The sequence below is a fragment of the Phormidium sp. CCY1219 genome (genome assembly GCF_055795085.1).
Genome location: NZ_JAYFEQ010000396.1, coordinates 1 through 57,671, shown reverse-complemented (window position 1 = coordinate 57,671; position 57,671 = coordinate 1). Strand labels below are relative to the sequence as shown.

Below are 57,671 nucleotides of genomic sequence, written 5' to 3'. Positions count from 1 at the left end.
AAAACCTCAAATCTCAACTGCGCGCGATCGCCCCGGAACACCGCATCTCGGATCCCGCCGCCCACTTTCAACCCGCCGAAACCCTGGACGAACTCGTCGAACAAGGGCGCGACCTGGAATACCAATTTATCTCCAAATCCGCCCAAAACGTCGATATCTTCTCCCTCAAACTCACGGTTATCTACGGACTCAAAGGCATCGCCGCCTATGCCTACCACGCCCAAGAACTCGGCCAAGAAGACGAACGAGTCTATGCCTTTTGTCACGAAGCCCTGGCATCTCTCGGCGACGACACCCTCTCTCTGGACGACTGGGTTAACCTCGCCCTGAAAGTCGGCGAAATCAACCTGCGGACGATGGAACTGCTGGATCTGGCCAACACCGGATCCTACGGTCATCCGGTTCCCACCCAGGTTCCCCTAGGGGCCACCCCAGGTAAAGCGATTCTGGTGTCGGGTCACAACCTGAAAGACTTGGAAGAACTGCTCAAACAAACCGAAGGCAAGGGCATTTTTATCTACACCCACGGGGAAATGCTCCCGGCGCATGGCTATCCCGGTTTAAAACAACAATACCCCCATCTGTACGGTCACTACGGTACCGCTTGGCAAAATCAAACTAAAGAATTTGCCAAATTCCCCGGCCCAATCGTGATGACCACCAACTGTTTGATGCCTCCTCAAAAATCTTATCAGGATCGCGTCTTCACTTGCGGTCCGGTAGGTTGGCCCGGATTGACCCACATCGAAAACCGCGACTTCAGTGGGGCGATCGAAATGGCTTTGTCAATGCCTGGGTTTACCGAAGTTGGGGATCCGCGTCACGTCACCACCGGTTTTGCCCGCCATGCGGTACTCGAAGTTGCCGATCGCGTCATCGAAGCGGTTAAAGCCGGCGAGATTCGTCACTTCTTCTTAGTCGGCGGTTGCGATGGGGCGAAACCGACGCGCAACTACTACAGCGAATTAGTCGAAAAAGTCCCGGAAGACTGCGTGGTTCTGACCCTCGCCTGTGGCAAATTCCGCTTTTTCGATAAGGAACTCGGCGACATTGGTGGCATTCCTCGGTTGATGGATGTGGGTCAATGCAATGATGCTTACTCTGCAGTTCAAATTACCCTGGCTTTGGCCAATGCTTTTGATGTAGAGGTCAATGAGCTACCGCTTTCGATGATTTTGTCCTGGTACGAACAAAAAGCCGTGGCTATTTTGCTGAGCCTGTTCTATCTGGGCATTCAAAATATCCGCTTGGGACCGACTCTGCCGGCATTTATTTCGCCGAATGTGTTTCAGCTCTTATCCCAAAAGTACAATCTCAAATCTATTACCACTCCGGATGAAGATTTGGCGGCTTGTCTCGGCACAGCAATCAACGTTTAATTCTCTTGACATTGGACTGCACGGTTCTTCTCTTTTGATGGCTAAGTTCTCATCGCTTTTCTGCTATTGAGCGTTCGATACCCCCCGGTTTTTTGGCATAAACCGGGGTTTTTTTATGGTGAAAAAATGCAATCGTCTCGATGGAGTTCGAGTCCGAATCTGGGGGAATTGGTGGGAGAAAAAGATACAAACTCGGCTGATTGGAAGTCCGGACCTTTCGCGCGATCGCTTTTCCGAGGCGGGCTAATTTCTATGCAAACCTTTTGCCCGTCAAATGCAGTATAATACTCAACGATCGCACCGGAGAAAAGGAGGAGCGATTTGCCTGCTGCTTTCTGCCCGGGCTATATAAACAAGCGATCGATGCTGTGGGCGGGGGTATTTATTTTGTCTGCAACGAAGGAATGCCGCTAGTTGCAATCGGTTTGAATTTCGGTTTCGGGGGCATCAGGGCACTCGATTCATACTTGGCGGGTTTCGGGAGCGAAATTGGTTTGAATGGGAGGGTTTGAGTTGAACGCCACAGGTATCGCTTTTGTAGCGCACTTGTATGAGAATGCAGGGAAATCGGGATACAATCTCGGCGTTTATTTGAAAAAATTCAATCCCGATCGCTTGAGGGTACAGACACAGCCGGCGTCAAGGGGAACTTGATGCTAAAAAATGTAGCACTAGGTTGCCTTGCGATCGCCAACGAAGCCGCGAAGGAGTTACCTGCGCTTGGCGTTCATCGTGCGAACGATCCAGTAGCTAATGGAGAGGGCAAAAATTGCGACCGCTAATCCTAGTAAATCATTCCCCGAATATTTGGTCAAGTCAAAAATAATAATTTTTCGCGCTACAGCCACCAGAGAGGTGACTATCACTAATTCTACTTGAACCGTATGTTTTTTCAAATAAGCCGTGATATTTTCTAAAATCTCGATTGAAATCAAAACGTTTAAAAATAATCCAAAAATTTCAAATAAAGTGGTATTAAAAAAGCCAACAGGTGTTATCAATATTTTTTGAGCCAGTAAAACAATTAAATCAAAAATCGCTACGATGATGATAATCACCATCAGCACCGAGAGAATTTTGGCAATAAAAATTTGCAGGGTTTCGATGAGATGGAGAAAATTGGAATCCTCACTAGCATTCCTGAGTTTGTCAGACACTTTTTTTAACAATGACATGGCAGGTTGAGACAATAGAGGGGCAATGTCAATAGCAACGCCCACAATGCAAGTCTCTTGATTTTATCGCCGATGGTGCCGATCGTCTAGGGAAAGGTAAGAAAAATCTGCCACAAGGGTTATGGTGGCGGGGGATAAGAACCCCTCGAATCCCCCTTTTCCCACTGGCCCGTTTTTCGGGGATTCTCGGGAATGGGAAGGAGTGAAGGGGAGGGGGGGATAAAATTAAGATAGGCGTGGGATAATGGAAGGGCGATCGCACAGCAGAAAATCCGAAGGGTTAAGCTGAGCGATCGCCCAGCTTAACGGTTTTATTTTTGAGGAAAAAGCGTTACGATCGAGCGGCTAAAACTTCGGGTTGTAAGACTTGGTTGAGCTTCCCGCTGCGATAGCCTTCCAGGTCTAAGGTGACATAAACGAAGCCGAATTCTTGAAATGCGGATACCAAAGCGGGTAAATCTTGAGCGATCGCGAAGTCTTTAATTTGTTCTGGAGGCAATTCGATGCGGGCGGTGTCTTTTTCAGACCGAACGCGGAGATTTTGCAGCCCGAGTTGACGCAAGTAGCGTTCGGCGCGCCCGACTCGTTGGAGTTTGTAAACGGTGATTTCTTCGCCGTAGGGAAAGCGAGAACTGAGACAGGGTTGGGCGGGTTTATCCCACCAAGGTAAGGCGAGTTGTTTGGCGAGTTGGCGCACTTCAGTTTTGCTGACGCCGACTTCGGCGAGGGGCGATCGCGCCCCCCGTTCTTTTGCGGCTTGAATCCCGGGGCGATAGTCTTTTAAATCATCTGCATTGACGCCATCGACGACGTAGGGATATCCCCTAGACAGGGCCAAAGGTTTTAAGGTATCGTGCAGTTCGCTTTTGCAGAAATAGCAGCGATTGACGGGATTGGCGGTGTAGTTGGGATTGGCCATTTCTTGGGTTTCCACTTCTTCGTGGGGAATCCCGATCGCGGCGGCTTGAATTCGCGCATCTTCTAAGTCTTCGGGAAGTAAAGAAGGCGAAACGGCGGTGACGGCTAAAGCGCGATCGCCGAGGACGTCATAGGCGATTTTCGCCACTAAGGTGCTATCAATACCGCCAGAATAGGCAATTAATGCCCGATCCATTTGCTGAAATAAGGTTCGGAGTTGTTCGAGTTTCTGCATGATTGGCAGGTTGGGCGACAAATCAATGGTCAAAAGTTCCGGTGTAGCAGGGCAATTTCTGCGAGTTACGTGCTAGAGGTTGCCCTCTCTAGTGTAGCGTAGCCCGGGGTTTTGTGTAGTGGTGTTGGGAAAATCTGCTGCGTTTCCCGGGGCTTTAAAACTGTCGCCGCGCGAAGATAAAGTTAGCGATCGCCAGCATAACGATGGTGTAAAATATGCCGTAAATTGCATTGAAAAGCAGGGTGAGTCCGTCGGGCAATATACCATAAACCGCTTGATTTTTTAAATCCAGACTCGACAAGTTGGGTAAAATAAGATATAATCCGTGGGTGATGGTTTGGAGCGCGGGACTTTTGCTCAGTTCTCCGGCTTTGAGGATTTCGCCACTTAGATGACCCATCACGTAGAGTCCAAAGGTGAGCAAGGTGGCAAGTAAGGAACTGGTAAAGACGCCGAGGGCGATCGCTACGGCGGTGAGTAATGCCAGCTCTAAGAATAAAAATAACAGCGCCACTATCATACTGCCCAGGGGATAAGCCACTCCTTGCAAGCTCATCAATCCCAGATAAATTGCACTGGTCACGGCAATTAATACGGCAATTACCCCACACAATCCCAGATGTTTGCCGACGATAAATTCCGTTCGACTGATGGGTTTGGCAAGCAACAGGAGGACGGTGCGATTTTCGATTTCTTTGTTCACCAGTCCTGTGCCCACAAATGCCGTGACGATTAAGCCGAGAATCCCGATCGCGGCGATGCCTAAATCGAGCAATATTTTATCTTCGGTGAGTACGGCATATTCCGGTAGCAGTTGCATTGCGCCGACAAAAAATAAGGCAAACAATACGATAAAGTACAGTACCCGATCGCGAATGACTTCGGAAAATACGTTAGCAGCGATCGCTTTCGTTCTCGTCAGATTCACGCGGTCCCCTCCTTTATCCCTTGGCAGTTGGATTTTAATAGAATATCTCAGTTTGGCCTATTTTAGGAAAAAGCGAGTAGCGATCGCAACTCGGCGATCGCCATTTCGGTCTCTTCGCGCCCCTTTTTGATGGTTTAGAGGGGTTTATCTCCTCCGTTCCCGGCGCAGAGTCACGGATTTTCTGAGCGAATCCGGATGGCGGGTTGGCATTGGAGGGACCCGCGCCCTACGGCGATCGGGGGAAGTTCCGCGCTTCCGGGAGTGGGTTGAGCTAAATTCCGCTCGATCTGACAGTTTTTTTTCCACTTCAGTGGCGGGTTATCCGAGGGGGATCTTTCCCAAGTTGCAAATAACTGTATTAAATACCCCCCTTGGGTTTGCACGATGATTTCTGTCAGGTTCCACCATTGATTTTCCGGTAGGGGCGAAAGTCGGGTTTTCACTTGGTTTTCCAGCTCCTTGTTTTGGGTTTCCCACTTCGATACCAATAGCTCCACTTTCCCCCACTGTTCTCCCTCCACTTGACTGCGGATAAACGCTTCCATCGAGTTTAAAATACTTTCCCCGCGCGCCGGGATTTCCTCTAAGCGACCGACTCTAATTGCAAAGGAACTCTGGTTAAAATCCCCCGATTGCAATAACGTCGGATAATCGGCTATCCCGCTATTAATTAACAATAAAAATTGCAACCAGCAACTCACCAGTAAGTTGGTAAACAACAACCGCACCAATTGCGGGCGCACTTCCACCGGGGGCGCGGTGAGTTTCATTTTGGGTAGCACTTTTGGCAAAGCGGCGATCGCTGCCGCCAAAATCGGCCAACTCCAAATTCCTATCTGAATGAACCAGCGATCGGGTAAATATTCAAAAAATAAAATGGTCAGCAATAATCCAATCGCCCACGGCCCCAAATTAATCCCCAATATTTTCCAGGGTTTTTCCGCTTGCCACCAGGTGGTTCCGACTATAAAAAATACCCAAGCCGCATTGTTGGTTAATTCGTAGGCATAGAGGGCCGGCGGCACCTGCAGCAAGGAAAAGAAGGAGACGAGCCAGGAAAATATGCTTAACAATACACAGGTTTCCCAAGAAAAAGGCTGGGTCGGTTTTAGCTTTTCTATTAATTTAACTATCCACTTTATCATCGCACGGGCAAAAACTCTTTTAACAGCAAAATTGCTAATATGGTACTGTTACTGTAGGCATGACCCCATAACACGGTTAGGGCTTGTCGGCGTTCGGGAGATTTTTTGATTTTGCGTCGAGAGGAGCTAAGGGGGGACTCTGGGTCGTCTTCTTGCAGGGGATAATTCGGATCGCTCAGTCGATTTAAGTTGACTAAAACAATGACTTTCACAAAAAAAGTTAGCCAAAATATGACAAATGCAAATAAGATAATCCACCCGCCGACATTCGGTCGGAGTCGATTAAAAAAGATATATTCTAGGAGTTGTATTTTTATAGAAGGTGACAGCAATTTGTAGAGGTAAAAAAACAAAATCCACCCCAAAACTGCCGCCACCAAATTCATCGAAAGGGCGTATTCGACGCTCATTTTGCGGCTGAGGCGAATTTCTCGATGCAAACTATTGGATTCGATGGCGATGGAAATGAGTAAAAAAAATGCTTGAAAGATAATGGCCGTAATGGGTAAAATATAGAACATCAAATGGTCTCCCCATCGGGTTGGCGAAGTGGTGAAATTCCTACCCTTAGTTTAGCCGATCGCCGATCGCGTTTGATTGCGGGGGTGAGGCGTCACGGATCCGGAGGTGGCGGAAAAATTTTGGCCTTTGAACCAGATTCGCCGCACTCTCCTTTTCTCGCGTAGCAGGTTGGCGATCGGGCGAGGTTTGGAGGAGCCTCATCTCGTAGGGATACTGAAAAGGCGATCGTGCCGCCTGTGGGGAGGGATAAGCCCTTCTCATCAAGACATCACCACCGGGCGTCGCAGGTGGAGGAGCATTCATCAGTTGTTTTTTGGGCGACGAAACCTCGGATAATAGGAATGGAGTGGACTAGAAAATACTCGCATATGACAAGGACTGGTATTGGCATTCGCACGGCTCAAGCGTCTCACGAGCGCATGGTGGGTCAGATTCACGTGTATGATGGAGCGGGTAAGGGCAAGTCCCAGGCGGCCCTGGGGGTGGTGTTGCGCTCCATTGGTCTGGGGATTAATATGCCGCAGCAAAGCCGGGTTTTGCTGTTGCGGTTTCTCAAGGGACCGGCGAGAGATTATGAAGAAGATGCGGCGATCGAGGCGTTGCAAAGAGGATTTCCTCATTTAATCGATCAGGTTCGCACTGGTCGCGCGGAATTTTTCGGCCCGGATGAAATTACCCGCTTCGACCGACAGGAGGCGCAGCGCGGATGGGATGTGGCGAAAGGCGCGATCGCCTCGGGTCTCTATTCTGTGGTGGTGCTAGACGAACTCAATCCGGTTTTGGATTTGGGGCTGTTATCGGTGGATGATGTGGTTCGTACCCTGAAGCACAAACCCGAACATCTCGAAGCGATCGCTACCGGGCGATCGGCACCGAGCGAATTGTTGGCCATTGCAGATTTGCACTCGGAAATGAAGGCTCACTACCACCCTACGGCGGCGGAACGGGGAATTACGGGGATTGAAATTTACACCGGGTCGGGAAAAGGGAAGTCTACCAGTGCGTTGGGAAAAGCGCTGCAGGCGATCGGGAAAGGAATTAGCCAAGATAAATCCCACCGGGTGTTAATCATGCAATGGCTGAAAGGGGGTAGCGGATACACGGAAGATGCGGCGATCGCGGCGTTGCGTCAAAGTTATCCCAATCTGGTGGATCATCAGCGCTGTGGCGGGGATGCGATTGTCTGGCGGGGTCAACAAAAGGAAATCGACTATGTGGAAGCGGAACGCGGATGGGAAATTGCCCGATCGGCGATCGCCTCGGGTCTTTATAAAACCATTATCCTCGACGAACTCAACCCCACGGTGGACTTAGAACTCCTTTCCGTCCAACCGATCGTGGAGGCGTTACTGCGCAAACCCAAAGACACCGAAGTGATTATCACCGGGCGCTGTCAGGAAATCCCCGATTATTTCGATTTAGCCAGCATTCACTCCGATGTCTTCTGTCACAAACATTATGCCAATCAAGGGGTAGAACTGAAACGCGGGGTGGATTTCTAAGTTCTGGATTCTAGGGGTTAGAAACCAAGGGGATGAAAGTAGAGACGCGGTTAATCGCGTCTCTACGCCGGTGCAATCCTCCCACCGATTGGTGACGGGCACCCACCTGGGCGCGATCGCTGGGGGGTGAGGGTCGATTTGAATCAATTTGCACTCAACTTGCCACGTTTCCCGGCAAAAAAAACCGCGATCGCTCTCCAGAAAACGGCGGAAATTGGAGCATTTTACCCGTTTCCCGCGATTGGGAATTTAATCAATTTTATGGCAAATTCACCGCTAAACTTTTAGCCAGTGCTCTGGCGAGAGAAATTTGGATTTTTTGGGTTGTGTAAGAGATAACAAAAAACTTGTATCTGGGATAACAATACCTGAGAAAACTTTTCGTAACCTACCGCATTTTGTAACCTTTGTCAATGAAATCTGTCACCAGAAAGCTGAGCGTGCGATCGCGGTTTTCTGCGGCCAAATCGTTCATAATAAAACCATAAATGCTACAAGATTTTTGGCTATGTTCGAGAAAAACTGTGTGGGATTATGCTGCCGCTCTTGTCGCTATTACTTGCCAGAAGGGCGGCGAGGCGGTCATTGTCAGCAACTTGGCGTGCCGGTGCGTGGGAGCTGGAGAACCTGTTCTGTCGCCCGGGGAGTCTTTGGCAATGACTGTCAAAAATTGGAAAAATTCACGCACTGGAAACAACCAGAAGGCGTAGGGGTTTAAAGGATGAATTAAGCGGAATCAATCCTCTATTGTAACAAATGGAGAATGGAGAAGTTGTTTGTAGGGTGGGCAATGCCTACCCTATCACGTTTTGATTGTCAGCCGAAGATTTTGTTGGGTGGGCAGCGCCCTTAGATTAGGCGCTGGGATGATAAATTTGTTGGTAGGGGTACTGCCCACCCGACGATTCGATTGTGAATTTTTAAAAGCCGATCGCGCTGCGGACGAGAATCACGGTACAGTCACAATTGCGAGCGATCGCTTCTGGAATATTGCCCATCATCACTTGTTTTAACATGCCCTCGCGACTGGCACCGAGAACGATAGCATCGCAGTGATTGTTATCAACCAAATCGATTAATGCATCCACCACAGAAGCGGCACAAATCGACAGACAAGAGACATTTCCGTTCACTTTGCGATCGAGAAGTTTGCAAGCGCGGTCGAGGACATTCGCATCCGGAGGCGGATGATTGGGGCCAAACACCTGACAGAGGCAGACTTCCGGATGACCGGCGATCGCCACCAAATCCGGGAGCAATTCAACCATTGCCATTGCATTCGGACCGCCGCGCAGGGGAACCAACCAGCGTCGAAAAAGCAGATTAAAAATCAGCGGCGAGCCAGTTTGTTTTGAGCCGCCGCGACTTTTTGGAAGTGCAGAGGTGATTCCGGAGGCGTGCCGATGGGGTACGGGGGGAAACGCCGCATTAAACTCCCGACGTTTTAACTCCATTTCCCGAGAGGAGAGCAGTTGCAACTTTTGAGTCACGGTGCGGCCCCATTTGATTAAAACCACATCGCAAGCAGCTTGACGAATCACCGTATCGGCGATATCGCCAAAAATCCGATCCGGCGTCGAGCTATTACCCTTCCATCCCATCAACAGCAAATCGATGTGACGTTTTTTCACCGTTTCGAGCATAGCGTGAGCCGGATTGTGGGCGACGCGCACCTGAGTATGTACCGGAATATCGCAATTGCGACCGATGCGTTCTGCCCGACGCAGGAGACGACGAGCGGCGATCGTTTTGACGGGAGTTTCGCTGGGGGGGCGATGACGAGAAACGGAAATCGCGTGCAGACATTCCAGTTCCGAGTGACGTTGCTGGGCGATCGCGGCGGCGAAGCGCAGTAAAGCCGGCGCGGTTTGCGGATTTGACAGCGGAACCAGAATGCGTCCGCGCCCGATAGCGGGGGCGCGGGTTTGATAGACCACATAAGAAGGTTGCAGGGGAGAACCCAACTGATTTTCCCCAGTGAGGCGATCGCTTTGCGCCCGAATAATATCCGTGCGGGTAATAATTCCCACCAACTTGCGACCTTCGGTGACCGGCACCCGACTGAGGCGGTAACGGTTGAGCTGATAGAGGACCTCGCTGAGGGGGTCATCCGGGGAAACCCGCACTGGTTGGGGGGTCATAATTTCCGTGAGGGGGTGAAACCCGGGAAGATTGCGCTTGCCAATTTTCACCAAATCTGTTTGGGTGACAATCCCGACTAATTTGCCATCATCCACCACGGGAAAGCCACGATGATGCGATCGCGCGAATGCCTTCACCACTTCATCCAGGGCCAACTTGCTGCTCAGGGTCTCCACCCGACGCTGCATGACGTCCGCCGCCCTCACCTCACTTAAAGCATTATTACCCGCTCCTTCTCGCGGCAGTTCGATGCCCTTTAATTTTAACAATTTGTCATAAAGCGACCCCGGCCATGCGGTTTCCGAGACTAAATAAGATACCACCGCCCCAATCATCAACGGCAGCACTAAATTAAAATCGGTGGTAATCTCGAAAATCATTACCACCGCTGTAATAGGGGTTTTCGACACCGCACAGAAAAAGGCTCCCATACCCGCCAGGGCGTAGGTTGTCGGCAACCCCACCCCGATCAGATCCATTTGCCAAAGACCGATGAGATAACCCAGGGCCGACCCCAATATTAAGGAGGGGGCAAACAAACCTCCCGGCGCGCCCGAACCTGCTGCTACTATAGTGAGGATAAAGTGAGTTAAAAAGGCGATCGCCGATGCCTGTAAGTCTGCTTCTCCCCCGAGGAGAAACTCGCGCAACCCCGTATTGTTACGAAATAACGCCGGCAAAAAGGCGATCGTCACGCCGCAAATCCACCCCGCCAGGGCCACCCGCAACCACATGGGCAGTCGGCTGAGGGTGCGACGATTGAACTGTGCCGCCGCCACAATGCCTCGGGTAAATAACGTCCCGAACACCCCGGCCAAAATTCCCAATATCAAATAAAACGGAATCTCCGGCGCGGAAAAACGGGTGTCAAACGTGGATAACCCAATATTGAGGTCCAAACTTTGACCGCCGAGAATCCGGGAGACTACCGCCCCCACAAATGAGGCAATAATCGCCGGACCGAGGGTAAACCCGGAAATATCGTGGAGCAGTTCTTCCACGGCAAATAATACTCCGGCGATCGGGGCATTAAACCCCGCCGCTAAACCCGCCGCCGCGCCCGCTGCAATTAACTGGCGGCGATAGTCTGGGGAGGTGGGAAACCAGTGCCCGATTTGATTGGCTAAAGCGGCTCCAATCTGCACCGTTGGGCCTTGCCGCCCCAAGGTTAGCCCGGATCCCACGGTGACGATGGTGCCGAGGAGTTTGACGATCGCCACGCGCAAATCCAGGGCTAAGGAAAATCCCCCTAAGGCGGCTTTCACTTGCCCAATCCCACTCCCCCCGGTTTCCGGTGCAATGCGTTCCACGAGCAATCCCGCCAATGCGCCCCCCACCAGTCCCACCATCGGCAGCAATATCCAACTCGAGAGGGTGGTGGAGGCATACAGTCGCCAGGATCCGAGCCACCCCACTCCTTGTTTGAGAAGTACCGCCGCCAATCCCGACACTAACCCGATCAAACCGGCTTCAAAAATAGCAAGGCGTTTCGGTTGCAGAAAAACGGATCTCAGCCTTGCCGCGATTTTCGCGCTCTTTGAATCGTAAAAGAGCCACATAACGATTAAGAATTGATTTTTTTTGGCTGCTAGATAATTTTATCGAGGGCACAAAGGGGAGGCGCGATCGCAGCGATCTGATTCCCTGCGCCGCCATCCCCTACCCCCACCGACTCACGGCTTAAAATTTTTCGCCGCTGTTCTCATTTTTCCCCTTCGGTTTGACCTCAGAACAATTTTCCGCCCCAATGGCACTCGGGGCGGGTTCGCTTCCGGAGTCGGTGGGTTGACAATGTTTGCCCTGCGATCGCCCCGGGGCGATCGCAGTTTTCTTTGCCCACAGACTCCGCACTCGCGGGGTTACGAGGATTGATTTTTCCCCGTCACGTAGAGTCCGGACAGGATCAGGGACGGGGTATAGCAAGAGCCGTTCCATTCCGCATCGGCCCCGATTTCCACCAGTTCTTTGACGGCGGTGTACACGTTGCCGGCTACCATCGTGTCTTTCACTCGTCCGATGATTTCGCCATTTTTCACCCGAAAACCGAGATCTACATTAATGGAAAAATCTCCAGAAATGCCGGCCCCGCCACCGAGGATTTGATCCACGATTAATCCTTCTTCGAGTTGGGCGATGAGTTGGGAGAGGGAGTGGGAACCGGGTTCGATGTACCAGTTGAATAAACCGGGGGTGGGATAGCTGCCTAAACTGGGGCGAAATCCGTTACCGGTGGTGCCGATGCCGAGTAAGCGCCCGGTGGTGCGATCGCAGTAAAAGTTTTGTAACATCCCGTGGTGGATAAAGGTGATGGTTTGGGTGGGGGTGCCTTCATCGTCGAAGGGGCAACTATATGGTCCGGCGGTGGGTTGTTGAGAAATGGTTAATTTCTCGGAGGTGACGAGTTGCCCGATGCGATCGCTCCAGGGAGAAGACTGCTCTTTGACTCGTTTGCCGTTGACTGCGGCTTGTAGGGTTCCCCAGAGCATATCTGCGGCTTTGGCGGTGAATAATATCGGCAAGCCTCCGCTGACGGCGGGAACGTTTTCTTTACTCCAGGCTAGGCGTTGCAAAATTTGCTCGGCGATTTCTGTGGGTTGCAGGGTTCCGCGCTGGATTTGACCGTCGGAGACGCTGAGGAAGTCATCGCCGCGCACCCATTCGGCGGATAGGTAGCCGCTGAGGGTGGTATCTTTGTAGCTACAATGCAGTCCTTTGCTGTTGAGGACGCGGGTGGTTTCGCTTTCGCATTCCCACTCGCCGTTGCAGATAATTTCGGGATAGGCATCGCGCACCAAGGCGATCGCTTCTTTGCCCCACTCGACTAACTGTTCGCTGCTGATGTTTTCGCCGATGTCTTCATAGGAAATGGCTTTGTTTTCGGTCAGTTCGATGATTTCGGGTTGATTTAATTCGCTCAACGCCAAGGCGCGATCGACTAACATTTGCGGTTCTACTGGCCCATAGGCAACCGCTATCCCGGGACGCCCATTTTTCCACACTCGCAGGGCCGTTCCTTCCGACTGGGTACTTTCCAGTTGTTTGAGTCGGTTGGCTTCAAAATAAACCGGTCGCGAGTGGGCTTTGGACTGAAATATTTCTGCTTCTTCAGCACCGGATTTTTTGGCGATTTCTAGCAATTTTTCTGCTAGTTCTTCGGCTTGCAAATGTTCAGAACCCATAATACTTCCCAGTTGAATGTTGCAGGATAAATGGTGAATTTTTCTGGCAATATTTGACCACAAAACTTGTCCCGGTAGAAGGGTTCTGCGACTCGGTTGAAAATTTATCCCTTCTGTTTCACTCAGGTATTTTTCCTTTCGCTTGTCGGGTTGCCATTTACCCCAGGTTGAGTTCTGGTAGTAGCCAAAAGCCGGCAAATGATTCGGAATTCGGGTCGGACTGAATGGCGATAAAGTGAACGCCGCTGGCTTGTTCTTTGGCGGTTTGAAATCCTTCGGCTTCTTGCTTGGTTTGGGGGTCGGTGATGTTGGCGAGAATCCAGCGATCGCTAAATCCGGTTTCTAAAATTAATTGTGCCGGCGAGTCTAATTTTACTTGCACGGCTGCCAATTCCAAACCCGACATCCATCCCGCCAGGGCTTTGGCTCGGGCGGAGAAAATAATCAATCCCGGAATGCGGGTTTCGGGGGTCAGGTCGGGGACTAAACTTTGCTCGCCTAAAATGGGGAAGGCTTCGCAAAAGTCAATTTCCCATTCTTGCATTTCTGCAAAGGCATCGGCTTCTAAGGTGACGAAGGCCCATTTTTCGCCCCGCAAGGCGTCGGGGAGGGGTTGGGGATCGGCAACTTCAAACCGCACGGAGGCGGTGGGCTTGGCTCCTTGATACCCGGGTTCGTTGGGGTAAACGCTTTCCATGCGCTGTTCTAACCATCGCTGCAGGGTAATGGTGCGCCGGGAGGGTTTCGGGAGTAGCCCCAAGTCTTTGCAGGCTTTGGTTATCATGTTGTTCATCTGGCGACGGAAGAAGCGAATCTGCGTCGGCGGTTTTGGGGCGGAGGCGATCGCTTCTTGGATTGCATTTCCCAGCCAGATAGAGTTGACCTGCGTACTGGGACAATATTTGCTAAAGCGAAATAATTCTTCTGTAGAACGGGTATCGCTGGGACTCTCGCAGATGAGCACTTCCCAGCGTTTTTTCCCGTTCTCGTCGAGAATTGGTTTTGAGTAAAAATCGAGTTCCCAGGTTTTCCTCATCAGGTTTGCGCTATTTTGTCGGCCTACTATTTATTTGCGATCGTATCATTAAAGGGATTCGCGCTTGCTTTCTACCGGATAAAAAACATCTCTGCGAGAGTGGGCGGCGATCGCGCCAACCCACTTCGTTCCTCCCAGCTCTTTCCCATTCCCTATATCATAAAAACGCACAATATCACCCAAATTTCATCAATGATTTATATCGATGGTTCTTATGGCGAAGGCGGCGGTCAAGTGCTGCGAACTTCCCTCACCCTCGCCACCCTCACCGGCACGCCTCTGCGTCTCGATCGCATCCGCGCCAAACGCAAAAAACCGGGTCTGGCGGCGCAGCACCTCACCTGTGTGAGAGCGGCGGCAGCTCTGTGCAATGCGGAATGCAAGGGGGATGCCCTCGGGGAGATCGCCTTGGATTTTATCCCCCAAACTCCCCCCCAACCGGGAGAGTATCTGTTCGATGTCACCACCGCCGGCGCAGTCTCTCTCATCGTCCAAACGGTGCTGATGCCTTTGGCATTGACCCCCGGCGAGTCCCTGATCGCCCTGCGGGGGGGCACTTACGTGCCGTTTAGCCCGCCGGTTCCTTACCTGCAACAAGTCTTTTTGCCGCTACTGGAACGCATGGGGGTATCAGCAACGGTGGAATTAGTCAAGTGGGGCTGGTATCCGCGCGGTGGCGGCGAAATTCAATTGCGCGTCACCGGCGGGGGTGCCCCCAGGGGTCTGCAGTTGCGCGATCGCGGCGAGTTGACTCAGGTGCGAGGTCTGGCGGTGGTCACGGAGTTGCCTTCTCACATCCCGCAACGGATGGCGAATCGGGCGGAAAATGTCCTGCGCGATGCCGGTCTGTATGCGAAGGTAGAACCCCGTCGGGAAAAAGGGATAGCGCCGGGGGCGGCTCTGTTTCTCACCGCCGAGTACGAACGCAGTTTTGCCGGATGCGGGGCCTTGGGCCGCAAGGGATTGCCCTCGGATCGGGTGGCGGATATGGCTTGCGAGGCATTGTTACAGTTCCACCACAGTGATGCGGCGATCGACCGCTTTTTGGCGGATCAGTTACTCTTACCGGCGGCTTTGGCGTCTGAGGAAAGTCACTATCGGGTGGCTGACGTGACCTTGCATTTAACCACCAATGCTTGGGCGATCGAACAGTTTGGGTTAGCAAAAATTCATTGCAGTGAAACTGAAAAAATCATCTCGGTTTATCCCACCGGATAAGCAAGGCGTTCCCCCCTGGGGGGAACGCGAGCCGCTCTAAGTGCTATATTAAGTGCCTCTACCCCCTACAATGCCAAATCCGTTACCGCGCCGAGGCTGCTGGAAGAGACCAGCTTGGCAAATTTTGCCATCACGCCTTTTGTATAACGGGGGGCGGGGGGTTGCCAGTTGGCGCGACGCTGAACCAGTTCGCCATCGGGGACATCCAGGTGCAAGAGGCTTTGGTGGGCGTCGATGGTGATGGTATCGCCTTCTCGAACTAGGGCGATCGTACCGCCCACGGCGGCTTCTGGGGCCACGTGACCCACCACCATGCCGTATGTCCCGCCGGAGAAACGACCATCGGTAATCAATCCCACGGAGTCGCCCAATCCTGCGCCGATAATCGCGGAGGTGGGGGCGAGCATTTCGCGCATTCCCGGGCCTCCCTTGGGTCCTTCGTAGCGGACGACGACGATATCGCCGGGTCTAATCTGACCGTCGAGAATGGCTTTCAGGCAGTCTTCTTCGGAGTCAAATACCCGCGCCGGACCGCTAATTTTTGGGGTTTTCACGCCGCTGATTTTGGCTACTGCGCCTTCGGTGGCCAGATTGCCTTTGAGAATGGCTAAGTGCCCTTGGGCGTACATGGGCTTGTCCCAGGGCCGAATCACTTCTTGTCCGGCGGGGGGTTGGGAGGGAATGTCGGCTAACTGTTCGGCGACGGTTTGGCCGGTAATGGTCAGGGCATCGCCATGCAGCAATCCCCGTTCTAGTAGCATTTTCATCACTAAGGGGACGCCACCGGCTTGGTGGAATTGGGTGGTGACGAACCGACCGCTGGGTTTGAGGTCGCACAGGACCGGGACGCGGGTGCGAATGCTCTCGAAGTCGTCTAGGGTGAGGGGGACGCCGGCTGCATGGGCGATCGCCAGTAAATGCAGTACGGCATTGGTGGAACCGCCTAAGGCCATAATTACGGCAATTCCGTTTTCAAATGCCTTGCGCGTCAGGATCTGGCGCGGCAAAATTTGCTGGCGAATGGCGTTGAGGAGGACTTCGGCAGATTTTTCGGTACTTTCGGCTTTTTCGGCGTCTTCTGCGGCCATTGTGGAGGAGTACATCAAACTCATGCCCATCGCTTCTAATGCGGAGGACATGGTGTTGGCGGTGTACATGCCACCGCAAGACCCAGCGCCGGGACAGGCGTTTCGTTCTACGGCGAGGAGTTCTTTTTCGTCGATTTTTCCGGCGCTGTATTCTCCTACGGCTTCAAAGGCACTGACGATGGTCAGATCTCGCCCGTCTAGGTTCCCGGGTTTGATGGTGCCGCCGTAGACGAAGATGGCGGGAATGTTCATGCGGGCCATCGCGATCGCCGCCCCGGGCATGTTTTTATCGCACCCGCCAATGGCTAGCACTCCATCTAGACTCTGCCCGTTGCACACGGTTTCGATGGCGTCGGCAATGACTTCGCGCGAGACGAGGGAGTATTTCATGCCTTCGGTTCCCATCGAGATGCCGTCGCTGATGGTAATGGTGCCGAACAGTTGCGGCATTCCACCGGCATTCTCTACGCCGCTTTCGGCGCGTTTGGCTAGGATATCCAGTCCCATGTTGCAGGGGGTAATGGTGCTGAATCCGTTGGCAATACCGACGATGGGTTTGGTAAAGTCGTTGTCGGAAAATCCCACGGCACGCAACATGGCGCGGTTCGGCGATCGCGCGGGTCCTTGGGTGACGACTTGGCTTCTGACATTCTCGGACATTTTTCTTTCCGTTAACTGAGTGCAATTTTAGGGGTGGGGGTTAGAACGAAGGCGAGATTCTTGTTGTTTTTCGCCTCTAGCATAAATTCCCTCTTTTTATTGTCTCAGACTGTACGACGCTTGGCGAATTTTCCTCTACCGATCCGGGGGTCTGTCTACTCTTGAGCTTTCACCTTTCTCCCGCTGGCGATTTCTGGGCTTCTACCCTTCGATCTGTGCTATGGAACAGGATAAATTGGAAGCACGGACAACTAACGTAACTCAAGACACAACAGAGGCCGAGAAAATGGATGTCAATGAACTGCTTGAACAATATGAGGCGGGAGAACGGGATTTTCGCAACATTAATTTAATTGGGGCGAATCTGGCTGGGGTAGATTTAAGTGAAGCTAGCCTGCGAGAAGCAGACCTGCGTCAAGCTAATTTTCAGGGTGCAAAACTGAATGGGACTAACTTAAGAGAGGCCAATCTGATGGGGGTTAATTTTCATAAAGCTAACCTCAGAGAAGCCAATCTCATCGGCACGAATTTAACGAGAGCAGACTTAAGTGAAGCTAACTTAAGTTTGGCTAACTTAAGTCGGGCAGTGGTGGAACGGGCTAACCTGGAAAAGGCTAATTTAATTGAGGCGATCGCCAGCGAAATTCGCCTCAGTTGGTCGAATCTCAAGCAAGCAAACCTCAGTCAAGCCAATCTCAGTCGGGCTAATTTAAGTGAAACCAACTTAACCCAAGCCAGTTTGGAGGGCGCTAACCTCACCATCGCCATTCTCAGTCGCTCGATGATGGAACAGGTTAACCTCAGTAATGCTACCCTCAATGGGGCTAATCTCAGTAACGTGAATCTGCGCCAATCTGATTTGAGCCGCGCGACGATGAGCGGTTCTAATTTGGCGGCGGCTGATTTATCCAAAACTCAACTTCGGGGAACTAATATTAGTTGGACGACTATGCGCGGTACTAACTTACAGGGCGCAAGTCTCTACCGCGCTAACCTCGGATGGTCCAATATGACGGGAGCTAATCTCACCGATGCCATTTTGATGGATACGAATATGTATCGAACTAATTTGCGCGATGCGAAGTTAAGTGGGGCGATTATGCCCGATGGTACGCCTTACTAAACCACCACCTAGGCTCTCTCTTCCCCCTTGACTGGGGTGGCGCTACAGGTTAAAGTTGAAAGTTTAAAGGATAAAGAAAAACTCTTTACGCTTTCAACTTTCTCTTTTTTCTTTTCTCCTCGATGGGTTTCGACTGAATCATTTAAGGAAGGCTGCGAACTTTTTCAACCCTGCTTCGGTCATTTTTAACCACGGCTGCGTACAATTAAATATCTACCTGTGCGATCGCTCAATTTTCTCGGTTGTTTTCTGATTGTCTCTCGCGGCTGACATGGGTTTTGCTCGAGCGACGTGGTGGTAGAGCAAGCGTTTTCATCAGGGTGCATTCATTCGTTTTAGCCGCATCACAGGCTCAGCTCATCGAATAGCAAATGGATCAATGATCTCGATCGGTACTTTTGCGATCGTCAGTTTTGCATTCAGCGATGTTTCGCTTGCATTACTGCGTCCCCCCACCCTCTCTAACCCTTCGGTCAAACCAAGGCAAGAACTACCACAACTTCTGGCAGTTGTCAACCCTTATAACCCCTTTGCTCCCGAGGAGGTAGACCTAGAAAATATCCCCTGTCGCAACGAACCGGTGGGTTTGGGAATCCCCGGCTTTCAACCAGGAGTCCCCAAATCAGCAGTGATCAAAATGTTCGGCGCTCCCAAGTACAAACTTCCGGGCTATTGGCCCAATACCAATGCCTTTAGCTACGAACTGATTCCCGATGAGGTCAGTTTGGGCTTTTTATTCGATCGCGATTCCCAATTACTGCGCCAAACTGAGGCGTCTTTCGCTCAAAGCGTCAGTACCGAGATTATTTTGGGCACGCTCAATAGTATGTTGGGTTGTCAGCTCAACCCGGAAATTACCCAGGGTTTTCAACAAGTCTGGCTCGGTGAAACCCCTAGTTACTCTTTTTCTCTGGACCATCTCAATGGCATCATCCACTGGGAAGAGCGCGATGTTCTTTCTGGCGTACCACCCCCCCATCCGCGCGTCTATATCGGCATTTGGGAAAAAGGCTTGCATCGCTAAGGCGTCGCTCAGTGAGTCTTCTGGTTCGCAATTGCTCCATTCTCAATTTCTACCCTCAGGGGCGGGTTGATGCGCGCGATCGCCCCTCGGAGTTATTTTACCCGCCACCTGCCCCGACTCGACCCGGGGCGCGATCGCTAAAACCCTGGCTTAAAACTTCCCTACGCCAAGGGAAAGGATAAAAAATTCTCAATTCAAGATTCAAAATTGTTAATTCAATATTAAATCCGGGCAGGAAAAAGGAATATGAGGGGTCGATTTTCTATATGATGAACCTAGGAGCGAAGAGGTTCACGAACAAGAGGTTCGATACGAATGATGAAAGCCCAAGATATAATGACCCAGGATGTGGTGACTATTCGCGGCTCCGCGACAGTTGCTGAAGCAGTTAAGTTGATGAAGGAGAAAGGGTTGCGCGCCCTGGTGGTGAATCGGCGGCACGATGAAGATGCCTATGGGATTGTCACGGAAACGGATATCATTTACAAGGTGGCGGCTTATGGCAGCGACCCGAAAAAAATCCGCGTTTATGAAATTATGACCAAGCCGTGCATTGTGGTCAATCCTCATTTAGGGGTGGAATATGTGGCGCGGTTGTTTGCCAATACCGGTATCCGCCGCGCGCCAGTCATCGACGGATCCCTGCTCGGAATTATCTCCATCACGGATATCCTCCGCAACAGTGACTTCGTGGAACAGCCGAAGGCTGTGTATTTTGAAGACCAAATTCAAAAAGCGGTGGAGGAAGCGCGGGCCATTTGTGCCGAAAAAGGTCCGACCTCTCGCGAATGTGCGGCGGCGTGGGATGCGGTGGAGGAATTGCAAGCTGAAGCCTCGCACCAGCAGGCTCGCAAACCCGCGAAAACTGCGTTTGACGACTATTGCAAGGAACATCCAGAGGCGGCTGAGGCTCGGATGTACGATGTCTGAGGCGAGCAGTTGTTAAGCTGACGGCTTGCTTTGTGAGGCGACAGTTCTGGAACCCGCCAGGACCGTAGCCTCACATTGTGTGTCGGACTCTGGAGCTGCCTGTTTACCCAATTTCTCCCGCAACGAATTATTTGCCCTTCGCACCCGCCGGATTTTTGGGTTTTGGATAACGAATTGACAACAGACAATAATTTTACTCTCTACCCATCTAAAATTTGTATTGTATTTTACGAATTGTTGCGAGTTTTGTGGTAAAGAGCGCAAACCTGGCATTCTAGAGGTAGGCGATTTCTAGACCCAGGAAATGGGCAAGGAAAAAACAATGGATGCTTACGACTTACTCAATCGCTACACGGCGGGAGAGCGGGACTTTCGGGGATGGAACCTGAATTGGGCGAACTTAATTGGAGCCATCCTCCAACAGGTGAACTTAGTGGGAGCCAATTTAATCGAAGCGTCTCTGGCTCGCGCCAACTTGAGTCGTGCCTTAATGATGGACGCGAAATTATGCGGTGCATTTCTCTACAGTGCGGATTTAACCTTTGTCAAGCTCAAAGGCGGGAACCTGATCGAAGCCGATTTAACGAAAGCCAATCTGCAAGGCGCTCATTTGGCGAATGCGGATTTAGCGGGGGCAAAACTGAGCGGGGCGATTCTCAAGTGGGTGACATTTTATCGGGCAAATTTATCGTCGGTTAACTTTTGCGGTGCCAATCTCAATGGCATCAATTTCCGCTGTGCGAACCTCACCGGCGCGAATTTAAACTGGACCAATCTTGCGGGGGCGCGATTGAGCGGTGCTTCTCTCAAAGGTGCTTTGTTAAACGGGGTGAAACTCAATGGCGCATTTTTGAATGGCTTAAATTTAGAGGGGATTAATATGAGTTCCCTGAATTTAAGCGATGCAAAATTGAGCGGAGCCAAATTGCAAGGTGCGAATTTCACCGGGGCGGATTTGCAGGGTAGCCAACTGCGAAATACGGATTTTGAGTCCGGAAATCTCAAGCAAGCCAACCTGCATCAAAGTATGATGAGAAAGGCTCATTTTCAGCGCGCCAATCTGATGAAAACCGACTTGCGCGAAACGGATATGCGAAATGCGGACTTGTCTGGGGCGAATTTGAATTTGGCTAACCTCGCCGGTGCGGATCTCAGTGGCGCAAATCTGCAAGGAGCGTATTTGTGGGGGGCGGATCTCGATGGTGCTTGCTTGCGCGATGCGGATTTGCGGGATGCGAGTTTGCGGGATGCGGCGTTGCTGGGTGCGGATTTGCGCGATGCCAATCTCACCGGTGCGGTAATGCCAGATGGGAAGATTTACGCTTAGTTTGGTTTGGGGGGTTGACTGAGATTCGGTTCAGTTTGGGCAATTGCTCGAGGGACGGTTGTGGCGGGGGGGTTTATCCACTTTTTTCCCAACCCCAAGCCTGTTGCTGAACTCGTCCCGACAATCGCCCTGGTGCATCTCCCTCGCCGCCGTGCAGATGAATCCCCGATCGCCGGGGTGGGAGAATGGCGCGGGGGGCGATCGCCAGAGCTAGCCCGGGGAGGAATAGCTCGGCGGGTAGGATCCGATGGAAAGCAAACGGCTACAAGTTAGCGATCGCGTTCTGGATCCGGTTGAGCGAGAATCTTGCCGATCGGCCAGACTTCTTGCAGCCACCACTGCACTTTCGGGCGCTGCTTATCTTTGTCCACCATGCGGGGCATAAACGCCAGGTCGATAAAATCGATTTTACCGCCTTCTACCTGCATAAGCGCGCCGGTGGGGGTGGACTGTTGCGCTTCGGCGATTAAAAAGTCCAGGGCTTGAGCGGCGAGACGAGTGGCTTGGATGCGATCGAACGGACTGGGATCGCCGCCTTGCTGCAAATGGCCGAGAATCGCTTGGCGCACCTGAAACACGTCTTTCCCTTCTTCTGCAAGCAAATCGCAGATGAACTCGCTGTCATACACCGAATGAGCGTTTTCATTACAAATAATCAACCCGACGCGCTTGCCTTGCTTAAACCCCTCAATCAGGGTACACAAGTCAGTTTGCAAATCCCGCAGGGTGAGTCCTTCCTCATTAATATACACTCGTTCCGCCCCAGTGGCCAAACCGCTCATCACGGCCAAATATCCGCAGTAGCGGCCCATGACTTTTACCAAAAAGCAGCGATTCGACGCTACAGCGGATTGCTTGATTTTATCCACCGCTTCGATGATATTGTTCAATGCCGTATCGGCACCGATACTCAGTTCGCATCCCGGCAGATTATTATCGATGGAAGCGGGCAAACAGAGGATGGGAATATTAAACGCCGGGAAGGTATCGCGCTGGGAATAAAGCTGATAGGCGGCTTCGTAACCGGTCCACCCGCCGAGAATCAACAATCCCTGAATGTCGTGGGCTTCAATTTGACGGGCGATCGCGTAAAAATCCTTAGCTTTGGGAATCTTGCGGCTGGTACCCAATTCCGAGCCGCCAGTGGTGGCCCAACCGCGCACGCTCAACCAGGTGAGTTGTTTAATATTCCCCTCAATCAGCCCGCGAAAGCCATGTTCCACCCCCAACATCACGTGACCCTTATCGATCGCGAGGCGAACTGCCGCCCGCACTGCGGTATTCATGCCCGGTGCCGCCGCACTGCAGTTGAGAATTGCCAGCCGCAACGGTTTGGTGCGCGGCATGTCGGGCTTGCTGGGTTTGGCTTGCATCAGGGTATGCAGGGTATCATAGGCATGTTTAAAATTCTCACCGCGCAGGTCCATTGCCTTGTGATAATTTCCCTGAGCGATCGCCTGGGCCACGGCATGACTCTGTTGCACGCAGTGCATCAGTGGCGAATGGGTGATGCGGTTGCCGCGCATTCCCATCAGAATCGGCTCGCTGTCTGGGGGGATATCCAGCAATGTGCGAACGGCGGCGTGTCCTAATAAAGTGCTTAAATTGCGATCGAATGCCGTGGGTGCGCCGCCGCGCTGCACGTGACCCAAAATCGTCACCCGGGCATCTTCCCCGAGTCTTTCTTCTAGCACTTGTTTGATATAATTACAAGAAATCGGATTGCCTTTGCGGTCTTTCGCCCCTTCAGCCACCAGCACGATGGAGTCGCGGCGACCGGATTCGCGACCGGCTTGCAACACATCGCACATCTGCTCTTCCCAATGGTCTCCTTCTGGGGGACATTCCGGAATCATTACCCAGTCGGCACCGGTTGCCAATGCGCCCATCAGCGCCAGATAGCCGCAGTTGCGGCCCATCACTTCTACCACAAAGGTGCGCTGGTGGCTGGCTGCGGTGGAGGAAATGGCGTCTACGGCTTCGGTAATCCGGTGCAGTGCGGTATCGGTGCCGATGGTCATGTCGCTGCCGTACATATCGTTATCGATGGATGCCGGTAAGCCGACGATGGTTAAATGGGGATAGCGCTCGGCTAATTCGCGGTCGATTTCGCCGCGATCGCGCAGTTCGGCCAGCAATTCCGGCCATTCCCGGCGAAACACATCGGCTCCCGTGAGACTGCCATCGCCGCCGATTGCCACTAACGCATTAATGCCGTAAGCTAACAAAGTGCGAGCTGCCTGCCGGCGACCTTCGCGGGTGCGAAATTCTTGGCTGCGGGCAGTGCCGATAATCGTCCCGCCTTGATGCAAGATTCCCGCTACATCGTACCAGTGGAACTGGCGGATGCAAGCTTCTGCCGGGGGCGCTTGTTCCCGGGTGCTGGCGTCGGTGGAACAAGCGCCGCCTTGTACCATGCCTTGATAGCCTTCGTAAATGGCATAGACTTCCATGCCGCAGGCGATCGCCGATCGCACTACCCCACGCACGGCAGCATTCATTCCCGGGGAGTCGCCCCCACTGGTCAAGATTCCCAGACGTTTTTTCTTTTCCACAAGTCCCTCCAATTCACTTTAACTCGGTTCATTCTTTAACGAATTTAATACAATGCGCGCAATTTGCCAGCAGCGAGGAAAAAGGGTAAGAATGACGATCGCTGGGGTTGGCGTTTCCCACGGATTCCCAGGCAAAATGGCAGCCAAACTCCCGGCGATCGCCCGAAGCGTTGCCCGGGCCGTTAGCGAAGGGCATGGCAACGCTGACGACCCGGGCAAGAGCCTTTCGGGCATGGTAACGCTAATGGAAGTGGCGCTGTCGGATCCGATTACAATCGGACGGCTCGAACGGAGGTAATGAGATTAGTTTTGCGAGACCAATTCCGGTTCTGGAGTGGCGCTTTTGCCGTTTTCGGAATACTCGGTCTGGGGGGTGGATACCTGGGGGTCGCCGATGTAAATGCCCAGCGATCGCGCGGTTCCCACCATGAAGCCATAAGGATCCACCGGAGAGGGACAGCGGTGTTCTTCGTGGCACTGGCGGACTAACCCGATAATCGTCTCTAAGGGTTTGCTGTCCACTTTTCCGCTTTGCCAGACCACCAGGCGATCGTATTGTTGGGCCGCGATTAAGTCTACCGCTTTGATGCCGAAGCTAGTGGCGAGTAGGCGATCGAACGATGACGGGGTACCGCTGCGCTGCAAGTGACCGAGCACGGTGACGCGGGTATCCACATTCTCCATCTCGCAGAATTCCGGGCGGTCCAGGGAACACATGCGACTGCTGTAGGCTTTAATATGCTTAGCGACAAAATTGCCGATATTTTTCCCGGCTTCTGTAGACCCCTCTTTCACGCCTTCTGCAACTACCACTAAGGCGAATTTGCGCTTTTCTTCACGCAGACTGGCCAGTTTTTCGCACAGATGGGCGATGGTTTCTTCGTTGACCACCGGGGTGAGTTCGGGGATTAAAATTGCATCTGCACCGCCGGCAATGCCCGCGTGCAGGGCTAAGTGACCCGCATCGCGACCCATCACCTCGGCAATCATCACTCGTTCGTGACTGGCGGCGGTAAAGGTGAGATCGTACAGGGCGGCGGTGACGGTATCCACGGCGGTATCGAAGCCCACGGCGCGTTCGGTAAACGGCACGTCGTTATCGATGGTTTTCGGAATGCCGATTAAGTTCCAACCGCCTTTCTTGGCTAAACTGTAGATGATGTCTAAGCTGCCATCGCCGCCGATCGCGATTAAAGCATCGAGATTTAAGCGTTGGTATCCTTCCAGAATTTGGGCGGCGACTTCCGGCTTTTCCGTGTCTCCTTTGCTCAGGGAACCGAGGACGCTACCGCTGAGGAATTGCAGCACGTCGAGTCCTTGCAAAACCCCGGGAATATCGTAGCCATGCTCGTATAATCGCAGCTCTTGGGGTTGGCGATTCCCCTGGGCAATTTCGATAAAGCCGTCGGTTCCGTAGGGAATGCCGTAGACTTCCCAGCCCTTGCGCGAGGCGCATTTGACTACCGCACGGATGACCGCGTTGAGTCCGGGACAGTCGCCGCCGCTGGTGAGGATTCCGATTCGTTTTTGCCGATCCATAAGTTTAACGCCTTCACTTAAGTGCCTAACTTTTTCGTCTGCTTCTACCCTAAAAGATTTCGACGGCTTCGCGGTGACAAAGGATACAAAAATTAATTTTTTAGAAAATATTTAGAATTGGCTGGTGCGATGGATTTTAATGGAGTTGGCGGGGACTTGTCAATGGGTTTTAACATCTATTTACATTCGCGATCGCCTCACCCTAAATTCAGCCGGCAGGCGTTCCCAGGCAAAGGCCCGGGAACGAGGAAACCATCCCGCCGGGGGGCGGGGAAACCGATTATACTGTAGAGGGAGTCACTAACGCTTCGTCGTAGTCAAAGCTTTGGATCACCTTCATGTATTGAGCGCGTTCGTAGGTGGTTTCGTCGGCCACATTGATTTGGCTCATGGTGCCGATCGCTTCTTTCACCGAAGAATACTCGTGTTCTTCCATCCATTCCACCATTTCCCGCTCGATTTCGCGCAGGTGTTCGATGCCGTGACGCAGCAGAGGCGAACAAACTTGTGCCACTTTCGCGCCGACCATCAGCATTTTAACCGCATCGCGACCTTTCTGAATCCCGGTAGTTGCGGCCATATCGGCTTGAATGCGACCGTAAAGCAGGGCAATCCAGCGCATGGGCAAGAGAGATTCTTGATGGTTGCTCAATACCAGATGAGGCCACACTTCCAACTCTTCCGGGGAAATGTCTGCTTGCAGGAAGCGGTTAAACATCACTAAGCCATTCGCGCCCACTTCATCCAGACGCTTTGCCATATTGGCCATATTGGTAAAATAGGGGCTGACTTTGACCGCCAGGGGTATGGTGACATCAGCGCGAACCGCCCGGACAATTTCGAGATATTCTTCTTCGATTTGAGAGGAAGTCTTGTCGGGGTCGGTGGGGATACTGTAGATATTGAGTTCTAGAGCATCGGCACCGGCTTGTTGGATTTGGATGGAGTAGTCTACCCAGTCGCCCAAGGTTGAGCCATTTAAAGAGGCAATAATCGGAACGTTCACCTGTTGCTTGGCGTCGCGAATGTGTTCGAGATAGACTTCCGGTCCTACGTGATAGGTGTCGGGGTCGGGGAAATAGGTGAGCGCTTCGGCGAAACTTTCGGTGTGACTGATGGTGTGATGGTGGAGTTCGTGCTGTTCGATTTTGAGCTGTTCGGCAAAGATACTATGCAGGACGATCGCGCCTGCGCCGGCATCTTCTAGGCGCTTGATGTTGTCGAGGTCTTCGGTCAGGGGGGCGGCGGCGGAGGGGATTAGGGGCGATCGCAGTTGTAAACCCAGATATTCGGTACTCAGATCCATTATCTTTATTCTCCTTGGAAAACACAAGCAGAGGTAGGGTGAGAGGGGAGAGAGCGAGAAATTTTCCTCACTCCCTCGATTTCACCTTACCGGACTTTGGTAGTTATCGTGCGGACTCGGTGGGCGGTGCGCTTTCAGCAGTTTCGCTGCTTTGCTTGCTGTGCCCGTTTTGTTCCCCAAGCTGACGGGCGGCGAGATATTCGTACATCTGCCAGCGCGTATTGATATCTTCTTGGGCTTCTTTCAATAACCGCTTGGCGTCTGCCGGTTTGGTCTTGGTGAGCATCTTGAAGCGGTTCTCGTTGTACATCGAGGTTTCCACCTTTTTCTTGGGCGATCGCATATCCAACTGCAAGGGATTCTTGCCTTCCGCGACCAGATCCGGGTTATAGCGATAGAGCAACCAGCGTCCGGCTTCCACCATTTGTTTCTGGTGCGTCATCGCGGTGGTCATGTTAATCCCGTGGGCGATACAGTGCGAGTAAGCGATAATCAAGGACGGCCCTTCATAGGCTTCTGCTTCCAAGAACACCCGCAGGGTATGTTCGTCCCGCGCGCCCATCGCCACGCTGCCTACATAGATATTCCCGTAGGTCATGGCAATCAAGCCCAGGTCTTTCTTGGGTGCGGGTTTCCCGCCAGCGGCGAACTTGGCCACAGCACCGCGCGGGGTGGCTTTCGAGGCTTGACCGCCGGTGTTGGAGTACACTTCGGTATCGAGGACCAACACGTTGACGTTGCGACCGGAAGCGAGTACGTGATCTAACCCGCCGTAGCCGATGTCATACGCCCAACCGTCACCACCGACGATCCACACGTCTTTCTTCACCAGGTAATCGGCGAGGCTCAGCAGTTGCTTGGCTTCTGGGGAATTCATGCCTTGCAGTTTTTGCTTGAGCTGTGCTACGCGGTCCCGTTGTTCCCAGATATCGGCTTCGGATTTTTGACTGGCATCGAGAATCTGGCGCACCATGTTATCGCCGATGTCGCCGCCGAGTTTGGCGAGCAATTCTGCCGCATATTGGGCGTGTTTGTCGATGGAGACGCGGAAGCCAAAGCCGAATTCGGCGTTGTCTTCAAACAGGCTATTGGACCAGGCGGGGCCGCGTCCTTCGGCGTTTTGCGCCCAAGGGGTGGTGGGCAGGTTGCCGCCGTAGATGGAGGAACAACCGGTGGCGTTGGCGATGACGCTGCGATCGCCGAACAGTTGCGAGAGTAACTTCAGATAGGGCGTTTCGCCACAGCCGGCACAAGCGCCGGAGAATTCAAACAAGGGTTCTTGCAGTTGTTGCTGGCGAATGCGATCGAGGTGCAGGTTGCGGCGATCGGGATTCGGCAAATCTACGAAGAAGGCCCAGTTTTCGTTTTCCGGTTCGCGCAAGGGCATTTGCGCTTCCATGTTAATCGCTTTGCGCGCTGGCATGGCTTTGTTCTTGGCGGGACATACATCCACGCAGATGCCGCAGCCGGTGCAATCTTCGGGGGACACTTGGATGGTGAATTTGGTGCCGCCAAATTCTTTATCTTTGGTATCGATGGATTTGAAGGTTGCCGGGGCGTTTTCCAGTTGTCCGGGGTCGTACACTTTGCCGCGAATCACGGAGTGCGGACAGACCATGATGCATTTGCCGCACTGCACGCAGACGTCGGGATCCCAGACGGGAATTTCTTGGGCGACGTTGCGTTTTTCCCATTTGGCGGTGTCGGTGGGATAGCTGCCATCACAAGGTAAGACGCTCACCGGCAGGTCGTCGCCTTCTTTGATCAGCATTTTGCCTTCCACGTCGCGCACGAATTCTGGCGCGCTGTCGGGAATGGCTGGCAGTTTGTGGATGGTGCTGTTGGCTTCGCCAATGTTGACTTCAAACAGGTTGGCGAGGGTGTTGTCTACGGCTTGCAGGTTCATGCGAACGATTTCTTTGCCTTTCTTGCCGTAGGTTTTTTCGATCGCTTTTTTGATTTCGGCGATCGCTTCGTCCCGGGGCAATACGCCGGCAAGGGCGAAGAAGCATACTTGCATTACGGTGTTGATCCGTCCGCCCATGCCGCTTTGGCGCGCTACTTGGCTGGCGTTGATGACGTAGAATTTCAGGTTCTTGCGGACGATCTGCTCTTGGGTCTCGATGGGCAGGCGATTCCACACTTCATCCGGTCCGTAGGGACTGTTGAGCAGGAAGGTGGCCCCGTTGGCGGCGGATTTCAAGACGTTGAGTTTTTCTAGGAAAATCCACTGGTGACAGCCGACGAAGTTGGCTTGTTGGATGAGATAGGTGGAGCGAATGAGCTGCGGTCCAAACCGTAAGTGAGAAATCGTAATCGCGCCGGATTTTTTGGAGTCATATACAAAATACCCCTGCGCGTAGTTGTCGGTTTCTTCCCCGATAATCTTGATCGAGTTTTTGTTCGCCCCCACGGTTCCATCTGCGCCTAAGCCGTAGAACATCGACCGCACTACGGTTTCCGGTTCGCTGGAGAAGTCGGGGTCGTAGTCGAGTGAGGTGTCGGTGAGGTCGTCTCTGATGCCGACGGTGAAGTGATTCTTCGGTTTGGCTTGCGCTAAGTTGTCGAAGATTCCTTTAATCATCGCCGGGTTGAATTCTTTGGAAGATAACCCGTAGCGTCCGCCGACAACTTTCGGCATGCTCTCGCCGGCCCATTCTTCGTGGATGGCGGTGATGGTATCGAGATACAGGGGTTCGCCGCCCGCCCCGGGTTCTTTGGTGCGATCCAATACCGCGATCGCTTTGGTGGTCTTCGGTAGGGCTTCGACAAACCGCTTCATGTCAAACGGACGGTATAGCCGCACTTTCAGCACGCCTACTTTTTCTCCGCGTTCGGTGAGATAGTCTACGGTTTCGTGCGCCGCTTCGCACCCGGATCCCATGAGGATGATGACTCGCTCTGCATCCGGCGCGCCTTCGTATTCAAACAGTTTGTAGTGCCGCCCGGTGAGTTCCCCAAATTTGTCCATCGCTTTTTGGACGATTTCGGGACACTCGGTGTAGAAGGGATTCACGCTTTCTCTCGCTTGGAAGAAAACGTCCGGGTTTTGTGCGGTGCCTCGCAAGACCGGGCGATCCGGGGTCAGTCCGCGCTGGCGATGGGCTAATACCCACTCGTCGTCAATCAGCGATCGCAGGTCGCTCTCTTCGAGCAATTCTACTTTTTGGATTTCGTGGGAGGTGCGGAATCCATCGAAAAAGTGAATAAACGGTACCCGGGATTCTAAGGTGGCTGCATGGGCGATCGCTGCCAAATCGTGCGCTTCCTGTACTGAAGCGGATGCCAATAAGGCAAATCCCGTCGCCCGGGCCGCCATCACGTCGCTGTGATCCCCGAAAATCGACAGCGCTTGCGCCGCAACGGACCGCGCCGCTACGTGAATCACCGCCGATGTGAGTTCGCCAGCAATTTTGTACAGGTTCGGCACCATTAACAACAACCCTTGCGATGCCGTAAAGGTAGTGGTCAAAGACCCGGTTTGCAATGCACCATGTACCGCACCCGCTGCACCGCCTTCCGCTTGCATCTCGACCACGGAGGGTACGGTACCCCACAGGTTCGGACGCCCTTCTGACATCCACGCATCCGCCCACTCACCCATCGGTGAAGCGGGGGTGATGGGATAAATTGCAATTACTTCGTTGAATTTGTACGCGACGCGGGCAACGGCTTCGTTCCCGTCCAGTGTGGCACGTGTTCTGTTAGTCATTTTCGTCAACCCTTGTGGAGAAACTACCAAGTTTTGCTCGTTGTTGGGCAAAATCTCTTATTTTTTGGGGCAGGGAATATCTCGAACAATGCTTTTTATTCCCTACTCGGTACCTGTATGGAGTTACCCCCTTTTAATTTAATAATTTCATCTTTTTTTCTTCCTTTCAGTAGACCGTGGTCAAACAACAGTTTTGTTGTTTAATTCACCCACCGACTCCCGAATATTTCTCTGTTCGCGCTTGCTTGTTTTCTTAACGTTTGCTTAACCCTCCGTTGGGAAACTTCTCGCTTCACTTTCATATTCGATTATAACTCGAACTTCTCTGCTGGCTGTTAGAATTTTTTAATATTTACCCCCAGGTAGATCGGTGCATTTTGTCAAGAGGAAGCGGGAAATTGCTCCGATGCTACACCCGGGCTTGAGCGGCTAAAACCCTTGCACCACAAGCGGTTTATTGATTTAGGTTCACCCCATAAAATCCGGCAGTTCCCTAGGGGATAGAAGGCAATTCACCGCCGAAGATAACAAACATTGAACTTTTATTAACTTTTGAAACAGAACGATCGCCCTTACATTAACCGAGATTTCTCGGCTAAATGATTAAGTTTTTTGTCTTTATATTTTCTTAAGTATTGCCCCAAACCCAGAGTCCTGGCAGTTGCCACCCAATTTCCCGTTCAAGTGGTCTTCCGGAGGCCAATGAAGCAGCAGGTGCAGCAGAGAAAATCAATCCTCGGACTGAAGAAATGTAGTGTGGAATACAATTGGCGGAGACATTGACCACCCTACCTAAAATGGGTGGGTGGGCAATGCCGAACCTACGCCGCTTGACATGAAACGAAAAGAGGGAATGGACAATTACGAAACCATTGTCTCCGCTTCCGCTTCTTCCATTTGCGCTAAATAATTCAAGGTTTCTTCCGCTTCTGCTTCGTCTACCACACTCAGGGCAAATCCCACATGAACGATAACATAGTCGCCCACTTGCGCTTCCGGAACGTAAGCGAGACTCACTTGCTTCACCACGCCGCCAAAGCTGACGGAACCGCTACGCAACAGGGGATCTTCCCCAGTAATTCTGACAATTTTGCCGGGAACCGCTAAACACATGGATCGATACTCCTTTTCTGTAACTGCTTATATTCTGACTCAGAAGCGATCGCGCGGGATGCAGCGACAATCTGTCCCAAAGCAATCCCCCCATCATTGGGCGGAATGCGCTGATGCCAATAGGGACGCAACTGGGCTGCCCGCAATCGCCGAATTGCCCGATCGCTGAGATAGGCATTTTGAAAACACCCTCCCGTGAGGACGATGCGCTCTTCTCCCACCGCCTGGGCCACCGCCGCGATCGCTTCTACTAACGTATTGTGAAACTTCGCCGAAATCGCCCCCACCGGCAAGCGATCGCCCAGATCCCGAACAATCTGCACCACCATCGGTCCCCAGTCAAAAACCACGGGGGAACCGGCCTCATCCCGGTGCAATTCAACCGGATAACCCTCATCAAGATCCGCGCCTTCTAAGGCAAATTCCAACCCCATCGCCGCTTGTCCTTCAAAGCTAAGGGTTTGGCGTACCCCGGCGATCGCCGCCACCCCATCAAACAGTCGGCCCGCACTAGAAGTGAGCGGTACATTGAGCTGACGCTGAAACATCCGCTGCAACAGCTTCAACTCCGACGGCGTAAAGGCATCGCGCAGGTGAGGCAACTCATCCAGGATACTTCCCTCCCCAAATACCGCCTCGCCGAACAATTCATAAAGCAACCCCAACGCCACCCGCCTCGGTTCTTTCACCGCCTTATCCCCCCCGGGCAGGCGAAAGGTGCGAAAGTGTCCCACACGTTCCCAGGATGACGGGCATACCCGCAAGAACTCGCCCCCCCAAATCGTGCCATCCAGTCCGTATCCGGTGCCATCCCAGGCGACGCCGAGCACCGATTCGCCTAAAATTTGGTTTTCTGCCATACAGGCGAGCACGTGGGCGTAATGATGCTGAACCGAGATAACGGGCAAGTGTAAGGTGGCGGCAAATTGGGTAGAGCGATAGTCCGGATGGGCGTCGCGCGCCACCAGTTGGGGTTGAGCGTCGTATAAGTCTTGCAAGCTGGCGATCGCCCGTTCGAAGGAGGCGCAAGCTTGCGGGGTTTCCAAGTCGCCGATATGCTGACTCACAAACATTTGCTCCCCCACTCCAATGGCGATCGTATTTTTCAGATGCGCCCCCACCCCGAGGATTTTCAGCAGATTTTTTTCCGCTTTTCCCCTTGACATATCGGCAGGGGGTGAGGTATAATTAGGGGAATTAAAATTGGCGGATATCGGTAGGGGTGCGTAGCCTCTGGCGCGGCGCATCACCATTTCTCGTCCCGCTACCACTCGCACGACGGAATCGTCAATCGGACGAACGATCGGGCGATTGTGAACTAAGAATAAATCGGCGATGTTTCCCAAGCGGGCGATCGCTTCCCCTTCGTCGGTGCAGATCGGTTCGTCGGAGAGGTTGCCGCTGGTGGCAACCACCGCTTGCCCGAAGTCCGCCAGCAGCAGGTGATGGAGGGGTGTATAAGGCAGCATGATGCCCAGGTAAGGATTGCCCGGGGCAACGGCGGGGGCAATGGCAGGATCGGCGATCGCGTGACGGCGCAGCAAGACAATCGGACAGGCGGGCGATCGCAGCACTCTCTCTTCCGGGGGCGATACCTCACAAACCCGCCGCACCCAGTCCAACCCGGGGGACATCAGGGCAAAGGGTTTCTCTTCCCGACCCTTGCACTGGCGCAGGCGTTGCACCGCGCGATCGTCCCCGGCATTCACCATCAGATGAAAGCCCCCGAGACCTTTCACGGCCACAATTTTTCCTTGACAAAGTGCGGTAACTGTGCTATGCAAGGCGCGATCGCCCTCTGCCAGTGATTTCCCCGTATTGTCCCATAATTCCAGATGCGGACCGCACTGCGGGCAAGCATTGGGTTGCGCGTGAAACCGTCGGTTGAGGGGATTGTCATATTCTTGCTGGCACTCCGGGCACATGTGAAAGTGCTTCATCGTGGTTTGCCCGCGATCGTAAGGCAATCCGGCGATAATCGTATAGCGCGGGCCGCAATTGGTGCAATTGGTAAACGGATAGCGATAGCGGCGATTCTGGCGATCGAAAATTTCTTGCAAACAGTCCGGACAAGTGGCAATATCGGGCAAGACCACCGCCGTTTTTTCCCCAGAAACACTGGCGCGAATTTCAAACGCCGTATAGCCCACCGGGTCTTGCCAACTTACCTCTAAATTTTGAATGAACGATAACGCGGGTTTTTCCGCCTCCAATCGCTGGCAAAAGGTTTCTAATTGTTGCGGCGTCCCTTCCACTTCGACAAACACGCCGCGCGCCGAATTGTTTACCCATCCGGTTAATTTTAATTCCGTTGCCAGTCGATAGACAAAGGGGCGAAAACCCACCCCCTGCACGGCCCCGCGAATCGTCAAGCATACCCGGTAGAATTGCGGGGAAGGCGGTTGATTTTCTGCGCCTGTTTTGCATTCAATCATGGAAGTTTGGGGTAAATTTCAGCGAAGAAACTACAAACCGGGTTTCTGACAGTTGTTGTTGGTAAAAGTAGCGGTAGGGTGGGCAATGCCCACCTTACCCTATTCTTAGAATTTCCCCCGAGGAATTTTCTAAGGCATAACCTCTACGATTCCACCGCAGAAGCTATCGGCGATTTCTTCAAGTGACTTTCCAGACAGCGATACCAATTTTCCATCCCTTTTCCCTTGCGGGCGGAGACTTCAAAAATGGTGGCTTGGGGGGCAACTTGGCGAATGTTGCTCAATGCTTTTTCGCGGTCGAATTCCACCGCTTCGGCGATATCGATTTTACTGACAATTACCACCTGAGCGGACTTAAAAACGGTGGGATATTTGAGCGGTTTATCTTCTCCTTCGGTGACCGAAAGCATGACTACGCGCAGGTCTTCCCCCAAATCGTAGGAGGCGGGACAGACCAGGTTTCCCACGTTTTCAATGATGAGTAAATCCAGGGAATCTAGGTTGAGTTGTTCGGCGGCGCGCATCACCATATCTGCTTCTAAATGGCAGACGGTGCCGGTGGTAATTTGCACGGCGGGTGCGCCACTGCTTTGCAGGCGAATGGCATCGTTATCGGTTTCTAAGTCGCCGACAATCACGCCAGCACTGAGGCGATCGCGCAGGTCTTTGAGAGTGCGTTCCAGGAAGGCAGTTTTCCCGGAACCGGGGGAAGAAAGTAGGTTGAGAACGAGTAATTGTTTGGCGAGAAAATAGCCTCGGTTGCGTTCGGCGAGTCTGTCATTTTTGCTGAAAATAGATTGCGCGATCGCGAGAGTTTTGTGACCGTTTGTTGGCGGGTGATGGTGATGATTGCGATCGGGGGAATGGTCGTGGGAATGGTCGGGGGAATGGTCGTGGGAATAGTCGGGGGAATGGTCGTGGGAATGGTCGTGGGAATGGTCGTGGGAATGGTCGTGGGAATGGTCGTGGGTGTGGTTGTGAATGCCCACGTCGCCGACAATGCTGCAGCCGCAATCTTGACACATATTAAGAAACCTCCAATGTTGTTAACTCGATTTCTCGTCCGCTGCGAATGTCATGGCTGAGTTGATGACACTGCGGACATTCGTAAATTAAATCTTCGGGTTTAAATTCAGTTTGACAATTGGTGCAGTAGCAGACCACTGGCATTTGTTCGATTTCAAATTTTGCCCCTTCGGCAATGGTGTTGCGCGCCACCACATCAAAGGCAAATTCTAACGCTTCCGGAACCACGCCCGACATGGCACCCACGCGCATTTTCAGGCGATGAATTTTGTTCGCGCCTTGTTGAGAAGCGTGTTGCAACGCAATATCGAGGGTGTTTTCCATTAAACTAACTTCGTGCATAATCGGTATTGGGTGGAGATTAAGCCACGGTTTGGGAAGCAGGAGTGCGGATTAACCGATCGATTTGGGTTAATGCATCCCCCATTGCGCGTTGGGCGGTGGGTGAGAAGGACTCGCCAAACTCGAAATTGGTGGCGGGAATGGCCACAAACCACGCTTGCGGCGCATGTCCGTAAAGCGCTTCGGCGAGGGTGAGGAGCGATCGCGGGTCGCTGCTGTGGTCGAGAGTGCTAGCGCCGACCCCGGAGAGGGTATGTGGGCAATCGAGTTTTACCACTTGTACCTGTTGGGTCTCGGTGGCGGGGTAGGCATCGATAAAAATGGCTACATCCGCTTCTGAGAGAGGTTCTGCTAGTTCCGGCGTCAGTTGGTGAACCGCCAGCGATCGCACCTGGGGCAATTGCCAGGATGCCACCCGTTCTGCCACCCGCTGACCCAAGCCGTCATCGCTGCGAAGGTCATTGCCATAACCGATCGCGAGGACCGATAGCGGGCGAGTTAGGTCTGAATGTATGGGATTTGCCGTTAGCGATCGGCTCATCATTGCCCCCTATAGTTTCTTAACAATATTCTAACGCAACTTCTTTTTGTTTGTCGCGCAAAAGCTTCACTACTTCTTCCACTAAACTGCGGCGAATCGAGATATTTTTCGGCAGCAGTGGATTTTGATAAAATTCGTTAATTTTTTGCCCGACAACAAACAACAGCGAGTCCGCTTGCAGGATTTCTTTGGCCAGCAAAACCGCCCCATTGTTATCCCTGGGCAAGCGGGCAATGTCGCAGTTGCACTTTTTCAGCACTTCCAGACATTTCGACAGGGTTAAAATCCCTTCGGTGACTAAATCGATGCCGCTTAATTTGCCAATCGGGGGCAATTCTTTCCGCATGGTGGCAATATCCATTTCGATGGTTTCTCCGAGATAATTGGCCACAATATTGCCCGTGGTTCCCCCGCAGATGACTTTTCGACCCTCAAAGTTTAACAGTTTTTTCACGTAAACCGGATCTTGCTTTTCCTCTAATGGCGGACCGGTGAAAATCATTAACGGTTTGCGCTGTCGGACGTAGACCCCCACAAAGGTGGCATCATCGCCAATTTGGCCGCGATAAAGGGAGTGGGTTTCGGCAATTACTTTCTGCACGATATTGCGCGCTGTATGGGTTTGATGCAAAAAGATTCCTTCGATATGTTTGGCGATATTATCCCATCCCCACCCAAAGTTTAAGGCCACACCTAACCCGGCGTAAAGGACGCCATCGCTAATCGCCCCGAGAAAGTCATCTCGTTCTAGCACTCCTTCATAGAGGGTAATTTTGCGCTCTAATATTTTTTGGGTTTGGCCTTCTAACTTGACGAGTTTGCCTTTTTTAAAGTATAATGGAGGAGGATTGTCGAAGTTAATTACTTTAAATTGATTGCTGTGATGGTCGATTTGTAAAATGGTAAAGGTGGCATAGGCAATTTTTCTAACCTGACAAATGGGTAACGTGCCGATAACGGTGGGAATGACTTCCTCTAACGGTACGTCTGCATTAAGCATGGAAATGAGAATTTCGGTGGTGAGGGTGGCGAGAATGTTCGCTTTTACGCCACTGCCCAATCCATCGGAAAGCACGATGGTGGTTTTGTCTTCAGTTTTGCGAAAAATGACGCGATCGCCACAGAGTTCTTCTCCTTTCTTGGTTAAACTTAAGTCATAAATGTCTAAGAAGTTATCCATCTAAAACATTTCCCCTTCGACGAGTTTCAGAATTTTCAACAAACTGACTTTCGTTTCGGCGGTGGTTTCTCCCAGCAACCCGGCAATTTCTTGGGCGACTTTCATTTGATTGTCTACCACTTCATTGACTTTGGCCACGGTTTCTCGTTTGAATTCGAGCAGTTCTTTTTTGCGCTGCCACTCGTGGGTGATGTCTACCATGATGCAGGCGATCGCATTCTGGTCTTGAATGGAAAAAATCACCTGGCGCAGGTACAAATTATGACTGGGAAATTCTTTCTCTTTCCCGCGAATTACCTCGTTATTTTCCCAGACGCGCTGCAAATCGCTAACATCCCCGAAAAAATCGGCGGCGTTTTGACCCACCATTTCTTCTCGGTTGACCTGAAACATTTTACAAAAGGCGGGATTGACTACGGCGATCGTCATGTCGGAATTCACCACGATTAATCCGTTGGGGTCATATTCCCACAGAAGTTCCCATAACGTTTTTTCGCTTTGCTGAACCATAAAACTTACTTGACTACTTCTTGAATATTGGGTAAAATCTCGTCGGTGAACTTTTCTTCGATATTGTCCGCACTGATTTTGGTGAAGACATTATCTTGAAACTTCATCACAATGCCAACGCTACAGGTTTCCAGACAAAACGAACCCTTCAGTTCGATTTTATCTTCTAGGTCGTGTTCTTTAATTAAACTTTGCAATTTCGGTAAAACTTCATAAACCCCCAGTTGATGACATGCCGACCCCATACACAAATATAGATTTTCTTTGCTCATTCCATTTTCTCCTGAGTCTGCCTTTTCGTTCCCGGTGGAAACCGGGAACGACAGATGCGTTAGTGCCGATAAACTTGATTGAGAAGCGAACCATCTGCGCCGACTAATTCGATATGCAGAGGCATTTGACCCGCCGCATGGGTGGAACAACTCAAGCAAGGATCGAAGGCGCGAATCCCCGCTTCCACTCGGTTTAACATCCCTTCGGGAATTTCGTTTCCGTGAATGTAATGTTTGGCAATTTGGGTAACGGTTTTGTTCATTGCCAGGTTATTTTGTCCCGTGGCAATAATTAGGTTAACTTTTTTAATTAACCCATTTTTGTCTACCTGATAATGGTGGAATAAGGTGCCGCGCGGCGCTTCGCTGACGCCGATGCCTTCTAGGTTATTGATGCCGGCGATCGCCCGGGTTCTTTCCGATATCACATCCGGATCGTTCACCAGTTGTTCGATGCGTTCGAGGGCGGCGAGAATTTCGATTAATCGCGCATAGTGATAGTAGAACGAAGAAGTGGCAACACCCCCGGCGCGATCGCGAAATTCTTGCAGTTCTTTATCCGCCGCCGGGGTTCCCATTTTGCTGCAAATGTTCAAGCGCGCTAACGGTCCGACCCGATAAATCCCATCGGGATATCCCATCGGTTTGTAATAGGGGAATTTCAGATAAGACCAGGGTTCGACTGCTTCGCCGAGATATTCTTCGTAATCATCTTCGCTGAGATTGTCGGCGACAATATTGCCCTCGCTATCGGTAAAGCGCAAATGACCGCCGTAATGTTCCCAAACTCCATCTTTGCCCACTAATCCCATGAATAAGGAGGGGAATTCTCCGAAGGTATTTACTTCGGTTTCAAAGCGATCGAGTAGGTCTTTGAACAATCCCAAGGCGGTGTCGATGGTTTGCCGCGACTCGGGCAAGCGATCGCGAATCCAATTGCGTCCTTCTTCGGTTAGCGGCGTTCTCACCCCACCGGGAACCGCCCACGCCGGGTGAATTTTTTTCGCCCCTAACAATTCGATGACTTTTTGCCCAAATTGCCGCAAGCGAATTCCACTGCGCGCTAAATCCGGATCCGCCGCAATTAATCCAAACACATTTCGCTTCGCCGGATCGCTATCCCATCCTAACAGAAAATCGGGACTGCTCAGGTGAAAGAAACTCAAGGCATGGGACTGCGTAATCTGTCCCAAATTCATCATCCGGCGCAATTTTTCCCCTGCCGGCGGAATCTGTACCGCTTGTATTTTATCCCCCGTTTTCGCCGAAGCAAGTAAATGAGACACGGGGCAAATTCCACAAATTCTGGCCGTAATTCCCGCCATTTCCCACATGGGTCTCCCTTCGCAGAATTTCTCAAATCCGCGAAATTCCACTACGTGAAAGCGGGCGTCTTCCACTTCTCCGGCATCATCTAGATACACGGAAATTTTCGCGTGCCCTTCAATACGAGTGACTGGATCGATGACAACTGTTTTAGACATAGTTTTTCTCCCGAATAAGAGTAAAGGAAAATTTGATTATTGGTCATGTGGTAACAGGTCATTGGTCATTGGTCATGTGGTAACAGGTAACAGGTCATTGGTACTCCCACAAAGGACAAAGGACAAAGGACAAAGGACAAATGACCAATGACAAAGGACAAAGGACAAAGGACAACCCACAAATGACCAGCTCCAAACCAAGTTTTTCCTTTACCCGAACTTAATCATATCCCGCCCTTCCATGACGGGTTGTTCGCCTTTGAGCATGGGTTCTAAGGTGGATTTGATGCGATCGGCGTCTGGGGGACATCCCGGCATAAACAGGTCTACATCGACGACTTCATGGACGGGACGGACGCGATCGAGCAATTCCGGGACGATACCGGGGAAATGGGGTAACTGCGGTGAGTCGTCTCCTAATTCCAAATAAGAGCGTTTCAGAACGGGTTCGGCTTTTCCGAGCATATTTCGCATTCCCGGAACATTTGCGGTAACGGCGCAGTCTCCGAAGGAAACGAGGAATTTCGTGCGTTTTCTGGCAATGCGAATCAGTTCTAAATTTTCCTCGTTGGCGACGGCACCTTCGACTAAGCAAACATCCACATCGTCGGGATAATCTTTGAGGTCGCAACCCACGGGACTGTAAACCACATCCACATGTTCGGCTAATTCGAGCAACCACTCGTCTAAGTCGAGAAAGGACATGTGACAGCCAGAGCATCCGGCTAACCAAATTGTCGCCAATTTTATTTTACTCATTTTTGCGTCTCCTAATCAATGTCGGGGGAAAGAAGAATGGAGAATTGTCCTTTGTCATGGGTGATTGGTTTTTTGTGCAAAGGTCATTGCTTATTCTTCATTCTTCTGGCGTTTCCCTAGCGAGTCCATTCTCGGTTTTCGCGGGCGTTGACGAGAAATTCGAGTTTTTCGCGATCGCGGGTCATTTCGGCTACGGTAGACCCTTTGCGGAAAATAGCACCGGTGGGGCAAGCTTCCACGCATTTGCCGCAACTGGTGCAAGCTTCCACCGCACCCCAGGGTTGATTTAAGCCGGTGACGACTTTTGCCGCCGCCCCGCGATAGGCCACATCCCAGACGTGAGCGCCTTCGATTTCGTCGCAGACGCGCACGCAGCGGGTGCAGAGGACGCAGCGGTTGTGGTCGATGCCGTAGCGGTCGTGAGATACATCCATTTCCCGTTCGGGGAAGCGGTAGGGGAAGCGGCTGTGATCCATTCCCACTTCGATCGCCAGGTCTTGCAGTTCGCAATTGCCGTTTGCCACGCAGACCGCACAGACGTGATTGCCTTCGGCAAATAGCATTTCCACGACCATCTTGCGATATTCCTGGAGGCGATCGCTGTGGGTATTCACCACCATTCCTTCAGCCGCTTGGGTGACGCAAGAGGGCAGCAGTTTGTTGAGACCTTCGATTTCTACCAAACACAACCGACAAGCGCCCACATCGGTCACGCCTTCCAGATGGCAGAGGGTAGGAATTCTCACCCCCAATTCTTTTGCGGCTTGCAGGATCGTTGCGCCTTCTTCGATCGCCACATCAACCCCATCAATTTTTAACGTGATGACTGACATCTCTTTTCCTCTCACTCATGGACAGATCTGCAGCGGGGCAATTGTCGCATTGCCCCGAGCGGGGATTAGCCGATTTTTGCCGGTTGCTGACTCGCGGACACCTGGCGATCGGGACCTCCATCGATAAGCGCCATATACTCCTCGCGGAAATAGCGCAGGGTACTGACCACCGGGTTCGGTGCAGTCATGCCCAGGCCGCACAAACTGGTGTTTTTCACCATGTCGCACAGTTCTTCCAGTTTTTCCAAATCGCGCTGGGTGGCTTGTTTGTTGATAATCTTGGTCAGCAATTGATACATCTGCACGGTACCGGCGCGACAGGGAATGCATTTGCCGCAGGATTCGCCCCGGCAGAATTCCATATAAAAGCGCGCCACTTCTACCATGCTGGTGCCTTTATCCATCACCACCATGCCCCCGGATCCCATCATGGAACCCGCTTTGATGAGGGAATCGTAACCCACCGGGGTATCTAACATGGATGCCGGGATACATCCACCGGACGGCCCGCCGGTTTGAACCGCTTTCACTTCCCCATCGGGAACGCCACCGCCCATTTCTTCGACAATTTCGCGCAGGGTAATCCCCATCGGCACTTCGATCAGGCCGTTGTTGCGGATTTTGCCGGTGAGGGCGAATACTTTGGTGCCTTTGCTGTTTTCGGTGCCGATGCTGGCGTACCACTCGCCGCCCTCGCGAACGATCGCGGGAATGTTGGCGAAAGTTTCTACATTGTTGATTAACGTGGGACAGGTCCACAGTCCCGCTTGTGCGGGATAGGGCGGACGAGGACGGGGGTTGCCGCGTCCGCCTTCAATCGACTGCATCAAGGCGGTTTCTTCCCCGCAGACGAAGGCACCGGCCCCGATACGGATCTCGATTTTGAAGTCAAACGGGGAGTCGAAGATTTGACTGCCCAGGATGCCGTAGCGTTTGGCTTGTTTAATGGCGGTTTGCAGGCGTTGGATGGCCAGGGGATATTCGGCCCGGACGTAGATATATCCTTCCGATGCGCCTACGGCATATGCGGCGATCGCCATTCCTTCTAGCACCCGATGCGGGTCGCTTTCCAATACCGAGCGATCCATGAATGCCCCGGGATCTCCTTCGTCGGCGTTGCAGATGAGATATTTCTGCCGTCCGGGCATTTTGGCCACCGTGGCCCATTTTAACCCGGTGGGATATCCGCCACCCCCGCGTCCGCGCAATCCGCTCTTGGTGACTTCATCGAGTATCTCTTGCGGGGTTAAATCGTGGACCGCTTTGTATAGAGATTCGTATCCGCCCACGGCGATGTATTCGTCGATGCGATCGGGGTCGATTTTGCCGCTGGTTTCCCGCACGATCCGCACTTGTCGCGCGAAAAATGGATGCTCGCTATTGCCTTCGATCGCCGTACTCGTCCCGCCCTCTAAGGCGTCGATAATGCTGGGGGCATCTTCTGGGGTGACTTGTTCGTAAAGTTTGTTTTCCGGTTCCACTTGCACTAATGGCCCGCGACCGCAAAATCCCATGCATCCCACGCTCACTACTTGGATGCGATCGCTGTCCAATCCTTTCTCTTTACAGGCGGTTTGCAAGTTTTTTAGCACTCCCAAGGAGTTCGCTGCTTGGCAACCGGTGGAGGTACAGCAATGTACCCGGATCTTCCCTTGTTTGCTTTTTTCCCGTTCGCCAATCTCGCGCAGTTCCACTAATTCCATAGTTTTTTACCTCTTCTTAGAATTAAGAATCAAGAATGAAGCTTTCGCACTTCGCGCTATTCTCACTCCTAACTCTTTACTCCGCTTTTGTCTTCGTCCAGGCAGTGATGCGCTCCACTGCCTGCTCTGGCTCTTGTTTGCCCGCCACCGTTCCGTCATACACCACCGCCGGGGCAATCCCGCAAGCACCGATACATCGGGCGGTAATCAGGGACACCTGTCCGTCTTCCGTGGTCTCTCCTTGTTCGATTCCTAAGTTCTTTTCTAATGACGCCAGCACCTCCCCTCCGCCTTTCACGTAGCAGGCAGTTCCCAGACAAACGATGCAGGTATGCGCGCCACTGGGTTTGAGGGAAAATAAATGATAAAATGTCGCGACGCCAAATACGCGGCTGAGTGGCAACTTCAGCTTCCGCGCGATATACATCAAAACGTCTTCTTCTAAATATCCAAATGCTTCTTGGGCTTTGTGCAAAACCTCGATCAGTGCGTCTTGCCGAAACTGATTGCGCTTCATGGTGATGTCTAGCACTTTGAAGCGCTTGTCCCCGCTGGGATGTCCGGCTTTGTCTTTTTTTCCTTTCACGGCAGATGATTGCATGGCTTATGTCCTTCTGTGGAACGTTGTTACCCAAAGAGGTTGCCGCACCGGGACTCCTCCCGATCGCAAATCTCTGTTTTCTCTGTCTTTTCCCGTGGGTAGGCGGTGGGTGGTTTTTGCGTTTTCTCCTCTGTTACTTCATCTTGTGAAGCGCCCCTTCTTCCCGAGACCCTAACGTGTCACTACTCCTTTCTTTTCTTACAACATTTGACTTCGGGAAATTGTCTATCGTCTCGAAACGGCGATCGCCTTGGGTCACTTCTATCGGTTTGTCCGAGCTTTCACTCTGACAGGTTTTTTCTGACGCCCTCTCCTCTGCTTCACTCCTTCAGCATAACAATAAAACATTGAACCTGACCAAATTGTTTTTCGTAATCTTTTTTTAAGATTGAAACTGAAACCGCTCTATAAAAACCCGATTTTGCATGCTATCATAGAAAGACTAAGAAATCAAGCCCATTGAACCCGGCGCATCTTTCTGGGCGCTAGAGGTTTCCATCGCCTCGAAGTTCCACCAGCAAAGGGCTATCCTCCTTTATCGAGAGGCAAAAATTCTCTGCCTAAACTCTGAATATTGATGCCGTTTTTAAAGCTTTCCTAACTTAATTTCGATAGAATTCCCCCGGAATTTGCCCCAGCTTGCTCTGGCAAAATATGTAGAAAAATTAAGCTACAGTAACCCTGGGCTTTGACAACATACAAGTTGCAAAACTAAAGTCAATATTTGGCGCAACCTCGCCCATCAGTGTCATGGGTAACAGGTCATTTGTCCTTTGTCATTTGACCTGTTACCCCATGACCAAGGCCCAACGCCCAATGACCTGTTACCAAGGCCCAATGACCTGTTACCACATGACCAAGGACTAACAAATGCGCGGGAGTTGTTCGCCGCTTAACATATCAATGATGCGACTTGCGCCGATTTTGCTTTGCATCGTCACCAAGGGGCGACCTTTATCTGTCACCTGACCGATGAGACAGGCGTCAGCGCCGAGGGGATGCTGAGCCATAATTTGCAAAGCGCGATCGCGGTATTCCGAGGGGATGAATGCCACAAAGCGGCCCTCATTGGCTACATAAAGCGGATCGAAGCCCAAAATTTCGCAGGCCCCCTGCACGTCTTCGCGAATCGGAATGGCGGTTTCGTCGATTTCAATCGTCACCTTTGCGGCGGTGGCGATTTCGTTGAGGGTACTGGCTAACCCGCCGCGCGTCAAGTCGCGCAGACAGTGGATTTCGATGTCAGCGTCGAGTAGTTGCATCACCAGATCCGCGATCGCGGCGGAATCGCTTTCAATCGTCGTCTCGAATTCGAGACCCTCGCGCATGGCCATAATTGCAATTCCGTGACGACCCAAATCCCCATTAATCAGCAGCAGATCTCCGGGTTGGACGAATTGGGGGGCGATCGCCTGGGAGTGTTCCAGGATTCCCACCCCTGCCGTATTGATAAAAATGCCATCTCCCTTACCGCGATCGACCACCTTCGTATCCCCGGTAATAATTTGCACCCCGGCATTTTCCGCCGCCGCCTGCATCGATCGCACCACCCGCCAGAGGGTTTCGAGGGGCAATCCTTCCTCTAAAATAAACCCGGCACTCAGATAAAGCGGACGTGCCCCACTCATGGCCAAATCGTTGATCGTCCCGTGAACCGCCAAAGACCCGATATCGCCCCCGGGAAAAAATAACGGACGAATCACATAAGAATCGGTGGTCATCGCAATCCGATTTCCGGGCAAAGTCAGGGCCGCCGAATCGTGGGCGATCGCATTCGGGTCGCCAAACACGGGCAAAAACATCTTGTCAATTAATTGATGCATCAATTTGCCACCGCCACCATGCGCCAGCAATACATGCGGATATTCAGAAATCGGAATCGGACAGGTTAGGCTAAATTCTTCCATACTCAAATTAACAGGTCGCTAACGGATTGGTTATCGATAACTTAACAGAATTTGAACTCGTTCCCAGGGCAATCCCGAGAACGAGTTCGAGGGCGATATTGCAATTTTAAATAAGGTTTAAAATGCACTTAGGCAGTAGGAGCGTCTCCTCGCCATTTGAGTGACGTTTCCGTGCCTCCCCGTGCTGGATGTAGGGCGCAGTGCGCCTCAAGCACCTCTGCAAAAAACGAGCGCCGCTTTCACACAAAGAATAAGCTCCGACCGACAATTGAGCCGCACCGGCAGCCCACTTTCGAGCGGCTATCGGTGCGGTTTCCCCTTGGCAAGGGAGGCGATACCCTGAAATGGTTTAGTAGCTATCTTCGCCGGGAACCTCGTCATCGGGTGTGGATGTAGAAAATTCCAGGTTGAGGGAAGCATCGCGAATCGCTTGCCAGAGAGAAAGTAATTCGCTTTCGCTCATCTCGCTAGTTTTGTAGCGATTCACAGCCTTGTCCACATCTTTTAGGGTGGTCAGAGTCGGGGTGGTCGAGTTTTTAGAAGACATGATTTAACCTCTCTTATCGGGCGGACTGATTGCCGTCGATCTATATAGGCCATATTGTACTAAAATCCGGAAAAAATTGCATAATGCGTTACATTTTTCGGAATTTGGCAGAAAAATTTTGCGGGCAACCGGGGAATCGATGGAGAATTTTACCCAGGGCGGCAGAGGGTAGCCGCCAAGCTGGATCCACTCGAAGGGCAACCGAAGAAGGAACCTTGCACCGGATTGCCAGGCGATCGCCCCTTGGTAATGGAACGATCGCGTTTCGGCTGCCGAAATCCGCAGCTTTCCGGGAGTTTACCCCCGGCTGTCCTGGGAACGATTCACTTTATCGATGTCATCTATCGGCGCGGGAGACTCCCGAGCAAAACCCGCTTGCCATCGGGAAATCGGGCTGCGGCAACCGCGACAAAATTAGGGTGAATTGACCCGGAATTTAGGGAAGCACAGAGGGGGAAAATCAGCGAAAAAATTACGGATTAATTTAACATTTAAGCAGGGGGTTTGGCTGAGTTTTGTGCTAAGCGGGAAAACAGGCCGGGGTGGAGCGATAACTTTCGTAACAATCCCCCGCAGAGGATAAAATTTTTATTAAGATTTAGAAAGAGAACGGCAGGGAGGGACCGAGGAAGCGATCGCGCCTCAGAAACGGTGCTGAAGCGTCAGTAGGCCGAAAGGAAGGCGATCGGGAATATTTCAACGCCGGGGAGGAAAGTGTTAACGGATGTAAAACAAACAGCAGCAGGGGCGATCGCAAGTTGGCAAACATTGACAAAAATTTACACAATTAGGTTGAATCCTGCCGGAGAATTTCGTTAGACTAATTCCTACACTGTACCGGATGCACTGAGGGAGCCGACTTCCTTGGCTTGGGACCGGAAGCAGAGCGCCAAATCTGTTGTAGTCACTCATAGAATCAACGAGAGAATGCATCTATCCCATGAACAGAGCAGACAAACCGATGACACGATTGCGTTTTGTCATTCCTATCCGCGCCACAGGTTGGGTTGGGGTGGCGCAAAGGCGATCGCGCCGCAGGTTTAGCCAGCCCCAGAACCAAGCCCCCTCGAGATGCAGGCACAACCCAGGGCATTCCAGAGCCAAGCCGAGCGGGCAAGCGTGAGAAAGAAAAACCGCCTCACAACTTCCCCAGTGGCGTCGGTCACATAAGGAGAAACCCAGCAAAATATTATTTTTGCCAGTCTTGCCACCCCAAATTTCAGCCGTCAGCGTGCGGCTGCATATAGATGACGTTAGTTTTTTTAAGGGCACAATCGTGAATAACCACCAACAGCCACAAAAACAAGGACTTTACGACCCTCAATTCGAACATGACGCTTGCGGTGTCGGTTTCGTGGTCCACATGAAAGGGCAAAAATCCCACGACATCGTAGAACAAGCCCTTACCATCCTCTTCAACCTCGATCACCGGGGAGCTTGCGGGTGCGAACCCAACACCGGCGACGGCGCGGGCATGTTAATGCAAGTGCCGCACAAATTCCTGAAAAAAGTCGCCGCCGCCGAAAACATCGACCTCCCAGACCCCGGACATTATGGCGTTGGCTCCATCTACAGCTCCCGCGACCCCGAACTGCGCGAGAAAGGCAGAGAAATCTTCAGCAAAATTGCCGCCGAAGAAGGGCAACCGGTGCTGGGATGGCGGACCGTCCCCACCAATAACGGCCCGTTAGGAAGCATCGCCAAAGCCGGGGAACCCTTCGTGCAGCAAGTCTTCTTGCAACGCAGTCAAGACATCGAAGACGACGCCGCCTTCGAGCGCAAACTCTACATCATCCGCAAGCGCGCCGAAATCGAAATCCACAAAAGCCAACTGGATAGTGCCTGGTACGCCTGCAGCCTTTCCGGTCGCACCCTAGTGTACAAAGGGATGCTGATGCCCGTGCAACTGGGTCAATACTACCCCGACCTGCACGATCCGGACATGGAAAGCGCCTTAGCCCTGGTTCACTCCCGCTTCAGCACCAACACCTTCCCCAGTTGGGAGCGATCGCACCCCTATCACTACATCGCCCATAACGGCGAAATCAACACCCTGCGCGGGAACATCAACTGGATGCACGCCCGCGCCTCCCTCTTCCAGTCCGAACTGTTCGGCGAAGACCTCGAAAAAATCCAACCCATCATCGACCTAGAAGGAAGCGACTCCGCCATCTTCGACAACGCCCTAGAAATGCTAGTGCTTGCCGGTCGGTCCTTACCCCAGGCGGTAATGATGATGATTCCGGAACCCTGGACCAACCACGAGTCCATGAGCGAAGAGAAAAAAGCCTTCTACAAATATCACTCTTGCCTCATGGAACCCTGGGACGGACCGGCATCGATCGCCTTCACCGACGGAACCACCATCGGCGCAGTGCTAGACCGCAACGGATTGCGCCCCTCGCGCTACACCGTCACCAAAGACGACCTAGTGATTATGGCCTCCGAAGCCGGCGTGTTGCCCGTAGAACCCGATCGCGTCGCCCTCAAAGGTCGCCTGCAACCCGGTCGCATGTTCCTGGTTAACATGGACGAAGGGCGCATCATTGCCGACGAAGAACTCAAACAGCAAATCGTCTGCGAACATCCCTACAGCGAGTGGTTGGACAAACATCTCATCGGACTCGACCAGCTCAAAGAAGCCCCCACCTGGCAAGAATTCGACCCGATGCCCCTCACCCAACGTCAAACCGCCTTCGGGTACAGCTTCGAGGAACTGCGCCTGTTGCTCAGCCCGATGGCCCTCAACGGCGTAGAGGCGATCGGATCGATGGGGGCAGATACTCCCCTCGCGGTCCTGAGCGATCGCCCCAAACTGCTTTACGACTACTTCCAGCAACTCTTCGCCCAAGTCACCAACCCGCCCATCGACTCCATCCGCGAAGAAATCATCACCTCCCCGGAAACCACCCTGGGTTCGGAACGCAACTTGCTCAAACCAGAACCGGAAAGCTGTCATCTGATCGAACTGAAAACCCCGGTTTTGACCAACGAAGAACTGGCCAAACTCAAATCCGTTAACCAAGGGGATTTTAAATCCATCACCCTGGATATCGTCTTCGACCCGAAACAAGGAGTCAAGGGTCTCGAAAGCGTGATGGAAGAGATTTGCCAAACCGCCAGCAAGGCAATCTCGGAAGGGGTGAATATCATTATCCTGAGCGATCGCAACATCAACAAAGACAACGCCCCCATCCCCGCGTTGTTAGCCGTTGCTGGTCTGCACCACCACCTGATTCGCGCCCGTCAGCGCACCCAAGTCGGTCTCGTCCTCGAATCCGGCGAACCTCGGGAAGTCCATCACTTCGCCGTACTCATCGGATACGGATGCTGCGCCATCAACCCCTATCTCGCCTTCGAGACCATCGACGACATGATTCGCAGCGGGTCCCTAGAGGATATCGACTACAAAACCGCTTGCAAGAACTACATGAAAGCGGTGACCAAAGGCGTGATTAAAATTGCCTCCAAAATTGGCATTTCCACCATTCAAAGCTATCGCGGCGCGCAGATTTTCGAGGCGATCGGACTCGATGAGTCTCTCATCAATAAATACTTTACCTGGACTGCTTCTCGCATCCAAGGGGCAAACCTGGAAACCATCGCCACCGAAGCTATCTTGCGCCACGCCCACGCCTTCCCCGATCGCCCCGCCAACGGTCACACCCTAGATGTGGGCGGCGAATATCAGTGGCGCAAAGATGGAGAACGGCATTTATTCGCCCCGGAAACTATCCACGCCCTGCAAAAAGCAGTCCGCGAAGGCAGTTACGATTTATACAAAACCTACGCCCGTCAAATTAACGAGCAAAACGAGAAGTGGTTTACCCTGCGCGGATTGCTCAAATTTAAGCAACGGGATCCGGTTCCCTTGGAAGAAGTGGAACCCATCGAAAATATTACCAAGCGGTTCAAAACCGGGGCGATGAGTTATGGGTCGATTTCCAAAGAAGCCCACGAATCCCTGGCGATCGCCATGAACCGTATCGGCGGCAAGTCCAACACCGGAGAAGGCGGCGAAGACCCAGAACGCTATACCTGGACCAACGAACGCGGCGACTCTAAAAATAGTGCCATCAAACAGGTGGCGTCGGGCCGCTTTGGCGTTACCAGTCTGTATCTGTCCCAAGCGAAAGAAATTCAAATCAAAATGGCGCAAGGGGCAAAACCCGGTGAAGGCGGACAGTTACCCGGACGCAAGGTGTATCCCTGGATTGCTAAAGTGCGTCACTCCACCCCCGGCGTGGGCTTGATTTCTCCCCCGCCTCACCACGATATCTATTCCATCGAAGATTTGGCCGAATTGATTCACGACTTGAAGAATGCCAACCGCGAGGCCCGGATTAATGTGAAGTTGGTGTCCGAAGTCGGGGTCGGTACCATCGCCGCCGGGGTTGCCAAAGCGCACGCCGATGTGGTACTGATTTCTGGGTTCGATGGCGGTACCGGTGCCTCGCCGCAAACTTCTATCAAACATGCCGGTTTGCCCTGGGAGTTGGGATTGGCGGAGACTCATCAAACTCTGGTGTTGAACGACCTGCGGTCTCGAATCGTGGTGGAAACTGACGGGCAGATGAAGACGGGCCGCGATGTGGCGATCGCCGCCTTGTTAGGTGCGGAAGAATTCGGCTTTTCCACTGCGCCGTTGGTGACTTTGGGCTGCATTATGATGCGCGTCTGCCACAAGAATACCTGTCCGGCAGGTATTGCTACCCAAAATCCGGTCTTGCGTCAGAATTTCCTCGGCAATCCGGACCATACGGTGAATTTTATGCGCTTCATCGCTCAAGAAGTGCGCGAAATTATGGCCGAGTTAGGGTTCCGGACGTTGGATGAAATGGTGGGCCGCACTGATGTGTTGGAAGCGACACAGGCGATCGACCACTGGAAGGCAAAAGGTCTCGACCTCTCGAAGATTCTTTATCAACCGGAAGTCCCGCCAGAAGTGGGCCGCTATTGCCAAATCCCGCAAGACCACGGGTTGGATAAATCCCTGGATATGACCACTTTGCTGGATCTGTGCAAACCGGCGATCGAAAATGGCGAAAAGGTGAAAGCAAGTTTACCGATTCAGAATACTAACCGCGTGGTGGGTACGATTCTCGGTAACGAAATCACCAAGCGTCACTGGTATGGATTGCCCGAAGATACGGTCCACCTGCATTTCCGAGGAAGTGCCGGCCAGAGTTTTGGCGCATTCGTCCCCAAAGGCGTCACCCTGGAACTGGAAGGCGATGCCAACGATTATATCGGCAAAGGATTAAGCGGCGGGAAGATTATCGTCTATCCCCCGGCAAGTTCTACCTTCGTTCCCGAGGAAAATATTATCATCGGTAATGTGGCTTTCTATGGCGCAACCAGTGGCGAAGCATACATTTCCGGCGTCGCTGGGGAACGCTTCTGCGTCCGCAATTCCGGCATCAATGCCGTAGTGGAAGCCGTAGGCGATCACGCTTGCGAGTACATGACCGGCGGTAAAGTAGTGGTGATTGGTCCGACGGGTCGCAATTTCGCGGCGGGCATGAGTGGCGGTATCGCCTATGTCCTCGACGAAGCAGGCGATTTCGCCACCCGCTGCAATACCCAGATGTCGGATATCGAAGGGTTAGAAGACCCGGAAGAGATTGCCCTGATTCGTCAGATGATTCAAAATCACGCCGATTATACGAAGAGTCAGAAGGCGGCGAAGGTGCTAGACAACTGGGAAAACATGGTGCCGAAGTTCGTTAAGGTGATTCCCCGGGATTACAAGCGCGTGCTACAAGCATTGGAAAGTGCTTTGGCTTCCGGTTTGAGCGGCGATGAAGCCCTAGACGCGGCGTTCGAACAAAATGCCCGCGACGTTGCCCGCATCAGTGGCAGCTAGGGTATAATAGTAGGGTGGGCACCGCCCACCTTACTATTGTTTTTAGTCACGGGTAGGGTGGGCAACGAATTGCCCACCCTACAGCTATTGCTACTGTGAGATGAATAATAAAGATTTACCCCGGGAGAGCTTTATCGAAAAAAAGGTGACTTACACGGTAAAAGTCAATGGCAAGTTTTTGATGATTGAAAATGTCCCCGCAAGAGTTTGTGAAGAAACCGGGGAATCGTTCTTTTCTCCGGAGACAGTAGAACGAATTCAACACATCATTTGGCAACCCGAACCACCCAAGCGAGTTATCGAAACACCGATTTATGAATTTAGGGCAGAGTGATAAGTCGTAGTAGGGTGGGCACTGCCAACCCTACTCAGATGCTAGAATAACATAAAATTACAACCAATTCTGATGGAACCCAAACCCATTCCCATTCGCGTTAATTCCCAAGTTGCCCGAATATTTGAAACAGTTTCAGAAGAACAGCGGCGGAAATTAGAGGGATTGCTCAGTCTAAAACGGACTGAAGCCACTCGCCAAAAACGACCCCTGGAAGACGTGATGAGCTAGATTAGCCACAAAGCACAACAGGGAGGTTTGACCCCAGAAATATGGGACTCAATTTTGCATGAACAGTAAGACTCGCTATGTGTTTGACACTAACGCGATCGCCAGCGCTTTGCTGTTTGAAAGCCAATCGCGTTTTTTCAGTTAATCCAGCCACATCATATTGTGCTTTTTTGCTTCAATTTTGTACTGATATGAAAGCTGCCGTATAAGCCAAAGCAATTATATGTTTAGGGAACAATAACAGTTAAGAAAATATTTATATTAGTAGAAAGTGTATGCTTCTATTCCCGCAAGGAAGGTGGGCAATGCCCACCCTACTACTACTGTATTTGCTTTTCAGCTAGACCAAATTGTTTGGCACCCTCTTCAAATGATTTTTAGCGACACTCATCTGGAACCTGAACGAATACACTAGGAGCAAAGTTATTGGCACTTTTACGGTTTCTAGTGTCAGCTTTCTTTTCTGTTCTCAAGCCTCTAGCTAGTCTAATAACACCAGGTTCTATACCACCAAAACCCTCTGTGTCATCAAACTCATAAACAAGGTAATCCCCAACGTAAACTTCGTAAGCCGGATATTTGTTATGTGTACCTGTTACCGACGCTATGATTTCATTGCCATCAAGTTCCACTTCAATGTTAAGGTCGTAAGTAATTGAAAGATCGCTAAACTCATCTTCTACTTCATCAGGGAGTTCGTCTGGAGACACGTGGTCTAGAAGTCCGTTTGGAATGTCCGCTGACATACTAATAGAAGCTTTATTCCCAAATGTACTCGCACTTAGCTTTGGCTCATCATCGGGACACCAACTTTTTTTAGGCTCCCAATCTCCAATGAACGGCAAGCTCTTGTAAAGAAGTGTTGTTACCCCAACCCCTGATTTTTGCTCCTGTCTGCTAACTGTTCCATTGCTCTCAACATTAAACTTAGCGTACCCCCATACCTTTGAAGAACCACCATTACCACCAGAAGGTCCACGATCGTCTCCGGCAAAAGCAAGTCCATTAGGAGGAGGTGAAAAAATCACTCTTGCTTGTGGAATATATGCGGCGATCCAAATTGTTAATGAGCCTTGATAACTACTGGAACCGCCTCCGCCCCCGCCATTTATTACTACATTAGTCATCTGTTTTGTTTCCTCATACTAAATTATCTGTTATCCCGACTGTTCACCGTTGCTTAAAAAGCCAGTAATTATGTGCAAAAACATCATGCTAAGCTTCTATTTTGGAAGCAAAATAGGCTCACAATATCGCACCAAAGATATAAATATTGTTCAACTGTGTAAAATCGAACCTTAACTCGTGGCATTCAACATCACAAGGAGTTATAACCTGGCGAACAATACTTTCACCCGCTCTGCTAGTTTTTACTTCCAAAAGGAGAATGCTATAGCAGGTCTCAAATTGATGGGATACGCCGCCCAATCTGTCATTCCCGCGCAGGCGGGAATCCAGACAAATTTTTTTTACTTCATCAATATGAAAACCGCTATAGCGGATTTCAAACTAATGTGGTAGGCAACTCTCATCTGTCCCAACCGCAAATGCACTGAATCCAGAGAAAATCTTTACCACACCAATATGAGAAACGCTATCTATATTGTTCGGCATGATTTTTTTGAAGTACGTTTTTTGACCTTAATCGATTTTGGCTGTAGCCATTCCTCTAAATTCCTTCATTACGCCAACACCGCATATTGGGTGGTAATTTTACCCACTGTTCAATTCCTATTGCACTTCCCGAATGTTGAGTGTCAGAGTCTTGTCGCTGGGCAACAAAATCTTCACGCGATCGAACTGCTTCAGATCTGAACCCGACTGCTCGTATTCCACAGATCGCGTGGTCACAACCTGTGGGAAAATCCCATCAAGATGCTCGACTTCCAGATTCAAGACAAAAGTGTTACCTCGTTCCGCATTTTCCGCCTTGACAAGCTTTGTCCGATAACCCGGATCGGGCAATACAACATTCCCTTGTACCCGCAGGGTGGGTTCACCGACAGGCATCAAATCGAGAAATGCCTGAAAGTCTTCTGTTCCCACGATAGAACCTGGTTCTTCTGGTGTTTCGTCTGAGGGATCGACTGGAAATGATTTCTCCTTGACTTTCTCTCCTTTCACCACCACGATCGCCTGAATGCTGGTCGTCTGTTCGGGAGGGTCAAGTTGTACCCGGTGATGAACAGGTTTTATATAGGGAAGACAGATATCGCTCTCAGTCTCCTTAATATGCAATTTTACTTCCATGACTCGGGGGCCAGGTAGAGGACTCACTCCACCCCCGGGAGGATTGGGTTCATACGGTGGTCGAGGTGGCATAACCTCGGTTTCTCCCGCAACATGACAACTATTCGGTGTCAGCGTCGTTGCCTGAAGGACGAAATTTCCTTCACTATCTTTCATCAAACGCAACTGTGGTTCAAATACATCTATCATTAAATAGGCTCCTACTACTAGCTTCTGTTTTCTCAGATATATTCGCGAATTTCTTCATCTGAGACTTGTTCTTATTTCTCAATTCAATACACCCAGTCTAGCGATATCGCTGGTTTAATGTAACCATTAATTAGATTAATCCATTAAGAACTTTATGTCCTCTATCAAAAGTTGCAGAAATGGCCTTGTCTTAAAATTTATTACTGATAGTTTTAATTTTTTGAAAAAACAAAAAACGGGGGTTAGTCCAGCGATCGCTTTTCCTGAAACCTCTCTATTTTTTCTGCTACTTCACCTGAACTGACCTCAACCTGCATCAGTACAAATCCCCGAAGGCTCTATTTCATGTAGAATGGAGTGGCCAATACCCACCCCATTAGCGACTTGCGAACTGAATTATCGACTTAACAATCCCAAGGCTCCCCGAGTTTCTGGACCGACAATCCCATCTACAGCATTCAGATTGTTCTGTTTCTGAAATTCCAACACTGTATCCCGGGTTTTCGGGCCGTAAATGCCATCAACTCGAATGTCGATATACGACAGCGCGTTCAATTTTTCCTGGATGCGGCGCACGTCTGAACCGGTCAAATATGGCTCGGTGAGTAACAACAATCGCACGCCAGCAAATTTAATCAGATCCACTGCATTAAAGTCGCCTTCTCGGTCAGCAGGTAGGCTGGGTTTCCAATTTTTTACATTCTGATTGGCTTTCGTATAAAACGGCGAAAAAGGATCGAGCTCTAGCAAGCCGATTAACACTTCGCCCACAATTCGACCGCCGACTTTCCCCAAGCAGCGACCGTTTTCTTCTACTTCTGATTCTTTCAGAATATAGTACCAAAGCGGGGTTTTTTCTAAATCCAAGTGTTTGGCAAATGCTTTCAGCTCTACATCAATGCCGTTCTCTTGCATGGTTCGCACCACGTCCTCTCCGGAGGGGAGTCCGAGGTCTACGCCTCTTAACAGATTTCGCACTGCTAAATCTGTCAGCTTATGGAGTTTATTTTTCTTTTCCAGTTCATCTACCAAATCTGGATCTTGGTTTTCTTTGGGATTGATGAAGGGCAAGTCGTGTAGGGCTTCGGTAATCTTGGTGTCAATTTTTTGGCTGTACTGCGGTTGCGAACCATCTATCTCGAAAAACTTCGGCCAATCAATGGCGCGCTCTTCGGTGACGCGATCGCCTCGGAACAATTCAAAGAGTCTGACCGATTTACCAAGACTCTCGTTGATTTCGTAGTGCGTCCGCACTTGACTGTGGCCAAATCGGTAGGCGGCTACGGCAAATTCATGGGGAATGTAAGGCTCTGTGTCTTCCTTTTCAGGACGGTAAAGTTTCCGCCCATTTTTGACAATATCCTCAATGATTTCCGGATCCACAATGCGCGGGAGCAAATCGTAGCGCACTATCCACTGATAGTGCCAAATGGCAAGCTGACGCGCTTTTTCAAAGGCATCGGTATCCGCTCCATTTTCAAAGATGCTTTCATCTTCCACTTTCCCCTGGTCAACGTAATCGACAATGGCATTGTGGAATTTCAGAAAAGTCAGGTAAAGTTGGGAGATAATCAGGTTTTCGTCATTTCTTGGGTCGCCAATGATGGCGGTATTTTGGTGATTGCGCGGTACGTCAATTGGGTGTTCTTCTGTTCCGCCGATTAACAGCTTGCGCTTATCTCCTTTGCGATCGTAGAGATAGCGATCGACATTCGGGCCGCGACCGTAAACGCTGTCCATATCGATGCGCGGGGTGCGAAAGTTCAACGGCTCTTTTTCTTCCCCCGACTGGATTTGAACTTGTTTGAAAATTTCTAGATCGAATTCGGGGATGGGGTCGAAGGTGATGTCGTGGTCTACGAACAAAGCAACGAAGGTATATCCAGAAGGAATTTGCTGATTATCCTCTGGATCTCCTTTCATACTCGCCCCCAAGTCAATCAGTTTTTCACCGGGAGGGTCGAAAACTGGCAATTCAAATAAATTATCAAACCGGGTCTTTCTCTCGGGTGTTGGAATTGCCGCTAGGGCGCGGGGTTGTCCCTTTGGTTCTTTTGGATCGGGCGCAGCAATTCTGCCGTGTAAATAGGCTTGTTCTGGCATAGTACCCTCCTGGATTAAAATGAGTGAGTGGGAATAAAAAATCGGGGACGAGTTTGCTCTGCGGTTGCTTTCATAAAACTCCTTTTTGGCTGGCATCAATCGCTCATCTGCTCGTCTACCATTTCGTAAGTTTGGTTTTGAAGGCTGCTTGTCCGCTTTTGGCTTTCTTCACGCCGGGATATGCGGCAAATTCACTGGGTTTCAATGCACCGGATATCGCAACCCCTCTTGTTTTCACTCACCAAAAACCAGATTAACTAAAGGTCAAGGAAAGTTTCCTCTTCCTAAAGGCGTAGATTAAAAGATACATTTTGAAGTAACAGTTACACCTTTCTAAAGGCGTAGAGGCAACGAACTTTCTGTTTGTTACGGTTTCCGAAAATCGATACGGGGCATTTGCTTGGAGTGAGTCCAGGCAAACATGACAAGTTCCTGCTTTTTTATTTAGCTCAGAAATAGTCTGTCAAACCCCCGGCGTCATTTATAGCGGTTCTCATATTGGTGAGGTAGATAATTTTTCTCCTCGGAGGTACACCTCACGGTTGGGACTCTTCGGTTGCGTACCAAATCGAGAAACAGACCTGCTCTATCTAATCTCTTTTCCCAAAGCCCCTCTGGACTGAGTAATTCTACTCAGGGGAGGTTGGGGGCGCTGCTAATGTAAAGATTTGTGTCTGGGGACTAGACCAATTCGCTAAACACTGCTATATATTGAAACACAACCCTATCGCAATGGTTCATTTCAATGATACTAGTAGGATCTACTCAAGCAGCACAAATACTCGGGATTTCCGGTTCTTAT

At 51.6% G+C, this 57,671-nt stretch carries 46 protein-coding genes (1 of these 46 running past the window's edge); 11 read left to right on the top strand and 35 right to left on the bottom strand.

The window, feature by feature from the left end; genetic code table 11:
* Nucleotides 1–1,379, top strand: partial view of a hydroxylamine reductase gene (hcp, locus tag AC0QH1_RS08290; RefSeq protein ID WP_324630579.1) — the 3' portion only. The gene continues 274 nt to the left of window position 1, outside the view; the window shows 1,379 of its 1,653 coding nt (coding positions 275–1,653); its start codon lies beyond the left edge, outside the window; its stop codon occupies nucleotides 1,377–1,379.
* Between the two features lie 447 nt (nucleotides 1,380–1,826).
* Here the strand turns inward: hcp and AC0QH1_RS08285 are convergent, their stop codons facing one another.
* The 6 genes from AC0QH1_RS08285 to fraC form a co-directional block, all read right to left on the bottom strand.
* Nucleotides 1,827–1,970 carry a nitrate reductase associated protein gene (locus tag AC0QH1_RS08285; protein ID WP_442957297.1) on the bottom strand — a complete coding sequence of 48 codons (144 nt, stop codon included), beginning with the start codon at nucleotides 1,968–1,970 and terminating at the stop codon, nucleotides 1,827–1,829.
* Nucleotides 1,971–2,089: 119 nt separating this feature from the next.
* Entirely contained in the window at nucleotides 2,090–2,599 is a 510-nt protein-coding gene (locus AC0QH1_RS08280; protein ID WP_324630578.1) for a phosphate-starvation-inducible PsiE family protein, read from the bottom strand.
* Between the two features lie 286 nt (nucleotides 2,600–2,885).
* Nucleotides 2,886–3,707, bottom strand: a complete 822-nt coding sequence (gene larE, locus AC0QH1_RS08275) for an ATP-dependent sacrificial sulfur transferase LarE (RefSeq protein WP_324630577.1) — start codon at nucleotides 3,705–3,707, stop codon at nucleotides 2,886–2,888.
* Nucleotides 3,708–3,861: 154 nt separating this feature from the next.
* Nucleotides 3,862–4,635 (bottom strand): ABC transporter permease, encoded by a 774-nt coding sequence (locus AC0QH1_RS08270; protein WP_324630575.1) that lies wholly within the window; start codon nucleotides 4,633–4,635, stop codon nucleotides 3,862–3,864.
* Nucleotides 4,636–4,805: 170 nt separating this feature from the next.
* Nucleotides 4,806–5,780: a DUF5357 family protein gene (locus tag AC0QH1_RS08265; RefSeq protein WP_324630574.1), complete on the bottom strand. Its 975-nt coding sequence runs from the start codon at nucleotides 5,778–5,780 to the stop codon at nucleotides 4,806–4,808.
* Nucleotides 5,777–6,301, bottom strand: a complete 525-nt coding sequence (fraC, locus tag AC0QH1_RS08260) for a filament integrity protein FraC (protein ID WP_324630573.1) — start codon at nucleotides 6,299–6,301, stop codon at nucleotides 5,777–5,779. The genes AC0QH1_RS08265 and fraC overlap by 4 nt, the downstream gene beginning before the upstream one ends.
* Before the next feature lie 369 nt (nucleotides 6,302–6,670).
* Here fraC and AC0QH1_RS08255 point away from each other — a divergent pair, with 369 nt between their 5' ends.
* Nucleotides 6,671–7,804 carry a cob(I)yrinic acid a,c-diamide adenosyltransferase gene (locus AC0QH1_RS08255; RefSeq protein ID WP_324630571.1) on the top strand — a complete coding sequence of 378 codons (1,134 nt, stop codon included), beginning with the start codon at nucleotides 6,671–6,673 and terminating at the stop codon, nucleotides 7,802–7,804.
* Between the two features lie 10 nt (nucleotides 7,805–7,814).
* On the opposite strand, the gene AC0QH1_RS08250 is transcribed toward AC0QH1_RS08255, so the two are convergent.
* The 5 genes from AC0QH1_RS08250 to AC0QH1_RS08230 form a co-directional block, all read right to left on the bottom strand.
* Nucleotides 7,815–7,958, bottom strand: a complete 144-nt coding sequence (locus AC0QH1_RS08250) for a hypothetical protein (protein ID WP_324630570.1) — start codon at nucleotides 7,956–7,958, stop codon at nucleotides 7,815–7,817.
* Between the two features lie 766 nt (nucleotides 7,959–8,724).
* The gene (locus AC0QH1_RS08245; RefSeq protein WP_324630569.1) at nucleotides 8,725–11,505 is read right to left on the bottom strand and encodes a chloride channel protein; all 2,781 of its coding nucleotides are present in this window, start codon (nucleotides 11,503–11,505) and stop codon (nucleotides 8,725–8,727) included.
* A 121-nt stretch (nucleotides 11,506–11,626) separates the two neighbouring features.
* Nucleotides 11,627–11,797, bottom strand: coding sequence for a hypothetical protein (locus AC0QH1_RS08240; protein ID WP_324630567.1), 171 nt, complete (start codon nucleotides 11,795–11,797; stop codon nucleotides 11,627–11,629).
* A gap of 8 nt (nucleotides 11,798–11,805) precedes the next feature.
* The gene (locus AC0QH1_RS08235) at nucleotides 11,806–13,125 is read right to left on the bottom strand and encodes a TldD/PmbA family protein (protein ID WP_442957296.1); all 1,320 of its coding nucleotides are present in this window, start codon (nucleotides 13,123–13,125) and stop codon (nucleotides 11,806–11,808) included.
* A gap of 157 nt (nucleotides 13,126–13,282) precedes the next feature.
* Nucleotides 13,283–14,161 (bottom strand): Tab2/Atab2 family RNA-binding protein, encoded by an 879-nt coding sequence (locus AC0QH1_RS08230; protein WP_324630566.1) that lies wholly within the window; start codon nucleotides 14,159–14,161, stop codon nucleotides 13,283–13,285.
* Between the two features lie 192 nt (nucleotides 14,162–14,353).
* On the opposite strand from AC0QH1_RS08230, the gene rtcA reads away from it, so the two are divergent.
* On the top strand, nucleotides 14,354–15,379 hold the full coding sequence (gene rtcA / locus AC0QH1_RS08225; RefSeq protein ID WP_324630565.1) for an RNA 3'-terminal phosphate cyclase: 1,026 nt from the start codon (nucleotides 14,354–14,356) through the stop codon (nucleotides 15,377–15,379).
* 65 nt (nucleotides 15,380–15,444) lie between these two features.
* On the opposite strand, the gene ilvD is transcribed toward rtcA, so the two are convergent.
* Nucleotides 15,445–17,127, bottom strand: a complete 1,683-nt coding sequence (gene ilvD, locus AC0QH1_RS08220; RefSeq protein ID WP_324630564.1) for a dihydroxy-acid dehydratase — start codon at nucleotides 17,125–17,127, stop codon at nucleotides 15,445–15,447.
* 286 nt (nucleotides 17,128–17,413) lie between these two features.
* Here ilvD and AC0QH1_RS08215 point away from each other — a divergent pair, with 286 nt between their 5' ends.
* The 4 genes from AC0QH1_RS08215 to AC0QH1_RS08200 all read left to right on the top strand — a co-directional run bounded on the left by AC0QH1_RS08215 (nucleotide 17,414) and on the right by AC0QH1_RS08200 (nucleotide 21,531).
* Nucleotides 17,414–18,250, top strand: a complete 837-nt coding sequence (locus AC0QH1_RS08215; protein ID WP_324630562.1) for a pentapeptide repeat-containing protein — start codon at nucleotides 17,414–17,416, stop codon at nucleotides 18,248–18,250.
* A 379-nt stretch (nucleotides 18,251–18,629) separates the two neighbouring features.
* On the top strand, nucleotides 18,630–19,274 hold the full coding sequence (locus AC0QH1_RS08210; RefSeq protein ID WP_324630561.1) for a hypothetical protein: 645 nt from the start codon (nucleotides 18,630–18,632) through the stop codon (nucleotides 19,272–19,274).
* 315 nt (nucleotides 19,275–19,589) lie between these two features.
* Nucleotides 19,590–20,204 carry a CP12 domain-containing protein gene (locus AC0QH1_RS08205; protein WP_324630559.1) on the top strand — a complete coding sequence of 205 codons (615 nt, stop codon included), beginning with the start codon at nucleotides 19,590–19,592 and terminating at the stop codon, nucleotides 20,202–20,204.
* A gap of 322 nt (nucleotides 20,205–20,526) precedes the next feature.
* On the top strand, nucleotides 20,527–21,531 hold the full coding sequence (locus tag AC0QH1_RS08200) for a pentapeptide repeat-containing protein (RefSeq protein WP_324630557.1): 1,005 nt from the start codon (nucleotides 20,527–20,529) through the stop codon (nucleotides 21,529–21,531).
* Between the two features lie 269 nt (nucleotides 21,532–21,800).
* Here the strand turns inward: AC0QH1_RS08200 and AC0QH1_RS08195 are convergent, their stop codons facing one another.
* A complete protein-coding gene (locus tag AC0QH1_RS08195; protein ID WP_324630555.1) occupies nucleotides 21,801–24,086 on the bottom strand; it encodes a 6-phosphofructokinase in 2,286 nt (761 codons plus the stop codon).
* Nucleotides 24,087–24,177: 91 nt separating this feature from the next.
* Here AC0QH1_RS08195 and AC0QH1_RS08190 point away from each other — a divergent pair, with 91 nt between their 5' ends.
* Nucleotides 24,178–24,384: a hypothetical protein gene (locus tag AC0QH1_RS08190; RefSeq protein WP_324630554.1), complete on the top strand. Its 207-nt coding sequence runs from the start codon at nucleotides 24,178–24,180 to the stop codon at nucleotides 24,382–24,384.
* Between the two features lie 5 nt (nucleotides 24,385–24,389).
* Here AC0QH1_RS08190 and AC0QH1_RS08185 read toward each other — a convergent pair whose 3' ends face one another.
* From AC0QH1_RS08185 to AC0QH1_RS08095, 19 genes are all read right to left on the bottom strand, one after another.
* A complete protein-coding gene (locus tag AC0QH1_RS08185; RefSeq protein WP_324630552.1) occupies nucleotides 24,390–25,625 on the bottom strand; it encodes an ATP-dependent 6-phosphofructokinase in 1,236 nt (411 codons plus the stop codon).
* 280 nt (nucleotides 25,626–25,905) lie between these two features.
* A complete protein-coding gene (locus AC0QH1_RS08180) occupies nucleotides 25,906–26,931 on the bottom strand; it encodes a dihydroorotate dehydrogenase-like protein (RefSeq protein WP_324630551.1) in 1,026 nt (341 codons plus the stop codon).
* 103 nt (nucleotides 26,932–27,034) lie between these two features.
* Nucleotides 27,035–30,643, bottom strand: a complete 3,609-nt coding sequence (gene nifJ / locus AC0QH1_RS08175) for a pyruvate:ferredoxin (flavodoxin) oxidoreductase (protein ID WP_324630550.1) — start codon at nucleotides 30,641–30,643, stop codon at nucleotides 27,035–27,037.
* 861 nt (nucleotides 30,644–31,504) lie between these two features.
* A complete protein-coding gene (locus AC0QH1_RS08170) occupies nucleotides 31,505–31,756 on the bottom strand; it encodes a HypC/HybG/HupF family hydrogenase formation chaperone (RefSeq protein WP_324630549.1) in 252 nt (83 codons plus the stop codon).
* On the bottom strand, nucleotides 31,747–34,191 hold the full coding sequence (hypF, locus tag AC0QH1_RS08165) for a carbamoyltransferase HypF (RefSeq protein ID WP_324630548.1): 2,445 nt from the start codon (nucleotides 34,189–34,191) through the stop codon (nucleotides 31,747–31,749). The genes AC0QH1_RS08170 and hypF overlap by 10 nt, the downstream gene beginning before the upstream one ends.
* Before the next feature lie 143 nt (nucleotides 34,192–34,334).
* Nucleotides 34,335–35,216 carry a hydrogenase nickel incorporation protein HypB gene (gene hypB / locus AC0QH1_RS08160; protein ID WP_324630547.1) on the bottom strand — a complete coding sequence of 294 codons (882 nt, stop codon included), beginning with the start codon at nucleotides 35,214–35,216 and terminating at the stop codon, nucleotides 34,335–34,337.
* A 1-nt stretch (nucleotide 35,217) separates the two neighbouring features.
* Nucleotides 35,218–35,559 (bottom strand): hydrogenase maturation nickel metallochaperone HypA, encoded by a 342-nt coding sequence (gene hypA, locus AC0QH1_RS08155; protein ID WP_324630546.1) that lies wholly within the window; start codon nucleotides 35,557–35,559, stop codon nucleotides 35,218–35,220.
* 19 nt (nucleotides 35,560–35,578) lie between these two features.
* The gene (locus AC0QH1_RS08150) at nucleotides 35,579–36,103 is read right to left on the bottom strand and encodes a hydrogenase maturation protease (protein WP_324630544.1); all 525 of its coding nucleotides are present in this window, start codon (nucleotides 36,101–36,103) and stop codon (nucleotides 35,579–35,581) included.
* A gap of 16 nt (nucleotides 36,104–36,119) precedes the next feature.
* On the bottom strand, nucleotides 36,120–37,280 hold the full coding sequence (locus tag AC0QH1_RS08145; protein ID WP_324630543.1) for a SpoIIE family protein phosphatase: 1,161 nt from the start codon (nucleotides 37,278–37,280) through the stop codon (nucleotides 36,120–36,122).
* Complete coding sequence (locus tag AC0QH1_RS08140) at nucleotides 37,281–37,790, bottom strand: PAS domain-containing protein (protein ID WP_324630542.1); 510 nt, start codon at nucleotides 37,788–37,790, stop codon at nucleotides 37,281–37,283.
* Nucleotides 37,791–37,795: 5 nt separating this feature from the next.
* On the bottom strand, nucleotides 37,796–38,062 hold the full coding sequence (locus AC0QH1_RS08135) for a (2Fe-2S) ferredoxin domain-containing protein (RefSeq protein ID WP_324630541.1): 267 nt from the start codon (nucleotides 38,060–38,062) through the stop codon (nucleotides 37,796–37,798).
* 59 nt (nucleotides 38,063–38,121) lie between these two features.
* Nucleotides 38,122–39,546 (bottom strand): Ni/Fe hydrogenase subunit alpha, encoded by a 1,425-nt coding sequence (locus tag AC0QH1_RS08130; protein ID WP_324630540.1) that lies wholly within the window; start codon nucleotides 39,544–39,546, stop codon nucleotides 38,122–38,124.
* A 210-nt stretch (nucleotides 39,547–39,756) separates the two neighbouring features.
* Nucleotides 39,757–40,305, bottom strand: a complete 549-nt coding sequence (locus tag AC0QH1_RS08125; protein ID WP_324630539.1) for an NADH-quinone oxidoreductase subunit B family protein — start codon at nucleotides 40,303–40,305, stop codon at nucleotides 39,757–39,759.
* A 116-nt stretch (nucleotides 40,306–40,421) separates the two neighbouring features.
* Complete coding sequence (gene hoxU, locus AC0QH1_RS08120; RefSeq protein ID WP_324630537.1) at nucleotides 40,422–41,138, bottom strand: bidirectional hydrogenase complex protein HoxU; 717 nt, start codon at nucleotides 41,136–41,138, stop codon at nucleotides 40,422–40,424.
* Nucleotides 41,139–41,203: 65 nt separating this feature from the next.
* The gene (nuoF, locus tag AC0QH1_RS08115) at nucleotides 41,204–42,841 is read right to left on the bottom strand and encodes an NADH-quinone oxidoreductase subunit NuoF (RefSeq protein ID WP_324630536.1); all 1,638 of its coding nucleotides are present in this window, start codon (nucleotides 42,839–42,841) and stop codon (nucleotides 41,204–41,206) included.
* A gap of 76 nt (nucleotides 42,842–42,917) precedes the next feature.
* On the bottom strand, nucleotides 42,918–43,442 hold the full coding sequence (gene hoxE / locus AC0QH1_RS08110; protein ID WP_324630535.1) for a bidirectional hydrogenase complex protein HoxE: 525 nt from the start codon (nucleotides 43,440–43,442) through the stop codon (nucleotides 42,918–42,920).
* A gap of 863 nt (nucleotides 43,443–44,305) precedes the next feature.
* On the bottom strand, nucleotides 44,306–45,349 hold the full coding sequence (gene hypE, locus AC0QH1_RS08105) for a hydrogenase expression/formation protein HypE (protein WP_324630533.1): 1,044 nt from the start codon (nucleotides 45,347–45,349) through the stop codon (nucleotides 44,306–44,308).
* Nucleotides 45,350–45,698: 349 nt separating this feature from the next.
* Entirely contained in the window at nucleotides 45,699–45,896 is a 198-nt protein-coding gene (locus AC0QH1_RS08100; protein ID WP_324630532.1) for a hypothetical protein, read from the bottom strand.
* 598 nt (nucleotides 45,897–46,494) lie between these two features.
* A complete protein-coding gene (locus AC0QH1_RS08095) occupies nucleotides 46,495–46,665 on the bottom strand; it encodes a hypothetical protein (protein WP_324630531.1) in 171 nt (56 codons plus the stop codon).
* A gap of 507 nt (nucleotides 46,666–47,172) precedes the next feature.
* Here AC0QH1_RS08095 and gltB point away from each other — a divergent pair.
* The 3 genes from gltB (at nucleotide 47,173) to AC0QH1_RS08080 (ending at nucleotide 52,327) form a co-directional block, all read left to right on the top strand.
* Entirely contained in the window at nucleotides 47,173–51,762 is a 4,590-nt protein-coding gene (gene gltB / locus AC0QH1_RS08090) for a glutamate synthase large subunit (RefSeq protein ID WP_324630529.1), read from the top strand.
* 100 nt (nucleotides 51,763–51,862) lie between these two features.
* Nucleotides 51,863–52,096: a YgiT-type zinc finger protein gene (locus AC0QH1_RS08085; protein ID WP_324630528.1), complete on the top strand. Its 234-nt coding sequence runs from the start codon at nucleotides 51,863–51,865 to the stop codon at nucleotides 52,094–52,096.
* A 72-nt stretch (nucleotides 52,097–52,168) separates the two neighbouring features.
* Nucleotides 52,169–52,327: a hypothetical protein gene (locus AC0QH1_RS08080; protein ID WP_324630527.1), complete on the top strand. Its 159-nt coding sequence runs from the start codon at nucleotides 52,169–52,171 to the stop codon at nucleotides 52,325–52,327.
* 377 nt (nucleotides 52,328–52,704) lie between these two features.
* Here the strand turns inward: AC0QH1_RS08080 and AC0QH1_RS08075 are convergent, their stop codons facing one another.
* From AC0QH1_RS08075 to AC0QH1_RS08065, 3 genes are all read right to left on the bottom strand, one after another.
* Nucleotides 52,705–53,454 carry a hypothetical protein gene (locus AC0QH1_RS08075; RefSeq protein WP_324630526.1) on the bottom strand — a complete coding sequence of 250 codons (750 nt, stop codon included), beginning with the start codon at nucleotides 53,452–53,454 and terminating at the stop codon, nucleotides 52,705–52,707.
* A gap of 604 nt (nucleotides 53,455–54,058) precedes the next feature.
* Nucleotides 54,059–54,766, bottom strand: coding sequence for a hypothetical protein (locus AC0QH1_RS08070; RefSeq protein WP_324630524.1), 708 nt, complete (start codon nucleotides 54,764–54,766; stop codon nucleotides 54,059–54,061).
* A gap of 396 nt (nucleotides 54,767–55,162) precedes the next feature.
* Complete coding sequence (locus AC0QH1_RS08065) at nucleotides 55,163–56,869, bottom strand: peroxidase family protein (protein ID WP_324630523.1); 1,707 nt, start codon at nucleotides 56,867–56,869, stop codon at nucleotides 55,163–55,165.
* Nucleotides 56,870–57,671: the final 802 nt, after the last annotated feature.

Excerpts from the sequence above, each read along its gene's own strand:
- larE (WP_324630577.1), bottom strand. The coding sequence starts at position 3,707 with ATGCAGAAACTCGAACAACTCCGAACCTTATTTCAGCAAATGGATCGG.
- AC0QH1_RS08265 (WP_324630574.1), bottom strand. The coding sequence starts at position 5,780 with ATGATAAAGTGGATAGTTAAATTAATAGAAAAGCTAAAACCGACCCAG.
- fraC (WP_324630573.1), bottom strand. The coding sequence starts at position 6,301 with ATGTTCTATATTTTACCCATTACGGCCATTATCTTTCAAGCATTTTTT.
- AC0QH1_RS08255 (WP_324630571.1), top strand. The coding sequence starts at position 6,671 with ATGACAAGGACTGGTATTGGCATTCGCACGGCTCAAGCGTCTCACGAG.
- AC0QH1_RS08245 (WP_324630569.1), bottom strand. The coding sequence starts at position 11,505 with ATGTGGCTCTTTTACGATTCAAAGAGCGCGAAAATCGCGGCAAGGCTG.
- AC0QH1_RS08235 (WP_442957296.1), bottom strand. The coding sequence starts at position 13,125 with ATGGGTTCTGAACATTTGCAAGCCGAAGAACTAGCAGAAAAATTGCTA.
- AC0QH1_RS08230 (WP_324630566.1), bottom strand. The coding sequence starts at position 14,161 with ATGAGGAAAACCTGGGAACTCGATTTTTACTCAAAACCAATTCTCGAC.
- rtcA (WP_324630565.1), top strand. The coding sequence starts at position 14,354 with ATGATTTATATCGATGGTTCTTATGGCGAAGGCGGCGGTCAAGTGCTG.
- ilvD (WP_324630564.1), bottom strand. The coding sequence starts at position 17,127 with ATGTCCGAGAATGTCAGAAGCCAAGTCGTCACCCAAGGACCCGCGCGA.
- AC0QH1_RS08215 (WP_324630562.1), top strand. The coding sequence starts at position 17,414 with ATGGATGTCAATGAACTGCTTGAACAATATGAGGCGGGAGAACGGGAT.
- AC0QH1_RS08210 (WP_324630561.1), top strand. The coding sequence starts at position 18,630 with ATGATCTCGATCGGTACTTTTGCGATCGTCAGTTTTGCATTCAGCGAT.
- AC0QH1_RS08205 (WP_324630559.1), top strand. The coding sequence starts at position 19,590 with ATGATGAAAGCCCAAGATATAATGACCCAGGATGTGGTGACTATTCGC.
- AC0QH1_RS08200 (WP_324630557.1), top strand. The coding sequence starts at position 20,527 with ATGGATGCTTACGACTTACTCAATCGCTACACGGCGGGAGAGCGGGAC.
- AC0QH1_RS08190 (WP_324630554.1), top strand. The coding sequence starts at position 24,178 with ATGACGATCGCTGGGGTTGGCGTTTCCCACGGATTCCCAGGCAAAATG.
- AC0QH1_RS08185 (WP_324630552.1), bottom strand. The coding sequence starts at position 25,625 with ATGGATCGGCAAAAACGAATCGGAATCCTCACCAGCGGCGGCGACTGT.
- AC0QH1_RS08180 (WP_324630551.1), bottom strand. The coding sequence starts at position 26,931 with ATGGATCTGAGTACCGAATATCTGGGTTTACAACTGCGATCGCCCCTA.
- nifJ (WP_324630550.1), bottom strand. The coding sequence starts at position 30,643 with ATGACTAACAGAACACGTGCCACACTGGACGGGAACGAAGCCGTTGCC.
- AC0QH1_RS08170 (WP_324630549.1), bottom strand. The coding sequence starts at position 31,756 with ATGTGTTTAGCGGTTCCCGGCAAAATTGTCAGAATTACTGGGGAAGAT.
- hypF (WP_324630548.1), bottom strand. The coding sequence starts at position 34,191 with ATGATTGAATGCAAAACAGGCGCAGAAAATCAACCGCCTTCCCCGCAA.
- hypB (WP_324630547.1), bottom strand. The coding sequence starts at position 35,216 with ATGTGTCAAGATTGCGGCTGCAGCATTGTCGGCGACGTGGGCATTCAC.
- hypA (WP_324630546.1), bottom strand. The coding sequence starts at position 35,559 with ATGCACGAAGTTAGTTTAATGGAAAACACCCTCGATATTGCGTTGCAA.
- AC0QH1_RS08150 (WP_324630544.1), bottom strand. The coding sequence starts at position 36,103 with ATGATGAGCCGATCGCTAACGGCAAATCCCATACATTCAGACCTAACT.
- AC0QH1_RS08145 (WP_324630543.1), bottom strand. The coding sequence starts at position 37,280 with ATGGATAACTTCTTAGACATTTATGACTTAAGTTTAACCAAGAAAGGA.
- AC0QH1_RS08140 (WP_324630542.1), bottom strand. The coding sequence starts at position 37,790 with ATGGTTCAGCAAAGCGAAAAAACGTTATGGGAACTTCTGTGGGAATAT.
- AC0QH1_RS08135 (WP_324630541.1), bottom strand. The coding sequence starts at position 38,062 with ATGAGCAAAGAAAATCTATATTTGTGTATGGGGTCGGCATGTCATCAA.
- AC0QH1_RS08130 (WP_324630540.1), bottom strand. The coding sequence starts at position 39,546 with ATGTCTAAAACAGTTGTCATCGATCCAGTCACTCGTATTGAAGGGCAC.
- AC0QH1_RS08125 (WP_324630539.1), bottom strand. The coding sequence starts at position 40,305 with ATGAGTAAAATAAAATTGGCGACAATTTGGTTAGCCGGATGCTCTGGC.
- hoxU (WP_324630537.1), bottom strand. The coding sequence starts at position 41,138 with ATGTCAGTCATCACGTTAAAAATTGATGGGGTTGATGTGGCGATCGAA.
- nuoF (WP_324630536.1), bottom strand. The coding sequence starts at position 42,841 with ATGGAATTAGTGGAACTGCGCGAGATTGGCGAACGGGAAAAAAGCAAA.
- hoxE (WP_324630535.1), bottom strand. The coding sequence starts at position 43,442 with ATGCAATCATCTGCCGTGAAAGGAAAAAAAGACAAAGCCGGACATCCC.
- hypE (WP_324630533.1), bottom strand. The coding sequence starts at position 45,349 with ATGGAAGAATTTAGCCTAACCTGTCCGATTCCGATTTCTGAATATCCG.
- AC0QH1_RS08100 (WP_324630532.1), bottom strand. The coding sequence starts at position 45,896 with ATGTCTTCTAAAAACTCGACCACCCCGACTCTGACCACCCTAAAAGAT.
- AC0QH1_RS08095 (WP_324630531.1), bottom strand. The coding sequence starts at position 46,665 with ATGTTTGCCAACTTGCGATCGCCCCTGCTGCTGTTTGTTTTACATCCG.
- AC0QH1_RS08085 (WP_324630528.1), top strand. The coding sequence starts at position 51,863 with ATGAATAATAAAGATTTACCCCGGGAGAGCTTTATCGAAAAAAAGGTG.
- AC0QH1_RS08080 (WP_324630527.1), top strand. The coding sequence starts at position 52,169 with ATGGAACCCAAACCCATTCCCATTCGCGTTAATTCCCAAGTTGCCCGA.
- AC0QH1_RS08075 (WP_324630526.1), bottom strand. The coding sequence starts at position 53,454 with ATGACTAATGTAGTAATAAATGGCGGGGGCGGAGGCGGTTCCAGTAGT.
- AC0QH1_RS08070 (WP_324630524.1), bottom strand. The coding sequence starts at position 54,766 with ATGATAGATGTATTTGAACCACAGTTGCGTTTGATGAAAGATAGTGAA.
- AC0QH1_RS08065 (WP_324630523.1), bottom strand. The coding sequence starts at position 56,869 with ATGCCAGAACAAGCCTATTTACACGGCAGAATTGCTGCGCCCGATCCA.